The organism is Mesorhizobium sp. CNPSo 4689, from assembly GCF_057784325.1.
Window position 1 is genome coordinate 54,822 of the sequence record NZ_JBWLUZ010000008.1, and the last position, 55,908, is coordinate 110,729.

Sequence of the window (55,908 nt, forward strand, 5' to 3'; positions counted from 1 at the left end):
CTTCGCGTTTCAACAGGCCGACGACGACCGATGAATCGACGCCGCCCGACATGGCGACAACGACACGGGTGGTTTCGGGACGTCCTGGAAGGTCGAGGCTGTTCATGGTTCTTTCGTTCTGCGTGGCGCTTGAATGCCAATGGCCGGAATATAGGTCAAGCACCTGCGCGGCGCCAGCATCTCGCGCCCAAGCGATTTTTGCCTGTGAATCCAGCGTCCGATGGCCGATATTTCAAATGCCGACGAAAAGACTAACGCGGCGTTCATGATCCTTACCTAGCTATTAGGGTTCGCTTAGGCAATTTTTAAAGCTGTGGCGGTACTGTGGCGGGGATTGGGTCTTTGAGTTTTTTGTAGAGAGTACGATGACCGATCTAGTTAGACCGCGAGTCAAATATGTTATCGGGCCTGACGGCAGCCCTCTCACGATTGCCGATCTGCCGCCGACGAACACACGGCGCTGGGTTATTCGGCGCAAGGCGGAAGTGGTGGCTGCGGTACGCGGCGGCCTTTTGAGTCTTGAAGAGGCATGTCAGCGCTACAAGCTCACCACCGAGGAATTCCTGTCCTGGCAGGCGTCGATCGATGAATACGGCCTTGCCGGGCTGCGCACGACGCGCATCCAGCAATACCGGCACTAGACAAGGCCGGGTCAAAGATAGAGGGCGCGGCAATGCCGCGCCCTTTTGTTTTGCTGGAACGATCCCTGTACCTCAGACCGTCAGCACCACCTTGCCGATCGGCCTGGTGGCGAGAAAGGCATGGGCGGCACCGGCTTCTTCCAGCGGCAGAGCCTTTGCCACGTGGACGGCGAGCTCTTTCGCATCGATCAGTCCGCCAAGCTCGGCAAGGCCGTCGCGATCGGGCACGACGGACATGCGCTCGACACGGATATTGCGGGCGCCAGCGTCTGCTTTGGTGGCGTCACTGACATCGAGCAGCGACACCAGAACGCCGCCGTCCCTCAGTACCTTCAGTGAGCGTTGCGCATGGTCGCCGCCGATCGGGTCCAGCACCAGGTCGATATCGCTGGCCTTGCTGGTGAAATCGCCCGTGGTGTAATCGATGACCTCATAGGCGCCGAGCGAGCGGACGAAGTCGAGCTTTTCCGGGCTGGCCGTGGCGATGACATAGGCGCCGCGCGCCTTGGCGATCTGCACCGCCAGATGACCGACACCGCCGGCCGCCGCGTGGATCAGCACGCGCTGGCCCTGTTTCAGGCGGCCATGGCGAATGAGGCCCTGCCATGCCGTCAGGCCGGCCAGCGGCAGCGCGGCGGCTTGAACGTGGTCGATGCCTTCAGGCTTCGGCGCGATTTCGTCCACTGGCGCGACCGCCAGTTCGGCATAGGCGGCCGCTTGCCTGGGAAAGCGCGGCATGCCGAACACCGCGTCGCCGATCTTGAGGCCGGTCACGTCAGGGCCCAGTGCCTCGATGGTTCCCGAGATGTCCCAGCCGAGGATGAAGGGCGGTTCGCCAAGCAGCGGGAAATAGCCGGCACGAACGGCGCCATCGACGGGGTTGATGCCTGCCGCCTTGACGCGGACAAGCACCTCGCCGGCCTTTGGCGAGGGGGCGGGCCGATCGGCGATGACGAGGACGTCGGGCCCGCCGACGGAGTTCTGGATAATGGCACGCATGGAAATCTCCTGCTGGTTGGTGCCACTATCATTTGGATAGTAATATTCTCTAGTCTAGTATGTACCTTTTCTATATATAGGTACCTCATGGATAGTGAAGACAACTCCTCGTTCGGTTACGACGCCTTCCGGCGGACGTGCCCATCGCACACCGTGCTCGAGACGCTGGCCAACAAATGGGTCTATCTGGTCGTTTGCGCCTTGCGCCGCGGCCGGCTGCGCAATGGCGAACTGGCGCGCAAGCTCGAAGGCATCACGCCGAAGATGCTGACGCAGACGCTGCGCATCCTCGAACGCGACGGCATCGTGCGGCGCGAGATCTTTCCGGTCATTCCGCCGCGGGTCGAATACGAGCTGACCGAACTCGGTCAGAACCTGGCGGGACTGCTCAATCAGATACGGTCCTGGTCGGAGCAGCATGTGCCCGACATCAAGGATGCCCGCGCGCGGGCATCCTTGGAATCTCAAGAGGATTCTGTGGCGCGGGGCTGAGGCCGGCATCAGCCTGGTCAGGTTCCGGCCGCGGCAGCTTCGATGGCGTTCCGGGAACGCCGATTGGCCTGTTTTTCAGCCGATCATGGCGCTGCGGCCACCCAGTTCGGCATCGCGGATCTTGGTGTCGCGCGATTCGAGCATCTCCGCCTTGGAAAGCTCCGCTTCAGCTTCGCCGAGTAATGATTCGGCAATGCTTCGCTGCTGGGCGAGGTCGCTTTGAGAATTTCTGAGGTTGTCGCGGCGCAAGCGTGCCGCCTTGGCGAAGGTCGGATAGGCAAAATGGTTGATGTCGGTGATGCCGGCCTTCTTCTCTTCAGCGGTGATCTGAAGCTCCAGTTCGACAGCCATCCGTTCGAACTCGGCGATCATCATGTCGAGCTGCAGCAGCTGCCGCCGCTTCTCATTCACCTGAAACTGCTTCAGCCGAACGAGGTTTTCACGTGACTTCATGATTCGGTACTCCCGGAAACGCACACCCGCACATATCGTCCAAACCGCCTGGAAAGGCCCAGGCGCCACCCGTTTCCCCCGGCTTTCCCCGAACTATGGGAAACAAACTCCTAAAGTTTTTTGCCGTTGGTAACCATTCGTTTACGGGCATTGTTAATCATACGGGCGAGGACTTAAGGCCGGGTAAAAATTCCGGTTTTCGGCGGAAAGCCAACCGGCGAGTCCCTGGAGTCACTTAGGCTGACTTATTAATGTGGTGCATTAGCGGTTTGGGTCTGTGATTCGTTATTAGATTCAAGAGGGTGTAGAAAGGGGTTAAAAAATCTGATATCGTCCTTGGCACGAAATTAGGTTTTGTTAACCATTCGGTGGCACCTTCTGTTCAGGCAATCACTGCTCCGGTCCGGGACGGGTCGTGACATGGACCGGCAGCAGAAAAGGGGAATGAAATGCGTGTTCTGCTGATTGAAGATGACAGTGCAACCGCACAAAGCATCGAATTGATGCTGAAATCCGAAAGTTTTAATGTTTACACGACCGATCTCGGCGAAGAGGGCGTCGATCTCGGAAAGCTCTACGACTACGACATCATCCTTCTCGATCTCAATCTACCTGACATGTCGGGTTACGAGGTCTTGAGAACACTTCGCCTCTCCAAGGTGAAGACGCCGATCCTGATCCTGTCCGGCATGGCCGGCATCGAGGACAAGGTGCGCGGCCTCGGCTTCGGTGCCGACGACTATATGACCAAGCCTTTCCACAAGGACGAGCTGGTGGCGCGCATCCATGCCATCGTGCGGCGCTCCAAGGGCCATGCCCAGTCTGTCATCACCACAGGCGACCTGGTGGTCAATCTCGACGCGAAGACCGTCGAAGTCGGCGGCCAGCGCGTTCACCTGACCGGCAAGGAATATCAGATGCTGGAGCTGCTCTCGCTGCGCAAGGGCACCACGCTGACCAAGGAAATGTTCCTCAACCACCTCTATGGCGGCATGGACGAACCGGAACTGAAGATCATCGACGTCTTCATCTGCAAGCTGCGCAAGAAGCTTGACGCCGCGTCCGGTGGCCAAAATTACATCGAGACGGTCTGGGGCCGCGGCTATGTGCTGCGCGAACCGGAAGACATTCGCGTCAGCGCCTGAGCAAAGACCTTCGTTTGATTTTCCAACAAAAAACCCGGCTTCGGCCGGGTTTTTGCATGCTGGGCGTTGAAGCCGCCCGCTATCCGATGCTGGCGAATCAGGCGGCGATTTTCAGGGCACGGAAACGCTCGAGCAATTGCGGTCGGTTGAACGGCTTCAGCAGATAACCCTGAGCGCCGGCGCGCTTTGCCTTCATGATCGAGGCGACGTCGACCTCCACGAGCGAAACCAGGATCTGCGGCTTGACCACGCTCTCGATGGCGCGGATGCGGCGGATGAGGTCCACGGCCTGCACATCCGGCAAGGCGCCGTCGATGACGATGACATCGGGCATGTCGGCGGCGCACATCTCGATCGCGTCGAGCCCCGTGGCCGCTTCGATCACGGTCAAATCGGAGCCGCCAAGGATGCGCTTTGCAACCTTCCTGATGACGCTCGAATCGTCGACGAACAGGCAGCGTTTCATTTCCGGGTCCTCTCAGCCATCTGGCGAACCGGCAATCTGCGGGCAACCACGAGGCATACTAGAGCAATCTGGTAAAGAAGCCGAAAAGCCGTTAGGTAAAGTTTTTGCAAAGATACGCCGCGCGTCTTTTTCGTCGTGAATGCCGCGAGACCAAGCCGGCAAAACTTGCTCTGCCTGAATTATCGCCGAATTAACAAATATTAGCAGAAATAAATACTTTAGCTGTTCTTGCCGACTGGCGAAGGGGTTCAGGCCGCCGACAGCACGATCTCCTCGGCGGTCGCGTGGATCGAGATCGTCATGTTGGCCTCCCGCGCCAGCAGCAGCGTGTAATATGGCTGCACCGAATGGGCGTCGATCGGCTCCTCGGGCTTGTGGCCGGAATGAAGCTCCAGGAATTTCGGCGGCACGCGCAGCATCGGGCCGGCGGCCGACAGCGCAAAACGCGGCTCGGTGTCGAGATTCTCCAGCGTGACCACAAGCTTGCCGCCGCGCGGGATGGCAGCGTTGGCGACGAGAAGGAGGTTGAGCAGCAGTTTGACCTTGTTCTTGGGCAGCAGCGCGCGGGGCCCGTTCCAGGAGAGTTCCGGCTTTTCGTTCTTGAGGAAGGCGATGGCGACTGCTTCGGCATCTCCGGTATCGATCATCATGCCGGCCGAGCCTGCTGCGCCGAAGGCGATGCGGGCAAATTGCAGGCGGGCCGAAGCGTTCCTGGCGCTCTGGCGGATCAGCTTCATGGCGTCTTCGTCGGCGCCGCCCTCATCGAGCAGTTCGAGGCCGTTGTTGATCGCGCCGACCGGCGAGATGATGTCATGACAGACCCGGCTGCATAGAAGCGCTGCAAGATCCGGTGCTGAAAGGGTGAACAGTTCGGCCATGGGCGAAGTCCCTGATAAAATCCACGTACTCATGGCCGAGCGATCAATTGTCGCGCCTGCCCACACGAATCACGCTCTCTCCCCAGGTCATCTGAATACACAGCGCCCGTGCGTGCGGCAACAAATCCAAAATTGTCGTTAGCGAAAATGGTGCGTTCACGCAGGATTCCCGGCCTGCGCAGGCGGTTCGAAGCCGGTGTGTGAGGAGCGCCAGCCTTTGAACTGCCATCTTCATGTGGAAGCTTAATGGTTGAAAAAGGATTACGGCATAGTTTGCCTGTGACAGTTACCCCTAGTGGCCGCCAAGAGCCACATGGGTGCGAGGCGTCGGCGAAAGTGCTCCCTGACGGAGATTGGAAGCATGTTTTCCCGATTCTACGACCGGAGTTTTTTCCGAGTCATCTCAATGACGATTGCCCTGATGGGCGTTCTCGTCTTTTCGACCTCCGCGCTGCGGGCCCAGGAATACACCGCTCAGGAGATCGTCGATTCCGGCCATAAATTCTTCGGCGCTACGTCGGGCGGCCTTGCCACCGTCGTCGAGAAGATTTTCGCTTCCTATGGTCTGCCCAACGGCTATCTGCTTGGCGAAGAGGGCTCCGGTGCGCTGATCGGCGGCCTGACCTATGGCGAGGGAACGCTCTACACCAAGAACGCTGGCGACCATAAGGTGTTCTGGCAAGGTCCGTCGCTCGGCTGGGATTTTGGCGGCGAAGGCTCGCGCGTGATGATGCTGGTCTACAATCTCGATGATGTGAACAGCCTCTACAACCGCTTCGGCGGCGTCGCCGGTTCGGCCTATGTGGTGGCGGGCGTCGGCTTCAACGTGCTGCAGAACAACAGGGTGCTGCTGGTGCCGATCCGCACCGGCGTCGGCGCCAGGCTTGGCATCAATCTCGGCTATCTGAAGCTCACGCAGCGGCCGACCTGGAACCCGTTCTGAGCGGGCATATTGATATTCAGGTGAGGCCGGCCTGACCTGAATCTCAGCATGCGTTCCGCTCGCGATCGTGCCATCGGGGGATTTTGTGAGGTCGCAGGCTGAACGTGGCCGCGGCACACTCTTGCCGCGGCGCTGGATTTCCGTCATGCGAAGATGGCAAAGTCGAGCTTTGGCGGTTGTTGCCATCATAGCGGATAGTCACCTTGATCCAGTCGATCCTGTTTTTCGCCCTCGGCTTTCTCTGCGCCGGCTTTCTGGCGCTGCTGGTCGCTCCGGCCATCTGGCGGCGGGCCGTAGCGCTGACGCGCAGGCGATTCGAGGCGTCCATGCCGTTGACGCCGGTCGAAATCCAGGCCGACAAGGACCGGATCAGGGCCGAGTTCGCGATGTCGGCGCGCCGGCTGGAGATGAGCGTCAAGGCATTGCGGGAGAAGGCGGCCGAACAGCTGGTCGAGATTGGTCGCGGGCGCGAGGCCCTCAAGGGGCTGGCGGTCGAGCGGAAGGACAAGCAGCAGGCGCTTTCCGAACTGGAGGCCAGGACCCAAGAGCTTCATCAGCGCGAGGAGCAGTTGCAGCACCTTTCGGACAAGCTCGCGCAGAGCGAGCGCATGCTGGAGAAGCGCGCGCTCGAGCTCGAAAAGCTGGAGCATATGTATGACGACGCCAGCTTCTCCTCCAGCAACCGCCAGATCGAACTGGTGGCGCGCGAATCCGAATTGGAGAGCCTTGCCAACGACATCGCCGTGCTGCGCAGCCAGCGCAAGGAGGCGGACCGGCGCAATCAGGAAACCGCGGCCGAAAGCAAGGCCGCGCGCGAGGCCTTGAAGGTGGAGAAGAAGAGAACCGTCGAGCTCGACAAGAAGGTCGAGCGCCTGCTCGCCACGCTTGCCGATCGTGAGGAGAAGCTCGACCGCCGCGAGAAGGAAATGGCGCGGCTGCGCGAACGATCGAAGGGCGAGGCCGAGGCAAACGCTCCGGCGGCGCTGCTTGCCGGCGGAGGCGACAGCCTGACTGCCGTCAGGAGCGACGACATCGAAAAGGCGATCGCCAAGCTCGATGGCGACCGTGAGCGGCTGGAGGCGCGGCTGACGACGCTGGCCCGCGAGAACAAGCGTCTCAAGGCGGATCTCGGCGCGCTGGCTGCGTCCAGCCCTACGAATGGCAGCGCCGCATTGCGCGAGCAGATGAATGAACTGGCGGCGGAGGTCGTCCACCTGACGGCCAAGCTCGAAGGGCCCGATTCGCCGATCGCCAAGGCATTGGCGGCACCCTCGGATACCAGATCCGGCCACCGCAGTCTTGCAGACCGCGTGCGGGCGCTGCAGAAGGCGGATTCACCGACCTGAAAGTTGGGGGCCGCGCGCCGAGCGAGACAGGCACGACGCGCGTTGTCGATGACGGGTTTATGCGATCAGCAACGCGAAAAATGATGCAGGGCGATGGCTGAGGCGGCGGCGACGTTCAGGCTGTCGAAGCCTTGCGCCATATCGATCCGCACCGTTTTCAGGCGGGCGAGCAGGTTTTCGGGCAAGCCTTCGCCTTCGGTGCCGAGATAGAGCGCCAGCCTGGCCGGCCTCCTTGCATCACGAATGTCGGCATCGCCGCGAGGCGACAGCGCGACCTGGCTGAAGCCCAGCCGGTCGAGCATGGCGATGAAGCCGCTGGTATCGTCGAAGGAGGCGAAGGGAACCTTCAGCGCCGCGCCGACCGAGACGCGGATTGCCTTGCGGTACAGCGGATCGCAACAGGTCGCATCGAGCAGCACTGCACCGGCGCCAAAGGCGGCGGCGTTGCGGAAGATCGAACCCATATTGTCATGATTGGCGATGCCGACCAAAACGACGACCAGCGCATTGGCAGGCAGGGCCTCCAGCAAGGCCTCGGCCGGCTGCGAGGCGCCCCTGCTGCCGATCGCCAATATGCCGCGGTGCATGTGAAATCCGGCGATCCGGTCGATGATCTCGCCGCTGGCGATATAGACCGGAAGGTCCGCCGGCGCCTTGCGCAAGGTCTCGTCGAGACCGGCCAGCCGGTTCTCGAGAACCAGAACCGATTCGGCGGCAAAGCGGCCGGCCGACAGCAGGATTTCGAGCACCACCTTGCCTTCGGCAACGAAACGGCCGTGCCGGCCAACAAGGTCGCGCTCGCGTATGTCGAGATAGGCAGCGACACGCGGGTCTTGCGGATCATCAATGTGGATCAGGTCCATGCATTGCCTCGGCCTGCTCGCATCGATCCGAATGTGGATTTTCGGAAAGCGATGCGCGGATATGACATGGAGAGCGGCGTGCGCCCAGATGGACGCACGCCGCTCGAAAAGTCGTCAGCGAGATAAGGAACGATCGGACCTGCCGGTCAAGCCCCGGCGCGGCGCAGGCGATGGGCCATCTGCGACAAGTCGCCGTCGCCGAAAATGCCGTCCAGCATGCGAAGCAGCTCGCGCGCGGCTTCGGACTTGCAGGCATAGTAGATCATCTGCCGGTCGCGGCGGGTCTCGACAAGATCGAGCGCCCGAAGCTTGGCCAGATGCTGCGACAGGGCGGATTGGCTCAACTGGATCTTGTCGGCGATGGCGCCGACCGACATTTCACCGTCCATCAGGTAGCTCATGATCAGCAACCGTTTCTCGTTGCCCATAAGCGTGAGGAACGTGGCTGCTGATTCGGCGTTGGCGAGTAGCTTGCTCGAGATCATCGATGCCCCATGTTTTTGAGCTCATCCTGACGCTATGGGGGCAATAGCGTCAGATTCCATAAATTCACGTGTGGATGCACGCTGCTGAATCAGCGTCATGTGCGAGGGTAGAACATTTCTTCCAAATCTCAAGACTTGCTTTTGATTCAAGGCAATTAACTATCGATCTTGTGAATAGCCGGCTGCGCGTCCGGCCTTGGCCATATCGACCAGGACCGGCCGCAAATCGCGGGCCGTCTTCAGCGGTTCGGGGAAGAAGACCCGGCATATGGCGTCGCCCGAGGCCAGGTCCATGCCGTCGGCGTCGAAGCCGGTGGCAATCCAGCCATCGCCATCGGCCTTGGCATAGTGATGCGCATAGATGGCGATCGCGTCGAGGTGGTCGGCATTCATGTGGTCGAGAGCCGATTGTTCGCCGGCAGCCAACTCGTCGACGACCGGCCCGGTGGTGACCAGGTCGCTACGATCGAGCAGGTAGGCCTTGCCGAAGCCGCCATTGAGGCTGGCGCGCTCGGGCTCGAGCCGGAAGATCGAGAAGTCACCTAGCCCGGCATAGAGCCGTGCCTTGGGATTGCGGTTGAGATAGCGCCGCTCTGCGTGGGCATGCTCGTCCGATCCACGCTCGAGCCGCCGCGCCCGGCAGACCAGGGTGACACGCGGATGCGCCAGCGGATCGCCCTTGCCCGGTTCGCCGACTAGCAGCGAGCAGCGCGGGTCGGCGAGGATGGCACCTGTATGCGCGGACAGCATCGACACCAGGATTAGCGGCGCGCCGTCAACGTCGGTGGCGACGCCGACCCTGCTCGCCAATGGCGATCCGGTCGTGGGCTCGATGACAGCCAGTGCGCTGAAACGTGCGCTGCGGATCAGCGTCCTTGCCAGCCGGATCGCTTCGGCGTCCGTCTCGCGGATGACGTCCTTGTTCCGATCAACCAAAAGTGTTCACCGTCATAAGTTGATTTTCCTTCTCCACTTATCAACCGATCACGCCTGATTTGACAAGGGCTTCGACCTCGCCTTGCGCAAAACCGAAACGCCTCAGCACCATCACCGGCTGGAGATCGTGTTCGTCCGGCTTTGTGGCAAGCGTTGACGGCGTTTGCGAGAAGCGCGGCGCTGGGGCAGGGCGATCGAGCCTGCCTGCTTTTACAAAGGCGCTGCGGGCATGATTGTGCGGATGGTTTTTGGCTTCCTGCAGCGATAGCACCGGCGCGACGCAGGCGTCGGTATCCGCAAACAGGGCGGCCCAGTCGTCGCGCGTCTTCCGCTTGACCCGAGCGGCGATGGTGGCACGCATCTCCGGCCATAACGCCTTGTCGAACTGGCCGCGCACAAAGTGCTCGTCGAGTGGCAGCAGCCTGGCGAATTCGGCGAAGAAGCGGGGTTCAAGGCAGCCAACGGCGACATGGCGTCCGTCCTCCGTCTCGTAAGTGTCGTAGAAGGGCGCGCCGGAATCGAGCAGGTTTACGCCGCGTGCATCCCGCCAAAGGCCGGCCGCCATCAGGGCATGGACTGGCGCCGCCAGCATCGAGGCGCCCTCGACCATTGCCGCGTCGATGACCTGGCCCTTGCCGGAGCGCGAGCGCTGGAACAGCGCGGCCAGCACGCCGGCAATCAGCATCATGGCACCGCCACCATAGTCGGCGACGAGGTTGAGCGGCGGCACTGGTCTGCCTTCCTCGCTGCCGATGGCGTGCAGCACGCCGGAATAGGCAAGATAGGTGATGTCGTGGCCGGCGCGGCCGGCGAGCGGCCCATCCTGGCCGAAGCCGGTCATGCGGCCGTAGATCAGCGCCGGGTTGCATGCCAGCACCGGATCAGGCCCGAGGCCGAGCCGTTCCATGACGCCGGGACGAAACCCTTCGATCAGCATGTCGGCCTTTTCGACAAGGCTGAGCAACAGTTCTGCGCCTTCGGGGCGCCTCAGGTCGACGCTCAGGATGGAGCGGCCATGGCGGTCGAGGTCGTATTCTTCCGGCCGCGCCATCAGAGGCTGGCCGGAGCCCGCCCGTTCGATGCGCACCACCTCGGCGCCCATCTCGGACAGCATCAGGCCAGCCAGCGGCACCGGGCCGAGGCCGGCCATCTCGATCACGACCAGACCGCTGAGCGGGCCGCTCCTGGCCGGTACGGGAGTGCTCATGGCTGGCTATTTCGGCGCCATGCGGATGGCGCCGTCGAGACGGATGGTCTCGCCGTTCAGCATCTGGTTCTCGACGATATGGAGCGCGAGTGCTGCGTATTCGGAAGGCTCGCCCAGACGAGACGGGAAGGGCACGGCGGCACCCAGCGAATCCTGCACCTCCTGCGGCATGCCGGCCATCATCGGCGTCCTGAAGATGCCGGGTGCAATCGTGCTGACGCGGATGCCGGAACGCGCAAGGTCGCGGGCCACCGGCAGCGTCATGCCGACGACGCCGCCCTTGGATGCGGAATAGGCCGCCTGGCCGATCTGACCGTCATAGGCCGCGACGGAAGCGGTGTTGACGATGACGCCACGCTCGCCGCCTTGCAGCGGCTCGAGCTTCGCCGCCCGGTCGGCGAAGAGGCGGATCATGTTGAAGGTGCCGATCAGGTTGATCTCGATCACCTTGCGGTATTGCTCGAGCGGATGCGGACCATCCTTGCCGATCGTCTTCACGCCGATGGCGATGCCGGCGCAATTGACCAGGATGCGCGGTTCACCGAGCCGCTCCGCCACTTCGGCGAAGGCGGCCACTCCGCTGTCGCTGCTGCTGACATCGCACTGGACGGCAATGCCGCCAATATCGGCCGCCACCATCTTCGCACGGTCGATGCCGACATCGAGGATGGCGACGCGCGCGCCCTTGGCGGCAAGTGCTCGGGCTGTCGCCTCGCCGAGGCCGGAGCCGCCGCCGGTGACGATCGCAATTTGGCCATTGGGGTTCATGGCGGCGTCCTCCACAGATTTTGGATGATGCTACGAAGCTCGCAGCGCAGGCGCAACCGGCAGGATAGCCTCAAGCCATGACCGGGACGGGATCGGAAACCCGCGCCACGTCCGCATGGCAGACCTCGCCCGACAGCCGGGCCACGGCGCCTGGTACGATCTCGTGCGACAAAAGCCGGTCGAGGTCGACCGGGCGTGGCATGGAGATCTGCCCGCGCGGGATCCTCTTGAAGCCGAGCGGGCCGTAATAGGGCTCGTCGCCAACCAGCATTACCGCCGGCATGCCGGCCTTGGTGGCGGCCTCCAGTGCGATTGCCACCAGCCGGCGGCCGATGCCGAGATTCTTGAAGGCAGGCCGCACCGCGAGCGGTCCGAGCATCAGCGCGCGGCCGGCGCCGGCCGCGATGCGTGTCATCCGCACCGAGGCGACGACAATATCGCCGTCAACGGCAACGAAGGACAAAGCGCGCTCATGCCCTCCGGCTTCGCGGATCTTGTAGGCAGCGAGAACGAAACGGCCCGGCCCGAAGGCCTCGTCGTTGATGGCTTCGATTTCGGGATCGTGCGCCGGGGTTTCCGGCAGGTATTTCACGTCGGCAAGGCTCATGGTCTTTGCGTTCCGGTAGAGGAGGAAAGGTTTGCTGCAAACGGCAGCGTTCGCCAGTCAGCGCTTCATCAAGCGCGGGCGTCCTTTCGTCGTCGGTCGAACCGGATTGTGGCAAAGTCGAACATGCGGATTGTCCGCTAGCATCAAATTCCGGCCGCTGCAATCGGCCGTTTTCGTCCGCCGTTTCGGCCGAGTGACGGTCTGTTCAGCACATGACGACTTCGGCAGGGCAACCTTGTGCCTACATGCACCATTAACACGCAAGGAGTTTTGCATGGGATTGCTGATCGAAGGCAAGTGGCAGGATCGCTGGTATGATACGGCGGACAGCGGCGGCAGGTTCGTGCGGGCGCCGGCGCAATGGCGCGACTGGATCACCGTTGACGGGGCGCCGGCGGAGGGGCGAAAGCGCGGCTTCAAGGCCGAGCCCGGACGCTACCACCTCTACGTCTCGCTTGCCTGCCCATGGGCGCACCGGACGCTTTGCGCGTGCTGAAGAAGCTGGAAGGCATCATCTCCGTCTCGGTCGTGCATCATTTCATGGGTGCGGACGGCTGGACGTTCCTGGCCGAGGACGGCGCCACCGGCGATACGCTTTACGGCCTCGATTTCCTGCACCAGATCTATGCCAAGGCCGGTCCTGCCTATTCCGGCCGGGTGACGGTGCCGGTGCTGTGGGACAAAAAGGAACAGACGATCGTCTCCAACGAGTCCTCCGAAATCATCCGGATGCTCAATTCGGCATTCGACGAATGGGGCGATGCGAGCCTCGACTTCTATCCCGAGGACCTGCGCGGCGAGATCGACCGCGTCAATGCGCTGGTCTATCCCGCCATCAACAACGGCGTCTATCGGGCCGGCTTTGCCACCACGCGACGCGCCTATGAAGAGGCATTCGGCGAATTGTTCGCCGCACTCGACACGCTCGAAGAGCGGCTGTCAAAGCAGCGCTATCTCGTCGGCGAGCGCATCACCGAGGCCGACTGGCGGCTGTTCACCACGCTGGTGCGCTTCGATCCGGTCTATGTCGGGCATTTCAAATGCAATCTGCGCCGCATCGCCGACTATCCGAACCTGTCGAACTATCTGCGCGACCTCTACCAGGTGCCCGGCGTCGCCGGCACGGTCAACCTGCACCACATCAAGGCGCACTACTATGCCAGCCACCGGACGATCAATCCGACCGGTATCGTGCCGGTCGGCCCGGAATTGGACCACGCTGCACCGCATGACCGGGGGCGGTTCGGAAAAGCCGCATGATCTACCAGTAGGGTGAGGGCTTTTCGCCGTGAAAAATCTCGGCGATCCGGCGCAGCGTCGCCGGGGTGGTTGCTTCCGGCAAGTTGTCGAGCGGGAAGAAGGCGGCTTCGGCGATCTCGTGGTCCGGCAGCTTCGGCGCCGTCTGGCTGAAGCCTTCGATCAGATAGAGGCCGACATGGTCGCGCTTGCTGGAACGGCTGTTGAAATGCATCGACCTCAGCACCGGCGGAGCGATCAGCGCGATGTTGCCCTCCTCGGCAAGCTCGCGCGCCAACGCCTCGACCAGTGTCTCGCCGGTTTCGACGCCGCCGCCCGGCAGTTGCCAGCCCGCAACATAGGTGTGGCGAATCAGAAAGACGCTGTTGGAACCGCGGTCGTGAATGAGGCCGCGCACGCCGAGCGTCATCGGCCGCCGCAGCAGGAAATAGAGATGGAACAGCCTTGATCTCAGGCCCGGCCAGCCGGTCTGGCGCAAGGCCAATTCCGGGTCTGACGTTGTCGTCATCCGTGAAACCATGAGTGGTAAGCGGGGGCCGCGTCGCTTATGAATGAGGGATGTTCAGGCTCGCGCATATTTCCGATATCCATCTGGGACCGCTCCCCGGTGTAACCTATCGCGAACTCGCCTCCAAGCGCGTGGTCGGCTACGTCAACTGGCAACGCAACCGCCGCCGCCACATGCACGACGCGGTCATCGACACGCTGCTTGCCGATATGAAGGCCAGCGCCCCCGATCACCTCGCGGTGACGGGGGATCTGGTCAATCTGGCGCTCGACGGCGAGATCGAAATGGCCAGGCACTGGCTGGAGACACTGGGTTCGCCGCATGACGTGTCGGTCGTTCCGGGCAATCACGACGCCTATGTGCCGGGCGCTTTCGACAAGTCCTGCCGTTCCTGGGCGGCGTGGATGACCGGCGACGACGTCAACACACCGGTCGACCGCCATTCTTTTCCCTATTTGCGGGTACGCGACAACATCGCGCTGATCGGCGTTTCGACGGCGCGCGCCACCGCCCCATTCATGGCCAATGGCTTCTTCAGGGAGGGCCAAGCGCAGAGGCTCGGCCGAATGCTCGACGCGACGGCCGAGCGCGGCCTGTTCCGGGTCATCATGATCCACCATCCGCCGGTGCGAGGCGCCGTTTCGCAGTACAAGCGGCTGTTCGGCATTGCGCTCTTCCAGAAGATCGTTCGCCGGCATGGGGCCGAACTTATCCTGCACGGCCATTCGCACGATCCGAGCCTGTTCTTCATCGGTGGCCGCGGCGCCAAGATCCCGGCCGTCGGTGTCGCAGCCGCCGGACAGGGGCTTGGCAGCAGGCACCCGGCCGCGCAGTACAATCTGATCGATATCGACGGCGACAAGGGCAACTGGCGGATCCGCTTGACGCGACGCGGCCTGACCGGGCCAGCTCTTCCGCCTTCGGAGCTGCAGGTGCTCGAACTTGGCGCCGATGCCGAAGCATCGCGCCAGCTGGTCAGAAGCTGATCTTCATCGCCACAAGGCGGTCCCAGAACAGCACGATCGACACAGCCAACCCAACCAAAGCGCCGGCAAAGATCAGGCCGAGGCCGGACAGGAAGGCCGACCCGGCCTTGCCGCGCTGAGCAGCCCGCAATGGCGGCTCGGCTTCGGCCACCGCGACACGCGTCATGCCGGAGGCGGCGTGCTCGACCCCGCCCTCCATCATCCTTTGACGTTCGACGACACGCTCGGCAACATAGCGCGTCACCTGGTCGGCGACGATTTTCATGTCGGTCGATTCGGCGAGAACCACGCGGCCGATGCGGGTATCCCTGAGAAACCGGTAGGTGCGGCGATCCCGCCCCATGGCGACATGGCTGACCGCATCGATCCACAGGCGCGGCTGCAGGCCAGACGATACGGCGAAGTCGAAATTGTCCATATCGGCGGGCACATCGGCAAAGACGGGAGCGAGCTCGGCGGCAAGCAATTCGAGCCGCATGCGGTGCGCTTCGCGCAAGTCGACGACCACGTCGTCGCGGTCGGCAAAGGCGTTCTTCACATCGCGAATGGCATCGGACAGGTTTCGCGACGGATCGATCGGGGTGATTTTCTCGCCTGTGTCCTTCATCGGCGTTGCCTCGCGGTTGGTTAACAGCGAGTTAACATAGTCGTCGGCAAAATGCACCCGCGAGATAATGGCTGCGGTTCAGCTCGCCGCCGCGTCAAGTCTCGGCTGAAGGCGCCTGCGGCGGCGGTTCATGTTGCGGCGCACCGCCGTGGCGACAAGGTCAGGCGCTTCCTCGGGCAGCATGTGGCCGGCCTCCAGAACATGGTGCAGATGAAAATGCACGGGCATATCGTCGGCCTGGCAAACCGGCAGCACAGCGTCGTCCGTTCCCCAGACAACCATCACCGGCATTTTCAACGTTTCGAGCTGTTCGCGCGGGATGGCGCCCTGCCGGTCATCCCTGGTCATGGACGCGGCAAACTCGACAAGCTTTTGCAACTGACCCGGGCGTCGACGCATCTCGTCAAGCACATCAACGACGTGCTCCGGGGGTTGGCTCAGCGGCCCGGACATGGCGGCGAGACAGGTACGGATCGCACTTTTGCCGGTGGCGGCCGCATAGCGGCGCAAGAGAGGGCCGTTGATTTCCGGGCCAAAGCCGCCCGGCGCCAAAAGTGTCAGCGAGGCAATTCTTTCGGGCTCGGCCAATGCCATCAGCACAGCCACCGCGCCGCCCATCGAATGGCCGACCAGGTGCACCCTTTTCATGCCACGCGCGGCAAGGTCCGTCAGAGCGGCCCGAGCGGCCGTCCTGGCCGAACCACTGCCAGGGAAATCGAGAGAAAGCCCATACCCGGGAAGGTCGTAGGCCAGCGTCCGCATGTCGGGCGCAAGCATCGACGTCACGTCGCGCCAGACCTCATGGCAGCCACCGAAGCCGTGCAGGAAGGCGACAGTCTTCGGACCGATACCGCGTTCGGCAGCGTGGAGGGATGAACTCATGAAAACTGATGATTGTTGCAGAACCGGACGGGTAGCGAACTCCAGATTGTGGCTGGATTGCTCCCAGACCAGATCGATGGCCAGTAAAATTTTCGCGATCCGGCGCGCGCTTGGCGCACGTCAGCTGGCGTTGCCGAGCCCTGCCGCGCGCAACGCCCCGACCAGCCGGTCGGTCAGGTCGGTGGGGTATTTCCTGTCGACGAAGGTTGAGCGCGGATTGGCGGCGAACTTCGGAAATTTGGCGACCAGCTCGTTGGTCAGCTGGCTCACCAGCTGATCGCGGCCGGCTATCTTGGCCCCGATAATGCGCGCCGCCAGATAGTGCGATTTGGTTGCCGTCGTGCGCAACGACTCGCTGGCGATTGCGGCCCTATTCGTGTCGCCCAGCATGAATGCGCCGACAAAAAGCCCGTAGTCCCACCAGGTCGGGTGGCCGCTGAAGGTTTCGACGGCGTGGGCCAGGATCGGGGTTCCTTCGCTGTATTTGCCGGCGAAAATCAGTCCATAGCCGTAAGCCGCCGCCATGCCGAGGTCGTAGGGGTTGAGCTCATGGGCCTTGCGCATCCAGCGGATCGATTCATCCATATTGCCGAGGCGCGAATTGAGATAGCCATAAGCGCGATGTGCATAGGGGCTGGTCGGCCCCATCTGAACAGCGCGATGGGCAAACGACATCGCCTGTTCGATCGTCGCGCCGGGCGGATAGGAATAGTGATCGGTGACAGCCTCGAGATGCAGGGAGGCGAGTTCCGAATAGACCAGCGATGATTTCGCGCCCTGGCTGGCGAGATTTTCCAGGCAGCGATAGGCAGCTTCGTGAGTCTTGGCGCTCTGGTCGAGATAGTAGCTGTCATTGAGCACAAGACACCCCATCAGGCCGGTCTCGATGCCGCTCTGTTCGATGTAGGTGTAGATCGGTCCGTAGGCAGGGATAGTCGAGGTCAATATGTTGGCGATACTGTCTTCGATCGCGCCCGGCGCGCTGTCGACGGCCGACAGGTTGCGTGACAACAGCACCCGGCCGGTCGCGACATTCTGCAGTTCGAGCGTCACGTCGCTCGCCGCGGGTCCCGGCAGGATATCGAATACGAAGCTGGTGGCGTCGCCAGCCGGATCGCGGTCGGCATCACGTCCGATGAAGTCTATCGTGTCGAACCCGGCGAGGCCGGCGCGCAGCGAAGCAGCCACACGGGCAGCCTCCGGGCCATTGGCCTTCACGGCGATGTAGACCAGCGGCAAGGTTTCCACCGGAGGTGACGCTACGCTGCTCGTCGCCACCGCGGTCTCTACGGCCGAGGCGGAACCGCCGCTGCCGAGCAGGACATCGCTGCCCTGGCGAAGGATCAGCACCCCGAGCATGGCGATGACCACGACAATCGCGCCCCAGAAGAACTTCAGGTGCCGGGTGAGCGACGGCCCAGGTTCGGGCGCGGCAGCGGGCGACATCAGCGGGGCGGCGTGGACGATGTCGAGGTCGGGCAGTTCCGTGGGGGCGATCGTCGGCGCAGTGCCTTCCGCCGGCTCCAACTCGGCCGGCAGGCGAATTGCATTCAGTTCATAGGAAGGAACGTAGCCGCCGCGCGGAATGGCGATGCGCACCGGCTCGCCAACGCCTTCATTGGCGAAGTAGTTCTGCAGAAGCTCGCGCAGCCTGCCAGCCTGAACCCGAACGACGGCATCGGTAGACGGATCGAAATCGCCGTCCTTGCCGAAGACGTCCATGGCGATGGAGAAGCCCTTGAGCCGGTCAGCCTCGCCGGCCTGTTCGCGTTCGACCAGATAGCGCAGCAGTTTTCGCGCACGCTCGGACCGTCCGAACGTTTCGCTGGCTAGCAGTCGCTCCAATGTCTCGCGCACTGCGGGGGCGGCAGGCGTGGCATGCTGCAAGTGTCGATCCTCTCGAAGTCGGCACAGGTTGAGGCGCGATCATATAGCGCTGGCACTGCCGCACAAGCATGGTTGTATTATGCTATCGCGTAAGCCACCGGATAATTGCCCATGGTTAACGCGAGAGCCGGCTCGCAGGCAGGGGCCCTGGAGCGCCGCCGATGCGGCGCGCCAGGGTTTAGAAAGATCAGCCGGCCTTGCGGCCGACGATGCGGTTGGCGGCCGAAACCACGGCTTCCAGCGAGGCGGCGACGATGTTGGTGTTGATGCCGGCGCCGAACAGCTTGCCGCCGGGATATTCCATCTCGACATAGGAAATCGCCGAGGCGTTCGAGCCACGCTGCATGGAATGCTCGGAATAGTCGAGCACCGACATCTCCACGCCGACGTGGCGCGACAGCGCGTCGACAAAACCGTCGATCGGACCGGTGCCCGATCCGGTAATGGTCATTTCCTTGCCGTTGTCGAGGATGACGGCCTCGACCACGCGGCGGCCCTTGGTCTCGGTGTCCGGATAGGTGTGGTGGTCGAGGAACTTCAGCCGCGCGCTGGGCTGGTCGACATAGGTTTCGAGGAATTCCTCGTGGATGCGCCTGGCGGCCACTTCCTTGCCTTCGGCGTCGGTTATCGCCTGGATGTGCTGGCTGAACTCGATCTGCAGATTGCGCGGCAAATTGAGTCCGTAGTCGGCCTGCAGCACATAGGCGATGCCACCCTTGCCGGACTGCGAGTTGATGCGGATGATCGCCTCGTAGCTGCGGCCGACATCGGCCGGGTCGATCGGCAGATAGGGCACTTCCCAGTGCGGCGTGTTGGCCTTGCGCAGCGCCTTCATGCCCTTGTTGATGGCGTCCTGGTGCGAGCCGGAAAAGGCCGTGTAGACGAGTTCGCCGACGTAAGGGTGGCGTTCCGGGATCTTCAGCTGGTTCGAATACTCGTAGACGTCCTTCATCCGGTTAATGTCGGAGCAGTCGAGTTCGGGATCGACGCCTTGCGTGTACATGTTGAGCGCCAGCGTGACGATGTCGACATTGCCGGTGCGCTCGCCATTGCCGAACAGCGTGCCCTCGACACGGTCGGCGCCGGCCATCAGGCCGAGTTCGGTGGTGGCGATACCGGTGCCGCGATCATTGTGCGGATGCAGCGAGATCAACAGGTTCTCGCGGTTGTCGAGGTTGCGGCACATCCATTCGATGCGGTCGGCATAGATGTTGGGCGTCGACATCTCGACCGTCGACGGCAGGTTGATGATCAGCTTGTTGTCGGCCGTGGGTTTCACGATCTCGGTGACCGCGTTGCAGATCTCCAGCGCCACTTCGAGTTCGGTGCCGGTGAAGCTTTCCGGCGAATATTCGAAGCGATAGCCGCCGCCCGCATTGGCCGCCATGTCGGTGATCATCTTGGCCGCGTCGGTGGCGATGCGCTTGATGCCGGCGACGTCCTTCTCGAAGACGACGCGGCGCTGCAGTTCGCTGGTCGAGTTGTAGAAGTGCACGATCGGATTGGTGGCGCCCTTCAGCGCCTCGAAGGTGCGGGTGATGAGTTCGGGACGGCACTGCACCAGCACCTGCAGCGAGACATCGGCGGGCACACTGCCGTCCTCGATGCACCAGCGAGCGAAATCGAAATCCGTCTGCGAGGCCGACGGGAAACCGATCTCGATCTCCTTGAAGCCCATGTCCAGCAGCAGGCCGAACATGCGCGCCTTGCGCTCATGGCCCATCGGGTCGATCAGCGCCTGGTTGCCGTCACGCAGGTCGACCGAACACCAGATCGGCGCCTTGTCGATGATTTTCGAGGGCCAGGTGCGGTCGGTGAGGCCGACGGTCGGATAGGGTTGATATTTGCGAGGGGCGTCCGGCATGCCCCGGGCTGACTCTGTCATGCCACGGGCTGACTCTGTCATGCCCCTTACTGCGTTGCCGTCATTTGGACGGATATCTTCTCGTGCGTTCATCGTCGTATCTCCCGGCGGCTCGCGGGTCCACCTGCAGGCGGATTTGGTGCCGAGCGGCGCCTTTACCAAAGTTTCGTTCGCTTGATGTGACTTGCCAATTTGGCCAAGGAGCATGCGCGTAAGCGGCGGTTCGACCGCCGGGCGCTCCTTCAGCGAACCCGGCGATCGCCGATAAGGCCGAGAAGAAGCAGGGTCGAAGCAAGCGCGCGCACGGTCTCGCCGGCGAAGCCGGTCGGACGGGAAGCGACGGAAGAGGCGCGCGTGTTCATGGCGGTCTCATACAGGAGCAGGCTGTGGGAGGCAAGTGGGACCGCCTCCTTGGCAAGATGCGCAAGCTCTTCCCCATAGGGAGCAAATACGCCAAACTCGCCTCGACTTGACAGCGACGCCGGGGGAGGCCGTCCATGAATTTCGTTTTCTTCTCGCCGCATTTTCCGGCCAACGGCGCGGATTTCTGCGACCGGCTGAAGAAGGCCGGCGCCACGGTGCTCGGCATCGGCGATGCGCCCTATGAGGCGCTGAACGGAAAACTGAAGACGGCGCTGTCGGAGTATTACCGCGTCGCCGACATGGAGGACTACGAGCCGGTGTTCCGGGCGATGGGCCATTTCATCCACAAATGGGGCCGCATCGACCGGTTCGAATCGCTCAACGAGCATTGGCTGGAACTCGAGGCCAACATCCGCACCGACTTCAACATCTTCGGCACCAAGCTCGATTTCGTGAAGAATTTGAAACGCAAGAGCCGCATGCGCGCCTTCTTCCGCAAGAGCGGCGTCGAGACCATCCCGCAGCGCAAGTGCTCCGATCGCGCCGGTGCCATGACCTTCATCCGCCGCGTCGGCTATCCGGTGGTGGTGAAGCCGGATTCCGGCTCCGGCGCTTCAAACACCTTCAAGATCTCCAACTCGAAGGAACTCGATCAGTTCTTCAAGGACAAGCCCGAGGGTGTGAGCTTCGTCATGGAGCAGTTTATCGAAGGGCTGGTGGTCACCTTCGACGGGCTGGTCAACCGCGACGGCGAGGTGGTGCTGGCGGCCAGCCACCGCTACGACCAGAGCGTCATGGAGGTGGTCAACAGGGACCGCCATATGAGCTACACCTGCTTTCCCGAGATCAGCCCGGCGGTAGAGGAGGCCGGTCGGAAGATTCTGAAGGCGTTCGACGTGCGCGAGCGCTTCTTCCACATCGAGCTGTTCGAGACCAAGGACAAGCGCGTCATCGCGCTCGAGGTCAACATGCGCCCGCCCGGCGCCTGGATGACCGATGCGATCAACTACACGTTCGACATCGACGTCTATGCGGCCTGGGCCGAGATGGTGGTCAAGGACGCCGCCGGCGGGCCTTATGAAGGCAAGTACTTCACCGCCTATGCCAGCCGCAAACGCCACCTAGCCTATTTGCACAGCCATGCGGACGTGCTAGCCGCCCACGGCGACAAGATCGTACACCATCAGGCCATCGAAGAGGTTTTCAGCCGCGCCATGGGACATTACGCCTATCAGATGCGCTCGAGGGATCCGAAGGCGCTGCGCCAGGCGGTCGACTACATCCACGCGGAAAAGGTGTGAGGCGATGGACGTTTCCTATCACAAGGGTTTCGCCCGCAACCTCGGCCGCGACATGGAATACAAGCGCTATGGCCATGCCGGCCGGCCGGTGGTGGTGTTCCCGACCTCGCAAGGACGGTTCTACCAGTTCGAGGATTCCGGCGGGGTCGGTGCGCTTTCGGAATTCATCGACACCGGCCGCATCCAGCTGTTCACGCTCGACGGCATCGATTCGGAATCCTTCTTCGACAAGCATGCCGACCCGGCCGACCGTATCGCCCGCCACGAAGCCTATTTCCGCTATGTGCGCGAAGAGGCGCTGCCGGAACTGCTGGCGACCGCGACAAAAGCCAATGGCGGGCGCGAGCTGAGGCCGCTGTTTTCAGGCTGTTCGATGGGCGGCTACCACGCGTCGAATTTCGTCTTCCGCTTTCCGGAACTGGCCAGCGGCGTCATCGCGCTGTCGGGCGTCTACTCGACCCGCGATTTCTTCGGCGGCGCGCTCGACGGCAATATCTTCTTCAACTCGCCGCTCGACTATCTGCCTGGGATTGTCGACCAGAAACTGCTTGGTCGGCTGAAGGCGCTCAGGCTGATCTTCTGCTGCGGTCAGGGCGCCTGGGAAGAGCGGATGCTCACCGAGACGCGGGCCTTGGAGCAGGTGCTGCGCGACAAGTCCATCCCCGCCTGGGTCGACTATTGGGGCGGCGACGTCAGTCATGACTGGCCGTGGTGGCACAAGCAGCTGGTCTACTTCTTCGGCCGCTGGCTGGATGACGATTTGATGCACCGGCTGGACTGATGGTTGCCAGTTTCCGGTTACAATGGTCGATTTTCCAGCCAGTGTGATCGCCTAGGAACCGCGTTGCATTCTTGAGGTTCAATCGCTCAAGAAAATATGACTTCTTTCGTCATGTTTCTATGGAAACGGCGCCGCCGCTGTGGCATGCCGGCGATGGCTGCGCCTTGGACGGCGTCGCTTCAACCGGTATTCGAAAGGCTGCACCCATGGAGCAACTCAGCGCGCAAACCCGGATCGTCGATGGTGCCATCCGGTCCGTCATGGACAGGCTGCGCGCCGAGCACGGCGAAACCGAGATCGACACCGGCATTGCCGACCAGTGGGAATTCCGCATGCATTACGGCTCGTTGAACGCGACGCTCGGCGACGGCAGCGTGCTGATCCGGGTCGCGGCCGAGGACGAGACCTGCCTGTCCTACATGAAGATGACGATCGCCGGCCATTTTTCGGAGCATCTTGGCACGACGAACGCTATTCGCTGGCAAGGCGATGGCAGCGATGCAGGCACGCCGGTCTTTTTTCGCGAGATCAGGGTTGTGTCGGCAACGCGGATTTATCCGCATATGCAGCGCGTTCGTTTCTCAGGCAGCGATCTCGGCCGGTTTGCGCATGGCGGCCTGCATGTGCGGCTCTTGCTGCCGCCGCGCGGCCGGCAGCCGGTCTGGCCGTCGATGGGCGCCGAGGGCCTGCTGGTGTGGCCTTCGGGCGAGGATGCGCTGGTCGTGCGGGTCTACACGATCCGGGCACTTGATGCCGCCGGCGGCTGGCTCGATGTCGACTTCGTGCTGCATCCCGGCCAGGACACGCCGGCCGCTGCCTTCGCCGAGAACGCGCAAGCCGGCGATATTATCGGCATGATCGGGCCCGGCGGAGGCGGAGCGCCCGATGCGGAGGCGCTGCTTCTGGTCGGCGACGATACGGCACTTCCCGCCATTGGCAGGATCCTCGAGGAGCTTGCGCCCTCGACCCGCGCCGAGGTGCTTATCGAAGTCGATGGCCCCGAGGACCGGATGTCGCTGGCTGACGGCGAGAACATCGCCGTCACCTGGCTTTACCGGCAAGGCGTTGAACCCGGCACCGCCGCTCTGTTGCCGGCGGCGCTGCGGGGGCGTGATCGCGCAGCGCTCCCGGAGAATCTCTATGTCTGGGCGGCGTGCGAATTCGCCGATTTCCGTGAGATCCGCAAGATCGTACGCAAGGAGTGGGGCCTGCCGCGGAGGCGGCATCTGGTCACCGCCTATTGGCGCCGGGGCGCCGAGGGCGATGACGAGGGCGAGGAATAGCACCGCGCCGCCGCTTGGTGGCAGCGCGGATGGCGTCGTCGGTCAGAAGCGGTAGCGCAGGCTGGCGAACAGCGAACGGCCTTCGTCGCGGTAGCAATAGCCGGCCGAGCAGATGGTCTTCTGGATGTCGAACAGGTTCTTGGCGTTGACCTGCAGCTTCACGCCTTCAAGCTTTGGATTGCGGTAGCCGAAATCGTAAGAGGCCGAGGCGTCGACGAAGGCGCGCGCCTCGTTCTTGAATGTGTTTGTGTCGTCGCCATAGCTCGAGCCGGCGACCCGCACGCCCGTTCCCAGCCCCAACCCCTCCAGCGTGCCGTTCTCGAACTGGTAGTGGCCCCAAAGCGACAGGATATGGTTCGGCGTCGCCGACAGTTCCTTGCCGGCGGTGAATTGGGCGCCGCGCTCGATCTTGACGCGCAGATAGGTATAGGAGGCAATGAAGCTGAAGCCGTTGTCCAAAGAGGCATTGGCTTCCAGCTCGATGCCGCGCGAATTGAGGTCGAGTTGGCGCTGCTTGTTGATGCCAGTCGATGCGTCGAACACGACGCCGTCCTTCTGGTCGATATCGAACAGCGCGGCGCTGACGATCGCGTTGTAATCCGGGATCTCGTATTTGACGCCGATCTCTTTCTGCGTCGCGATGGTCGGGCGAGCGACCCGGCCGACGGTGCTGGTGACGTCGTCAAAGACGAAGCCGATGTTGGGCGAGAACGAGGTGGAATAGTTGACATAGGGCGTGATGCCCCATTCGGTCTGGTAGGACAGGCCGAGCCGACCGGAGAAGGCGCTGTCCTTCTGCTTGGAGGTGCTGAAGTCGGCAGCGGTCGAGGTGGTGTCGACCCAGTCGTAGCGGCCGCTGGTAAACAGGATGAAATCGTTCCACTCCATCTGGTCGTGCAGGTAGACGCCGAGCTGGTTCATCTCCTGCCCGCCATAGTGCGGAACCGCGGCCGACTTGATGTCGTCGACCGAGACATAAGAGATCCCGCTGCCGGCATCATAATCCGACCAGGCGTAGTCGATGCCGCCGACCGCGGTATGCCTGACCGGGCCGGTGTCGAACTCGAACTGCGCCATGTTGTCGACGACGAAGTTCTTCATGGTCTCGGTGTAGTGGCCCCAGTAGCGCTGCAGCGGCTGGTCGGCGCCGATCGAATAGTGGCCGCTGTATTCGATGTCGCTGTCTACGGCGTTGTAGCGCAGGTTCTGGCGCACCGTCAGCACATCGTTGAAACGATGCTCGAACTCGTAGCCGATGCGGCCTTGCGTCTGGTCGAAATCGTTCCACACCGGATCGCCCTCATAGACGTTGGACAGCACGCCGTAGGCCGAGTTGTAGAAGGCGGCGGTGCCACCGGTGACGGATTTCGAGTACTCGCCGAGGATGGTGAGCTTGGTGTCCTCATCCGGCTTGAAGGTGACCGCCGGTGCCAGATAGAGCTTGTCGTCGGGATAGCCAGGCAGATCTGTTTCACTCAGGCGGCCGAGGCTGGTGAAGCGGTAGAGGATGCTGCCGTCGGCGTTGACCGGACCGGAAGCGTCGAGGCCGGCCTGGAAACGGTTATGCTCGCCGGCCAGCAATTCGATCTCGTGGAAAGGTTCGTCCTTGGGACGCTTCGTGACGACATTGACGATCCCGCCTGGGCCACTGATGCCGTAGAGCGAGGATGCCGGGCCTTTCAGGATGGTGACGCCCTCGATGCCGTAAGGTTCGGTTTTGAACCAGGCCGAAGGGCCGTTGTACTGGCGCAGCCCGTCGCGGAACATGCCGTTGTAAAAGGCCTGGAAGCCGCGCAGGAAGAAGGCGTCGTAGCGGGTATCGAACCCGAAGCTGTTGGGATTGGCGCTGGCCGTATAGCCAAGCGATTCGTTCAGCGTGCGCGGCTTCTGGTCCTCGATCTGCTTTTGCGTCACCACCGAAACCGCTTGCGGGATCTTGGCAATCGGCGTGTCGAGCTTGGTGCCGATGCGATCCTTCTTGGCGACGTAGCCGTCCTGAACCAGGATCTCATCGCTCTCGGCGGTGACTTCGATTTTGCCGAGGACGGTGGCGTCCCCACTCTCCTGTGCGCCGGCCGGCAAGGCGTGGCCGAGCAGGGCGGTACCGGCCAACAACGATAGTCTCCAGTACCATATTGCCGTCCGCGTCCGCATCGCTCGTCTCCGCTGTCTCATGTCTGATTGCGATCCCGCGCTCTCAAATATGAGTATGAGAGTCAAGTAATTTCTCGTGTTTGCGCGACGACTTGTCCGGACTGTTGCCCGGCAGCAAAAATCACCCGGTTTTGGTGAAGCCGGGCTCAGGTCAAGGAGCGGAAAATGCTTATGGTTTCACGCTTCTTGCCACCAGGCGCGCGACGCTCGGCCCGATCAAGAGCACGACGAGGAAGCGGGCGGACTGCAGCGCCATGACGAAGGAGATGTCGACGTTCTGCGCCGCGGCGGCGATGATGGCGACGCTGTCCATGCCACCCGGACTGGTCGCCAGATGGGCGGTCAGCGGATCGATGCCGAGCAGATGGCTGATCAGGAAGGCGAGGCCGCCGCAAAAGGCGATCAGCGCGACGATCGAGCCGATGATCTGCGGCAGGGCGCGCGCAGCGTGGCGCAGGATCGGACGGGTGAAATTCAGCCCGATCGACCAGCCGATCAAGGCATAGCTGACCGCGAGCAGCCATTGCGGCAACTGCATCGGCACACTGAGTCCGAGATGGATGATGGAGCCGAAGATGAAAGTGCCGAGGAAGAAGGGCGAAGGCAGCCGGCACAACTTGCCGAGCAGGCCGCCGACGAGCGCGATGCCGATGGTGGCGGCGAAGGCCTGCGGATCGATCGGCGGAAACCAGACGATGGCCGGGACTTCGATGCCTGATGTGTCGACCCACATCCTGGCGATCAGCGCTGCCGTCATCGAGACGAAGATGACGCGCAGATACTGCATGAAGGCGACGAGGCGCTGGTCAGCCCCAAAGGCGCCTGCCATCAGCACCATGGCAGTAGCGGCCCCCGGTGACGAGCCCCAGACCGCCGTGGTGCCGGGCAGGATGCGCCAGCGGCTGATCAGCCAGCCGAGCAGGCTCGAAGCCGCGACGGTCGCCACCACGACGCCGAGGAATAGCGGCCACTCCTGGTAGAAGACGGGAAAGATATCGGTGGAGATCGATGCGGCGACGAGGCAGCCGACGACCGCCTGTGCCGAACCGAACAGCGGCTTCGGTATGCGCACCGTGGCGCCGTTGGTGCCGGCGAGGATCGCCGCCAGCATCGGGCCGATCAGCAGCGCCGCGGGCAGTGCGGCAATTTCGAGCGCGCCGGCGAACAGGAGCGAGAAAACCAGCAGGACCAGCCATTGCCAGCGCCTGTGCAACTGCGCCATGCGCTCGACGGGGGGCTGGTCTGGCGAGGAGTCCATAACCCGCGTCTTAGATCGGACGAGCCAAAATGCGAACCCCTGTCTGCCGCAGAAAATCAGCCGCCGGCCTGAGGCGTCAGCCGGGCTCGGCCTTCGGCAACCCGAAGCCGCCGACCGGCTGGGTTTCGACCTGGAATTCGAAACCGGCGATGAAAGGGCGCGCCTTGGCGATCGCCGCCTGGACTTCGGGCAGTTGCAGCGACGCCTTGTGGCTTGCCTGATCGGTCCAAACTTCGGTGACCCAGATTGCGTCGGCGTCGACCGGGTCGATGGCGATGACGTAGCTCAGGCAGCCGGGCAGGGCGCCTGTGGTCTCACGCAGCACGTCCATGACCGCGTCGCGCTTGCCGCGCGCCGCCCGCATCTTGCCGATCAGTCCGTACATTCCCTTGTCTCCCTTCAGGGTTGCGCGAACGGAGTATGCAGGTCTCGGCTCATGGCATCAACTGGCCGCCATTCACCTCGATCACCTGGCCGGTGATGTAGCCGCTCAAAAGGTCGGAGGAGAGGAACAGATAGGCGCCGACGCAATCCTCGGCGGTGCCGGCGCGGCCTTGCGGAATGGTGGCGACCATGCCCTTCATCTGCTCTTCGGTCGAATAGCGTTCATGGAAAGGTGTACGAATAGTGCCCGGCGCCACGGCGTTGACGCGGACGCCGAAGCCGATCAGTTCCTTGGCCATGCCGCGCGTCACATTGGAGACGAAGGCCTTGGCCGAGCCGTAGAGACCGGCGCCGCCGCCGGCGCCGTTGCGGGCGGCGATCGAGGAGGTGTTGACGATGAAACCGCCCTGGCGCTTCAGCCATGGCATGGCCTTGCGCGAGGCGGTGAGCACGGAACGCGCGTTGAGATCCATCACCGCGTCGTAATGCGCCTCGGTCTGCTCGGCATAAGGGACGCGGCCGAGCATGCCGCCGGCATTGTTGACCAGCCCGTTGAGCCGGCCGAAGTTTTCCGCGCTTTCCTCGACGACGCGCTCGACATCGGCCGGCACGGAGAAATCGCCCTGCGTGAGGAAGACCTCGCCGCCGCTGTCGCGAATGGTCCCGGCCAGTTTCTCGGCCGCATCGCGGCTTGAATTGTAGTGCAGCGCGACACGGCATTTCTGCGCGGCATAGGCCAGCGCCAGTGCTGCGCCGATGCCGGTCGAGGCGCCGGTGACCAGCACCGCCTTGCCGGCGAGATCTGGGATGACAAGGGTGGGGGCGGTCATGGGCACTTTTCCTCTGGGATGTACTGCTCTCCCTTCGTAGGCTCTCACCGCCCTCACGTTCAAGTCCGTGGCTACTCAGGGCCTGAGATAGGCATAGCCCTGGCGCTGCAGTTCGGCGAGCTTGACGACGCCGCCCTCGTCGACGGCATGGAAGCCGTCGAGCAGGTCGGCGAGCGTGATCTCCATGCCTTGCATGGTGTTGCCGCAAGCATGTGGACTGAGGCCCTGCTGGACAAGGCCGGCGAAGCGGCCGGAAATCGCCGCCGATATGCCTTTCGACTTGAAGGCGGCAAGGGCCGGACCGTGCACGACCAGCGCAATATCGACATTGCCGCCGGTGCCTTCATAGTGGTTCTTGATGTTGCCGAGCACGAAATTGACCTTGTCGACGTCGCTCAGATGATAGGCGACCTTCAGCCTTTCCTCGGCGGCCGCGGCCTTGAGCTGGCGCAGCCCGAAAAGGCCGGCGGCCCCGGCAAGACCGGCGCGGAACATATCGCGGCGTTGCATCGCTTCCTCCTGATCCGCCAGTTTTGCATGGCCCCGGCTTCGCTCCTAGACTAGCATAAATCGCAGGCACGTCCTGTCGGTGCGAGGAGGATCACATGACGTCGAGGATCACGGTTGGCTCCGGGCTTGGTGCCGTCTTGCTTGCGGCGCTTGCCGGCACGGCTTTTGCCGACGACACACCCAAACTCACCGAACTCAGTCCGAACGGCGCCGATGCCTGTTTCGGGCGGGTCTACGATGCAGCCCATCTAAAGGCGCATCCGAAGCAGAAGGTGGCGCGGATCTACTTCTACTATGGCCACGACCCGGTCAGCCGGCCGAACGAGGAGCCGAGCGTAGGCGCCGACAGCTCCTACAACTCCTTCATCGCCACCACCGTGCGCGGCGCCAAGGCGCCGGAATGGGCCGGCGGCTGGTGCAATCACGAGTCCGAGGATGGCAAGAGCGGGCCGATCCATTGCGGCATGGACTGCGACCGCACCCTGGCCTCACTGAAGGTCGATGAAAAAGGCCGGCTGATCGTCACGGACGTGCAGCCCGACCTCTATCTCGATGCAGGGGCTGAAGACGAGCTTGGCAAGGCTGAATATGACAGGCAGGCGCTTGGCAAGGAGGATGACAATTTCCGGCTCGACCCGATGCCCGCGGCGACCTGCAAGGCGGAATTCGCGCGCATCGATCCGATCGATCCGGCACTCGGTCCGCCGTTGCGCGAGCGGCTGAAGCCGGAACAGCCTTTCTGCTATGGGCGCGACTATAACGCCGCGTATCTCGGCTCGCACCCGGACCAGGTGACGCAATCGATCCGCGTCTTCCGCGGATCGGTGGAACTGGCGTCGTTTGCTGCCGGCGGCGACGCGGCCAACTGGCCCGATGGCGCCGATATCGCCATTTCCGTCACGACGCGGCAGAAGTCGGGCAAGGTCACGCAGACCTATTCCTGCCAGGGAGAGGCCGACCAGTGGCGCTGTGCGGCGAGCGCGAAGATGAGCGACTTTTCCTGCGACATCACGCAGAAGGAGATATTCCTGCGCCGCGGCGCCAACGGCACGATGATGCTGGCCAACCCGAACAGCAGCCTGCCGATCATTGACATGTGCTCGAAGGCTGCCGAGGGCAAGACCACGTCTGACGACAAGGTCTACCGGTTGAACCCGATGCCGCAATCGGCCTGCTCGCCGTAGTTTAAAGGGAACTAGGCGAACGGCACCGCCGTGGTGCCCTTGGGCAGTTTTGCCTCATCATCCGGTTCGACATGGATGGTGACGCGGACCGAGGGGATTTCCGCCTTCAGCGCGTCCTCGATGCGGTCGCAGATGACGTGGCTGTCGCCCACAGTCATGTCGGCGTCGACGACCATGTGGAACTCGATGAAGGTGGCGCGGCCGGCGATGCGCGTTTTCAGATCGTGAACCTCCAGCGCGCCCTTCGAATTGGCCGAGATGATGTCGCGGATGCGCATGTGCTCCTGCGTGTCCACGGCACGGTCCATGAGGCCGCTCAGCGATTCTCCGGTCAGCTTCCAACCCTGGTAGAGGATGTTCAGCGCCACCAGCAGCGCAAGCAGAGGGTCGAGGATATGCCAGCCGGTCATCACCGCGCCGACAAGGCCCACGATGACACCAACGGACGTCAACACGTCGGTCATGATGTGCTGGCCGTCGGCGACCAGTGCCGGCGATCGTTCGGCGCGGCCGTTGCGGATCAGCACCAAGGCCCATACCGCGTTGACGACAGCCGCGCCGGCATTGATCATCAAACCCTGCCAGGGCTGTTCGAGCACGGGCGGGTTCTGCAGTGACTGCCACACCTTGGCGATGATCAGCATCGCCGCCACGACGATCAGCACGCCCTCGAGGACCGCGGAAAAGTATTCAGCCTTGTGGTGACCGAACGGATGGTCGCTGTCGGCTGGTTTGTGGCTGATGCGGATCGCCCACAGCGCTGCGGCCGCGGTGATGACGTTGACGATGGATTCCAGCGCGTCGGAATAGAGGGCGACAGAGCCGGTGATGCGCCAGGCCACAAACTTCAGCCCCATCACCAGGAAGGCGATGACGATCGACCAGAAGGCGAGGCTGGCAATCCTGCGCTTGGCAGCGGCTTTTGCCGCGACCGTCGTCATGTCTTCCGTTGCGGCCATCGTTGCTAGGCAGCCTTTTCCTTGGCCTTGCGCGGCAGGTGCGCAACGATGTTCTCGATGATGCGCATGCCGGCATTGTGGCCGAGCGTCATGATCGACTCCGGGTGGAACTGCACGGCGGCGATCGGCTCCTTGCGGTGCTCGAAGGCCATGATGACGCCGTCCTCGGTCTCGGCCGTGACGATGAAATCGTCGGGCAGGCGCACCGGATCGGCAAAGATCGAGTGGTAGCGGCCGACGGTCACTTCCTTGGGCAGGCCGGAGAAGATGATGCCAGGCTTGGAGACGCGGATGCGCGACGGCTTGCCGTGCATCGGTATGTGCAACTGCCGCAACTCGCCGCCATAGGCCTCGGCCAGCGCCTGCAGGCCGAGGCAGACGCCGAAGATCGGCAACTCGCGGGCTCGCGCCTTCTTGATGGTGGCGGCGCAATCAAAATCCTTCGGCGTGCCGGGGCCGGGCGAGAGCACGACGAGGTCTGGCTTCAGCCGCTCGAAGACCTCCTCCGGCACCGGGGTGCGCACGGTGGAGACATTGGCGCCGGTCTGGCGGAAGTAATTGGCCAACGTGTGGACGAAGGAGTCCTCGTGGTCGACCAGCAGAATGTTGACGCCGTCGCCGACGCGCGCGGTGGTGCGTTCGGCACCGGCTGCGTTGCCGGTCTTGGCGTCGCGGATGGCGGAGAGCATGGCGGATGCCTTCAGTTCGGTTTCGGCTTCTTCTTCCTCGGGAATGCTGTCGAAGAGCAGCGTGGCGCCGGCGCGCACTTCGGCGATGCCGTCCTTGATGCGGATGGTGCGCAGCGTCAGGCCGGTGTTCATATCGCCGTTGAAATTGACCATGCCGATCGCGCCGCCATACCAGGCGCGCGGGCTCTTCTCGTTCTGCTCGATGAAGCGCATGGCCCACAATTTCGGTGCGCCGGTGACGGTGACCGCCCAGGCATGCGAGAGGAAGGCGTCGAAGGCATCCATGCCTTCGCGCAGCCGGCCTTCGATATGATCCACCGTGTGGATCAGGCGCGAATACATCTCGATCTGGCGACGGCCGATGACGCGCACCGAGCCCGGCTCGCAGACGCGCGACTTGTCGTTGCGGTCGACGTCCGAGCACATGGTGAGCTCGGATTCATCTTTCTTGGAATTGAGCAGCTTCAGGATCTGCTCCGAGTCGGAAATGGCATCGTCGCCGCGCTTGATGGTGCCAGAGATCGGGCAAGTCTCGACGCGGCGGCCATTGACGCGCACGAACATTTCGGGCGAGGCGCCGATCAGGTATTCGCCTTCGCCGAGATTGATGAAGAAGGAATAGGGCGAGGGGTTGATCGACTTCAGCTTGCGGGAAATGTCGGAGGGCGGCGTCTCGCAGCGCTCATAAAACATCTGGCCGGGCACGACCTCGAACAGGTCGCCGCGCTTGAAGCTCTCCATCGCCCGGCGGACCAGGTTGGCATATTCGCCCGGCTCATGGTCGCCGCGCGGCGGGATACGGTCTGCGCTCTTGAACGGCTCGACGGCAGCGTCGCGCGACAGCCCTTCGGTCGAGAACCCGTCGCCGGAATAATCGTAGCGATCGGTCCAGGCCTTGGTCGAATAGTGGTCGACGACCAGAATCTCGTCGGGCAGGAACAGCACGAGGTCGCGCTGGCTTTGCTTGCGCTCGAGCTTGTAGTCGACCGGATCGAACTGGAAGGCGAGGTCGTAGCCGAAGGCGCCGTAAAGGCCGAGATTGGCATCTTCCTCGGTCTTGAACAGAGCGGTGATAGCGCGCAGGACCGTAAACACCGAAGGAACGCGGCTGCGCTCCTCTTCGGTGAAGACACGGCCGGGCTTGGCCACGTCGAGGCGGATGAGCTTTTTCGATGCCTCGGCGATGGTGACCTCGGCAAGGTCGGCCAGTGCCTTGCCGATCACCGGCAGCAGCACCTCGCCGCGGCTGTTCAGCGCCTCGATGCGGACAGTGCGGCCACGCGCCGAGATGACCAGCGGCGGATCGATGATGGCGGTGTCCCAGCGCGTATAGCGGCCCGGATATTCGTAATTCGAGGAAAACACCGCACCGCGCCGCGAATTCAGCCCGTCGACATAGGCGTCGATCGCGCCCTCATAAGGCTGCTCGTGGCGCTCGCGGGTGATCGTCACGCCACCCGCGGTGACGAAGCGCTCGGCCCCGGTTTCCAGAATGATCGTCGTCATTGCCGTCTCCATCTTGGGCAACGGACCCGGGAATGGCTTGAAAAAACAAATGGCCGCCCGGACATTCCGTTGCGGCCACCCTCTCTATTCACGCGCACGCGTTCGAACAGGCCGCTGTCAGCGAACCCACCACCAAATGGTCTTGTTCGAACGCATGTTCATGGCGGATTCCCATAGCGGCGATTGAACGGCCGCGCAACTGGATTCAATGAAGGTGGTAAAACCGGAGAGTTTTGAGAAAGGCGCTCCAAAAGCGCGTCGTGCATGTCGTTTTCCCAAAACCGCTGCGCACTTTTTGGCGACTATGCATCAGTCCTCAAGCGTTCCCGACCTTGCATCGGCGCTCTTCCTGTCGCCGACCAGCTTTAGAAGATCCTCGCCGGCGCGGATGATGCGCCGCGAACGCCGGGTCAGGATGAGGCCGGCCTGCGGCGCGAACACTTCCGTGCGGCCGTCGGCTTCGCCCGGCGCGTGGACGATGGTGGCCAGCCGCTCGCCCTTGGCAACGCGATCGCCGGGCTTGACGTCATAAAGGATCGCGCCGGCCCGGGGTGCCGGCATCATGTCGATGTTTTCCAGCGGTGCGACGGTGCCGGTGAAAGAGGTGGGTGCGGGCAGAGCCGGATCGGCAATCACGCCGCGCGCTACGAGCAGCCGGTAGAGGCCTTCGGCATCGGCGCCGGCGAAGGCGCCATCGACATCGAGAATGCCGCGATACTCGACCGTGGTGGCGACACGACGGTCGAACCGGGCCACTTCGGCGGGAACGTTCTGGTAGGCCATGATCGAGGCGCCCTCGAACGTGCCGTCTGTGTCCTCGCTCCACAGCATCACCGCATCGACGCCCATCGCCGCCGCGCAATCGGCCATCGCCGGCCACAGGCTGGTGTGGATGTAGAGATAGGCAAGGCCTTCGTCGTCGCAATGCAGGTCGAGCACGATGTCGTGGCCGAGCGAGAGTTGCAGCAGACGCGTCTTCAGCTGCTGGTCGGGCGTGCCATGCGCCGGCAAGAGTGCCGTGTCGGGCGCCGCCAGCAGCGGAAAGCCGCGGTTGAAGTTGGTGCGCGTGCCCAGATGGAAGCGCCCCTGGTGCTCGCCGAAATGATATTGCGCACGGCCGATCGGATTGGCCCAGGGCACGATGGTGATCGAGCCTTTGAGGCGGTCCTCGCTCTCGGCCTTGGTCAGCATCGGCATCAGCGCGTCGATGGCGACGACGCCCGGCAATTCGCCGGCATGAAGCGCTGCCTGCAGATAGGCCGATGGCGCCGCCTGATCCGTTCCCTCGAAGCGGAAGACCGGGAATTCGTAGGAAATGCCGTCGGTGTCGCCAGCGATGCGTTCGATCGATTTCTGCATGGGAGGCCTCCAAGAAAGAGGCGCAACACATGCACTTTTGCGACTGGGCTGTCGATTGGTCCAGCTTGCGCCGCTATGGGCGCAATGAGGCTATTCGGCGGGAGCCTGAAGGGCGACGGCCGGTGCCCGACGGTCGAGTGCTTGCGACATCACGGCGACGGCGACCGCCAGCAAGGCCAGCGCCGCGCCGACCAATGGCAGGTTTGCATAGGACACGCCGAGCGAGAGTGCCAGGCCGCCGATCCAGGCGCCACTGGCGTTGCCGACATTGAAGGCGCCTTGATTGAGCGTGGCGGCGAGGTTCGGCCCCTCGGAGGCCGCCTCGACGACGCGGATCTGCAGCGGCGGCACGACGATGAAGACGAGCAGGCCCCAGACAAAGACGATGCCGATGGCCACGCTTCCAATGGCGCCGTAGTGCGTAAATCCGACGAACAGGGCGGCCAGCAGCAACAGCGTGCCGATCACGGTCGGCATCAGCTTCCAGTCGGCCAGCCTGCCGCCGACGATGTTGCCGATGGTCATGCCGCCACCAAACAGCAGCAGCACCCAGGTCACCGTCGAGGTGGACAGGCCGGACACTTCGGTGAGGTAGGGTTTGATGTAGGTGAAGACGGCAAACAGGCTGGCCGAGGCAAGGGATGCGATCAGCATCGAGAGCCAGACCTGCAGCTTGCCGAGCACGCGCACCTCGCCGAGCAGGCCACCGCCGCTCGGCTGGCTCACCTCGGCGGGCACCAGCCAGGCAATGGCCGCGACGGAGATGAGGCCGATGCCGACAACAGCGAGGAAAGTGGCACGCCAGCCGAAAGCCTCGCCAAGCGCCGTGCCGGCTGGAACGCCGAGGATGTTGGAGAGTGTCAACCCAGCGAACATCAGTGCAATCGCACTTGCCCGCTTGTTGCGCGGCACCAGGCTGGCGGCGACGACCGAACCGATGCCGAAGAAGGCGCCGTGGCCGAAGGCGGTGAAGACGCGCGCCGCCATCAGCTGCCATTAGTTGGGCGCGATGGCGCAGAACAGATTGCCGATGACGAACAGCGCCGCCAGCCCGACCAGCACCGGCTTGCGCGGCAAATGCGTCGTCGCCATCGCAACGATGGGTGCGCCGAAGACGACGCCGAGCGCGTAGCCGGTGACCAGAAGGCCGGCGGAGGGGATCGAGACGCCGAGGTCGGCGGCGACCTCGGGCAGCAGGCCCATGATGACGAATTCGGTGGTGCCGATGCAGAAGGACGCAATGGCAAGCGCGAGGATCGGCAGGGGCATGGGGTGTCCGGACTGAATCGGTTCAAAAACCGAGACTGTCGGCAGACAAGCCCGGCGCGCAAGCAACATTGTTGCAATGCAGCATTGCAGAAAACGGAGGGCAGCCGGCCAATCCGCGAAGGTCGCGTTACAGGGATGCCGAAACGTACTCGCCTAACATGGCGGGTCTAGACCAACGGCTTCAGATCCTGGGCGATGGTCGGCAGAAGTTCCGAGACATTGGGATGGATATGCGTTGCCCGCGCGAGCGTGCTGATCGGCGCCTTGGCATACATCAGGTCGAGCACGCAGTGGATCGCCTCGTCGCCGCCGGGACCGAGCACCGAGCAGCCAAGAATCTCCTTGGTGTCGGCATCGGCCAGGATCTTCATGAACCCTTGCGTCTCGCCCTTTTCAACGGCGCGGCCGACACGGGTCATCGGCCGCTGGCCGACCAGAGCGCGCCGGCCGGATTTTCTCACCGCCGCTTCGGTCATGCCGCAGCGGCCGAGCGGCGGGTCAATGTAAAGAGCATAGGCCTCGATGCGGTCGCTGACCTTGCGCGGGTCTTTGTCGAGCAGATTGGCGGCGACGATCTCGTAGTCGTTGTAGGAGGTGTGGGTGAAGGCGCCCTTGCCGTTGCAGTCGCCCATCGCCCAGATGCCGGGCACGCTGGTGCGCAACTGGTCGTCGACGAGGACGAAGCCGCGCCTGTCGATTTCGACGCCTGCCTTGTCGAGGCCGAGATCGTCGGTGTTGGGGGTGCGGCCGAGCGCCAGCAGCACATGCGAGCCGACGGCCGGCGCCTTGCCGGCAGAGAAGGTTACGGCAATGTCGCCGCCTTGCCTGGCAAAGCCGATGTCGTCGGCGCCGGTGTGGACGGTGATGCCTTCACTCTCAAGGATCGACAGGATGGCGGCCGAGACGTCCTCGTCCTCGCGACCAGTCAGGCGAGGGCTCTTTTCGATAATGGTGACTTCTGCGCCGAAGCGGCGGAACATCTGCGCGAATTCGAGCGAGATGTAGCTGCCGCCGACGACGACGAGATGGCGCGGCAATATTTCGAGATCCATCATCGACGAATTGGTCAGATAGTCGATGTCGTGGATGCCGGGCAGGTCCGGCACCGAGGCGCGGCCACCGGTGTTGAGGAAGATCTTTGGCGCGGTCAAAAGGTCGTCGCCGACGCGCACGGTGTTGGCGGATTCGAAGCGCGCATGGCCGCGATAAAGCGTGCATTTGTCCATGCCGGCGATCCAGGTCTCGAGCCCAGTGCGGGAAGCGCCCGACACCTTGTCCTTGCGCGCCTTGATCGCTTTATAATCGACGCCGACGGGACCGCCGAGCGTCACGCCATAGTCGGCAGCGCGGCGGGCGAGATGCGCCGCATAGGCGCTGGCGACCATGGTCTTGGTCGGAATGCAGCCGGTGTTGACGCAGGTGCCGCCGACCAGCTTGCGCTCGATCAGCGCCACGCTCATGCCGGCCGCGTTCAGCCGGCCGGCGAGCGGAGTGCCGGCCTGTCCGGCGCCGATGATGATGGCGTCGAAGGTCTTTGCCGTCATGCTGCGGCCGCCACGATGAGCAGGCCGCCCACGATCGCCACCGCGTCCTCGATGAAGGCGGCGGGCGGATCCTTGCCGAAAGCGGCTGCCAGCCGGCCACGCAGCTCGGCGCCGCCATACGTGCCGATCACCGCGCCGATGGCGCCGGCGATGAGCCCGCCGATGGTGGCGCCGCCGGTCGCGCCGATCACCGCGCCGGCGAAGGCGCCGGCGATGATGCGCGCGCCGAACTGCTGCGGCACTTTTCTGCTCGGCGTCGACGGCAGTTGGTCGGTTACCAGTTCGACGATGGCCAGGATGGTGAAGATGCCGACGGCGGCCCAGTGGCTCATGAAGCTAGCCCAGGTGCCGGCGACCGGCAGCCAGCCGAGATAGGCGCCCCAAGCGACAGCCGCCGGCGCGGTCATGGCGCGCAGACCGGCAATGACGCCGATCAACAGTGCAAGCAGGTAAAGCATGATTGACCCCCTCGATGTCAGGGCCGGGACAGCCCTGCCGGGGCAAGCTAGCATAGGTCGAACATTTGACCAGAGACGGGTCGGCACTTCTCGTATTGGGGCCGACTGTACTTTAGTAAAACATCGAAACACGACGCAGAGACAGGAGACACCGCCTTGGCACAAAATGAACGCACGAAAATGGCGGCGGGCGAATGGTATACGTGCCTCGATGACGAACTGGAGGCGTTGCGCGTCATCGCCCGCGACGCCTTGTTCGAGCACAATTCGCTCCCGCCGGGGCAACGTGGAAACCTCGGGCCAAGCCTGATGGCGCTGCTTGGAAGCACGGGCGAGGGCGCCCGGATCGAGGCTCCGTTCCATTGTGCCTACGGCTTCAATGTCTTTCTGGGCGACGGTGCATTCCTCAACGCCGGCTGCACCATCCTCGATACAGCGCTCGTGCGCATCGGCAAGCGAACGCTGCTTGGCCCTAATGTGCAGATCTACTGCGCCGAGCACCACAAGGAGGCGACGGGGCGACAGGCAGGACTGGAGATCGCGAAGCCGGTCACCATCGGCAATGACGCCTGGATCGGCGGCAGCGCGATCATCCTCGGCGGCGTCAGCATCGGCGACGGCGCCATTGTCGGTGCTGGTTCGGTGGTGACGCGCGATGTGCCGGCCAATACGACCGTGGTCGGCAATCCGGCGCGGCCGATCAGGCAGCGCTGAGGGTTTCTGGCGACTGCCGCTCAGAGCGCCGCGGCGTGGGGCCCGCTCCGAGCACACTTTGAAAATTCGCGCCTGTACTGCATCGGTGAGGTTCTCAGCCGCGCCGCGAAATGCTGGCGGAGCGAGGTGGCGCTGCCGAAACCGGCCTCGAAGGCCACCATATCCATCGATTTGTCGGTCGCCTCCAGCAGCCTTTGCGCCAGCGCTACACGCTGGTCGGCCAGCCAGTCGCCAAAGCTGGTGCCGATCGATTTCTGAAAGCGGCGCGTGAACGTCCGGCGGGTGAGGCCGGCGGCCTTGGCGACGCTGTCGAGGCTGTGCATTTCGCCGAGCGTTTTGCGCACCTGGTCGAGAGCCTGCGCGAAGCGGTCGGCAGTCGGCGTTTTCGCGACCGGACGTTCGATAAACTGCGCCTGTCCGCCTTGCCGATGCGGTGACAGGACGATGTGGCGGGCGAGCCGCAGCGCCAATTCCGCGCCATAGCGGGCGCGTACGATGTGGAGGCAACAATCCAGCCCCGCGGCGACGCCGGCCGATGTCACGATGTCGCCGTCGTCGACATAGAGCACATCCGCGTTGAGGATGATGTCGGGATGAAGCGCCTGCAACTGGTCCGTATAGGCCCAGTGCGTCGTCGCCCGCCGTCCCGCAAGCAGGCCGGCGGCGGCGATGGCGAAGGTGCCGAGGCAGAGCCCGACGATCAGCGCTCCGTGGCGATGGGCGCGGGTGAGCGCGTCCGTCAGCACGGCGGGAAGCGGCGCTTCGAGATTCTTCCAGCTTGGAACGATGACGATATCGGCCTCGTCGAGTGCGGAGAGCCCGTGTGGCACGGCAATCGTCAACCCGGCCTCGGTATGGATTGCGCCCTGTTCCAACGCGCAGACGCGGAAGTCGAAGCGCGGCAGGCCAAGCCTGGTGCGGTCGGCGCCGAACACCAGGCACGGCACGGAGAGGTGGAATGGACTGATGCCGTCGAAAGCGATGGCGGCGATGATCGGGTCTGCCATGGGACACCTTTGGTTGGAAAGCAATTTGTCCCGATTATTTCGAATGATGTCAACCGGGACACTTTTGGAGGATCGACGGCACGCCTATCCTCGCCCAATCACATCCAAGCCCGAAAGGAAAACACCATGTCTGCAGCAGCCAACAGCAAGGCGCCGCGCCGCGCGCTCGTCGTCGTCGATGTCCAGAACGACTATGACGGCGGCAACCTCGCCATCCAGCATCCGCCGTTCCGCGACAGCGTCGTCAACGTGGCGCGCGCCATGGACGCGGCCGCCGAGGCCGGCGTCAAGGTCGTGGTCGTCAAGCAAATGGCGCCGGAGACATCGCCGATCTTCGCCAAGGGCAGCCATGGTGGCGAACTGCATCCGGAGATCGCCAGACGAAGCCGCGACCATTATGTCGAAAAGACCTTGCCCTCCGCCTTCACCGGCACGGACCTCGCGGAATGGCTGCGCGCCAACGCGATCGATACGATCGCAGTTGTCGGCTACATGACGCACAATTGCGATCTCTCGACCATCATCCACGCCGTGCATATGGGTTTTGCCGTCGAGTTCCTCTCCGACGCCACCGGCTCGGTGCCCTATGCCAACAGCGCCGGCTATGCCTCGGCCGAGGACATCCATCGCGTGGTGAGCATCGTCCTGCAATCGCGCTTCGCCGCAGTGCTCAAGACCGCCGAGTGGATCGACTGCCTGAAGACCGGCGCCTTGCCGGAGCGTGATACCGTCTACGCCTCCAACCAGCGGGCGCTGGCGCGCAACGCCGCTTAAGTCAGCACGATCCGCAAACAAAAAGGGGCGCCGCATTGGCTGCGGCGCCCCTTGCTGCTTGTGGTCCACCCTTAGAACAGGCCTTCGATCTGGCCGGTCTCGTTGAGGAAGATCTTCTCCGAGGACGGTGCCTTCGGCAGGCCGGGCATGGTCATGACCTCGCCGCAGATGATGACGACGAAGCCGGCGCCGGCCGACAGCCTGACTTCGCGCACCGGCACGGTGTGGCCGGTCGGCGCGCCGCGCAGGTTCGGGTCGGTCGAGAAGGAATACTGGGTCTTGGCCATGCAGACCGGCAGATTGCCGTAGCCGGCCTGTTCCCAAGCGTGCAGCTGGTCGCGGATCGACTTGTCGGCGATCGCCTCGTCGCCGCGATAGATGCGCTTGACGATGGTGTTGATTTTCTCGAACAGCGGCATCTCGTCGGGATAGAGCGGCGAGAACTGCGAGGCGCCGGACTCGGCGATCTCGACCACCTTCTTCGCCAGATCCTCGATGCCGGCAGAACCCTGGGCCCAGTGCTTGCACAGGATCGCCTGGGCGCCGAGCGAGGCGACGAAATCCTTCATCGCCTGGATTTCGGTGTCGGTGTCGGTGGTGAAATGATTGATCGCCACAACCGCGGGCACGCCGAACTGCTTCACGTTCTCGATGTGGCGGCCGAGGTTGAGGCAGCCCTTCTTGACCGCCTCGATGTTCTCCTTGCCGAGGTCTTCCTTCTTGACGCCGCCATTCATCTTCATGGCGCGCACGGTGGCGACGATGACGGCAGCCGCCGGCTTGAGGCCGGCCTTGCGGCACTTGATGTCGAAGAACTTTTCAGCACCGAGATCGGCGCCGAAACCGGCTTCGGTGACGACATAGTCGGCGAGCTTCAGCGCCGTGGTGGTGGCAACGACCGAGTTGCAGCCATGGGCGATGTTGGCGAAGGGGCCGCCATGCACGAAGGCCGGGTTGTTCTCCAGCGTCTGCACGAGGTTGGGCTGCATGGCGTCCTTCAGGAGAACGGCCATGGCGCCGTCGGCCTTGAGGTCGCGGGCATAGACCGGCGACTTGTCGCGGCGGTAGGCGACGATGATGTCGCCGAGGCGCTTTTCGAGGTCCTTGAGGTCGGTGGCGAGGCACAGGATCGCCATGACTTCCGAGGCGACGGTGATGTCGAAGCCACCCTGGCGCGGAAAACCGTTGGCGACGCCGCCGAGCGAGCAAATGATCTCCCGCAGCGCCCGGTCGTTCATGTCCATCACCCGGCGCCAGACGACGCGGCGGGTGTCGATGCCGAGCTCGTTGCCCCAGTAGATGTGGTTGTCGATCAGCGCCGAAAGCAGATTGTGCGCGGTGGTGATGGCGTGGAAATCACCGGTGAAGTGGAGGTTCATGTCCTCCATCGGCACGACCTGCGCGTAGCCGCCGCCGGCGGCACCGCCCTTGACGCCGAAATTCGGGCCAAGCGAGGCTTCGCGGATGCAGACGATGGCCTTCTTGCCGATGCGGTTGAGGCCGTCGCCGAGGCCGACCGTCGTCGTTGTCTTGCCTTCGCCGGCCGGCGTCGGGTTGATGGCGGTGACCAGGATCAGCTTGCCGTCCTTGTTGCCCTTCACCGACTTGATGAACTCGGCGGAGATCTTCGCCTTGTCGTGGCCGTAAGGCAAAAGATGCTCGGTCGGGATGCCGATCTTTTGGCCGATCTCCTGGATCTGCTTCTTCTTGGCGGCGCGCGCGATCTCGATGTCGGACTTCACTTCGGCCATGACGGCTTTCCTCTGGACTGGACGATGGAGGGGACGGGTTTGATCAGTTTGGTCGCAAGCAAGTTCGAAGCGGCCCGGCACTGCAGGCGCGGGCATGTTCTACCCTTGTCGCTGCCTTGGCGTCAACTTTCATGCAACTATGTTTCCCATGGAGAAAAATTCTTGTCGACCTGTCTCGGGTCTTCGCGCCCGGTTGTGGCGCCGTATAAAAGCCAGAGCGGGCGCCGACGCGCCGTCTCAAAACAGCCGCACAATGCACGGAATGCGACAGGGGCGACGACGCAAATCAACAAGTGCCGCCCATGCCGGCAAAACCGCTACTGCGTCAGCACGTTGCTGATCTCGACCATGTTGGAACGCACTCTCTGCACATAAAAACCCATCGTCGTCAGATGCGGCCATCGTCGCGGCGGTGCCGGTGCGGTTTCAAGCTCAGCGGTCGAGAACCGATCGGACCTCAACGAGATTGGAGCGGACCCGCAGCATGTAGAATCCCATGGTGGTCAAGTGGGATGGCATGATCCAACCGTCCTCCCGACCATTTGAGATGATGAGGGGCCGAATTTTCAGCGCCGCCTGAAACTGTTGGTCGAGTTGGTCCCAGAGCGGACCCAGCCCGCGAGTGTCGATAACGGCCTTGAAATCAGTGCGCGTGGCTTTCAGGATTCCGTAATAACCGTAGAGCTGTCCATAGGCGAACCAGAATCGGTCGTCCGCGCGCGTATCGAACCAGCCATTGTTGTTTGTCTGCGACTGTCTGCTGAGGATATCCGATGTCGAACCGATATCACTGGCTATACGGTCGACGAACTTCGCCAGATTGTCCGCGCGGGCGTTGAACACCACCTCGCATTTCAACAGGCGGTCGTTGAAGGTGCGAAGCGACGTAATGCCTGTGCGGTAGAAGCTGGGGCTTGGCGTCTTGGGGCCGAATGGCCTAAGGCCGAAATACCACGTTTCCTCGTCGAATTCGACCGCGCCTCTTGCATCCTGCAGGTTTTGATCGATCTGGCTGGTGCCGCGTACTCGGCCGATCGTGTCAACCAATTCGACCGCGGTGCGTCGAACAGCCTGATGTACGCCGCGCTGGAAAGCTGCCTTGTTGTCCAGGAACGGTGTGTGATCCCAGTCCACGCCGAAGAGCCCTAACTTGTACAGGATCATCGACGAGATCCAGGCGTTTTGATTGACATTGAAATCGATCAAATCCGCCGCAACCGTCACGATGCCAGACCTGGTACATGTCTTGACCTGGCCTTCCGCGCCTTCGTCGGTGACTTGCTCGCCGGATCCGGCCGGCGGCGCGAATGTATAAGCATCCGCATAGGCAGGATTGAAGTTCTTCCAATATTGCGTGTTCCAGAAGAAATAGCCGTACAGTCCGACCAAGATCACGAGCGCTGTACCGAGCACGGCCTTCAGGATCCAGCCGCGCTGCGTGTACCAGCTGCCAGCCCACAGGAACGGCCACAGGATGACGCCGATGGCGAGGCCGATGCCGCGGCCGATCCACTGGAAAATCCGGGTGAAGAAATTCACGATCGGATCAAGCATGGCGATGACACCCCCATCAGTCAGTTAGGCCGTAGAGGCGTGTGCGAAACGCCACCTTGTCCTTCAAATATGTGGTTTTCAGAACGTCCACAACATGCGATCGCCAGGCGTCGCTGTAGCCGTCGAAGTCCCTGTAGAAGCCGGGCTTGTTGAAGACGTAGCGCGAAACGAAGTCTTGCGGCACGAAATCCGAGATCAGCTGGTTGGTCAGCCAGGCATCGGGATGGTCGGGCTTGGCGCGGATCACCAGGAAGCGCTGTTGCGGGAACACGTCCTCGGTCTTGAGATGGCCAAGCTGGGCGACCTCGCGTTTGGCGGCGTTGAGGAACGGAAAATTGCCGTCCCTGGTGATCAAATCGGCATGGCCGTGGATCCAGGTCTGCAGCCAGACCTTGTCGACGTCGGTCAGGTTGCGGTCGGGTTCGGTGTCGCGGATCAGCGCGCGCACCACCATCTCGGCGCGGTGCTCGAGATAGCCGGAGGCCTCGATCCATGAAGCGCGCGGCAATTCGATACGGCCGGTCGCGGCGAGGAACCTGAACACCTTGTCGGCGTCGTTGATCGACAGATAGCTCACCTGCCACGGCCGCGAACGGCGGAACCCGGGCGCCGCCGGGTCGCCGATGACAGTCGTCATATCCGGATCGACGAACACGTAGAGGCCGCCGAAATGGCTGGTCCAAAAAGCGTTGTGGCGGAAGATCACCTGGTCGGGCACCAGCGCGTTCTCGCGTATGTCGCCGCAGATCTTGGCGAGCTCCACCATGCGTTGCAGCATGGCGCTGTCGCGCCAGGCATCGGGTTCCTGCTTCAGCCGGTCGACAAGCTTGCCGAGTTCGGCCGCCTTGCCCAGCACGTCTTCGGCCGACAGCACCTTGAACTCGACCTGGTTGATCGACAGCAGATCCTCGATGTCGTTGACCGTGGGGACTGAATCCTCGATCTCGCCGTAGATGACGTCCTTGATGGTCAGCGCATCGATGGCGCGCTGGTTCTTCGACATGAACTCGAACATCAGCTGCGAGGTGTTGGAGAAGGCAGTGTGGACCACCGGCAGGTCGATCTGCGAAGGCGTCAGGATGATGAAGCGGCGGTTGACCTCGTTGGGATCGAGATAGTCGTAATCGCCGCATTCGTCGGCGACCTCAGGCGAAAAGCCGGTGCGGTCGATCTGGAAGCTCTTCAGCTTGGTGGCTTCGAGCCCGAAGGCGACCATCGCCTTGTTGTAGCGCTGGATCAGATGCGGCTCGTCAACCGTCAGCAGCCGTCCGTAAATCAGCTCGTTGTCGCGCAGCAGATCGGGCTTCTTGCTCATTTTTCCTTCTCCCCGTTCACGGGGAGAAGGTGCCCGAAGGGCGGATGAGGGGCGGCGCAAACGCTCATCATCTTTTCTCCGGGGTTGCCGAAGGCAGAAACTTTGCGTCGACAGCTATCATTTTCTCATCCAGTCGGCCGTCCAGGATCGCCACAATTGTATCCAATACGCTCTTGCGGCTTGCCAAGACGTCGGCGTGCCACACTCTCAGCACCGACCAGCCATTGCTGTTCATGGTTTCGTCCCTGAATCGATCCTGGGAACGATCTGCATGCTGACTCCCATCAACTTCCACAACCAGATTGGCTTCACGGCAGGCGAAATCCGCGAAATAGGGGCCCATCGGTAGTTGACGAAGGAACTTGTAACCATTCAATCGTCGTCCGCGCAGTTCGCTCCACAGTTTTTCCTCGGCATCATTCTCGACTTTCCGGAGCTGACGGGCCCTCGCTACCTTCGGCTCGTTTCCACCTCGCACAGCGCTGCCCCTCATCCGCCCTTCGGGCACCTTCTCCCCGTAAACGGGGAGAAGGGAGAAGCGCCAAGTTCACGCATTCCAATTTCCCTTGGCCTTCATCTCCTCGATTTCGCGCACGGCGCGGTCGCGCAGCCTGGTGTCGCGGATCATCTTGGTCACTGCGGCGTCATCGGACTTGTCGGAATAACGGAACTCCGAGTCGGCATAGCGGTTGATTTCCTGCATGACCATATCCATCGAGAACGGTCCGCGCAGTTCCTCGATCATCGCCTTCTTCTCATCGTAGCCCTTGTGCATGAAGGCTTCCGGCTTTTCGAACCACTCGTCCGGAAGCTCGATGTCCATGGCGCGCATCTTGATGGCGTCGGTGACGTTCTTGATGGCGCGGCCGGTGAAGCGTGGTTCGGCGTCCTTGATCATGTGCAGATAGGTGCCGATGTCGGCCATCGATTTCGGTGCGCCGCTTTCCTTCATGTAGCGCTCGTAGACCTTCATCAGCCCGTCTTCCTGCGGCTTTTCATGCTCCTCATAGGCTTCCGTCACCGCACGCTGGATTTCCTGGGCGGCATAGAGCTTGTGGTCGCCAAGCGGGATCTTGTGGTTTTTTCCGGCGAGCAGGACAAAGATGTCGATATAGTCGTCGCGGCTCTGCGGCCCGTCGACCAGCCAGCGGGCGCCGGCGCGCTGGCGCAGCGCGTCATCGACATTTTCGGGATAGTTGGAGAACATGCCGAACGAGCAGTTGCCGCGCACCACGGTGCCGGCGCCGGCAAAGGCGTCCATCAGGACACCGGTGATCTCCTGCTGGCCGGCCGAGGCGCGGTCGTCGGAACGGCGCGCCGCCACCTGGTCGATGTCGTCGACGGTGCCGAAGCCGATGACGCGCGGATTGAGCACATTGTTGATGAACTGCCGGCAGTTCTGGCCGGATTTGCCCTGGTAGGACGAGATCTGGTCGACGCCGAAATTCTCATAGGCGAAGGGATAGCCGGCGACCTGGCAGTAATTGTTGACGAGGCCGGCGATCATCTGGATCAGCGTCGTCTTGCCGGTGCCCGGCGCGCCGTCGCCGATGAAGGTGAACAGGAAGCCGCCGAGTTCGACGAAGGGGTTCAACTCGCGCTCGAAATCATAGGCCATCAGCATCTTGGCGAGCTTGACCGACTGGTATTTGGCGATGTGGTTGCCGACGACCTCTTCCGGTTTCTTGAAGGTCATCACCAGCGGCTTGGAGCGCTTGCCGGGCGCGACATCGAAGCCGTCGAGGGTGAAGTCGTCGACGTCGATGCGGATATGCGCATTCTCGAACGGCCCGATGCCGTCGAAGCGGCCCTTTCGCGCCAGCAGTCCATCGATCGCGACACGGGCAAAGGCGCGCGCCCGGGTCATCAGATCGGCATCGTCCTTCGAGCCGGCGATTGCCTTGTCGAGGCCGGCGACGATCGACTTCACCGCATCCTGCTGGGTGTCGAACAGGAAATCCGGTTCCGCGGTATCGTTCGGCGCCTCGCCGTCACTGTCGATCAGCTGGAACAGATAGGAGGCGAGGCTGAAGGCGGAGATATAGGCCGAGGCCGAGAGAAGCTTCTTGAAGGTGGCGGCTTCGTCGCCTTCAAGGGGCGCGCGGGCGTTCTTGGCCTGCAGGCTTTCGAGGTCCGAGCCTTCGGCAAAGACATCCGATATGGCCAGCGCGATCGCCAGCCCGCGCCGGACGCGAAACAAAAGCGTGTGCTGCTGGATGGTCATCAACTGGTCGTCGGGATGGATGGCAGCGACGGTTTTCGACAGCTCGACCGCGCGGGTGCGGCGCACCGAGCCGACCGAGACGGTCGAGACGAATCGGCGGTTGGTGCCGGCAAGCGCTGTGCCGGATTCGCGCGAGGGATCCTCCAGCACGACGATACGGGTGATGAAGCTCTGCGCGGTGGCGCGATGCTTTTCGATTGCGGCTTCCGAAATCGTGGTCAGGCCGGTGTCCATGAAGGATGCTCCGCAGTTTTGACGGTCAGACGTCGCTGATGACCTGTCCCTTCGACAGGATGTGGACCTTGTAGCCGGAAAAGATCTTCTTCGCCTCGCCGGCGGCGTAGAGCGCCTGATAGGCCTCGTGCGGGATCAGCGCATGGTTCTCGTAGCTCGACACGCCCTGGCGTGCGGCCTCCAGGTCGTCGGTGTTGATGAAGAATTCCTGCGTCGTCTTCTCGCTCGAAAACAGCCCCTTGCGGCCTGGCTTTTCGGCTTTCGAATAGACCTCCTGGATGGTCCAGGTAAGCAGCCAGGCGTTCTCGGGCTTGCGCACCTTGGCCAGCACTTCCGTCACCGTCGTGTTGTTGTCGGTGATCCCCGCCGAATAGAACGGGCCGAGCACGACGCGGCGCAGCTGCTTGGGATGCAGCGGCTCGAAATCCTTGTCGAGGTTCACGGCAATGGTCGCCGGCGACAGCGTGTAGGCCGAATTCTTCACGGTGAAATCGTCGAAGCGATGGGCGAGTTCGGGATTGAGCAGGCCGTCCACCGGCAGCGGAATGTCGACCCTTTCGTTCAGCTTGCCGCTGCTGTCGACGAGCTGCCGGATCATGTCCTCGGAAGAGTCCTCCACGGTCACCATGTAGATCAGCGGCAGGTTCGCGCTGCCGTCGAAACTGGCCCAGTGAACCAGATAATAGGGCCGCAGCGTCTTCGGGTTGACGGAGACTTTTGCCGTCTGCGCCAGCGTGAACGGGCCGAAGGTCGACCCGCTCTTGACGTCCTCCAGATAGAGCCGCTCGGCCATCGACTTCTGTAGCGCTTGCGGGAATTCCTTGTGGCGCAGGATGAAGTCGGCCATCTCCTCGCGCAGCTCGCCGGCCAGCGGGATGCCGGCAAGGCGCGTATCGGCCTGGCGGCGGTCGTTCTCCAGTTCCAGCAGGTTCTGGAACACCGGATAGCCGCTGTCGGCGCGCGAGATGCGGAATGTGTCCATGAAGCCGAGACGGTTGCACCAGCAGGAAAACGATTTGTCCAGCCGGGCAATGTATTCGGCGACGATCTTGGCGACGATGCCGTGCCGGTAGAGCGGCGAGCGGTCGTCGCGCATGAACACTTCCAGCCCGCTCAGCGCCGCCGTGATGGCGGAGAAATAGCGCGCCGCCGCCTCGTTCTCGGGGGTCATGCCGTCAACCTTGTGGAGTAGTGCGCGTGTGGCAATTACGACTGCACGTAATTGGCCGAATTGTGCTTCTTCATCACCTCGTCGAAGCGGCGGGCAAAGGCATCGTCGGCGAGCTTCTTGCGGCGCTGGATGTCGGCGGTCGCCACCATGTTCTTCTCGTGCATTTCGAGGAGATCGCCGATGTGTTTCTGCGAGGCGGCGCCGATGCCGGCCATGGTCTCTTCGGCGGTGTTGTCGACCTGGCTGCCCAGCGTGTTGATCTTGTGGGCGACGTCCTGTTGGGCAGCGGTCTTCAGCGAGTCTTCCAGCGCCTTGTAGAGCACGATGCGCTGCTCGGTATCGATGGTCAGCTTGTTGATCAGCGTCGACTGAGCGGCGATCTGGTTGTTGAGCGAATCGACGAAGGTCTGGAACATCGAGGTGTAGCGCTCCAGCGTCTGGCTTTCGGCCAGCAATTCCTGCTCCTTGGCCTGCTTCTCATTGTATTCGGTGGCCAGCTTCGAGCGCTCGCCCTCGAGCTGCGTGCGCTCCTTCTGGCTGGTCGAAGCGGCAATCTTGTTCTCGATGTCGAGCAGCAACGGATTGACCTCTTCGATGCGTTTCTGCACCGCCTCGAGGTTCGACATGGTGGTCTTGCGGCGCTCGATAACCTGCGACAGGCTGGTCTCGGAGGTCTTGTAACGCTGGTCGAGAACCTCCTTCTGCGCCTTGAGAATACCGACGATGGTGTCGGACTTGGCCAGCAACTCCTGCAGATTACCGGCCAGCGACATGTTGCGGACGCGGTCGGTGCGCATGCGCTGTTTGCTCTGGGCCGAGAACATGCCGACGAAGCTTTCCCAGCCGGTGTAGTTCTTCATGCTCTCGAATTCGGCGCCAAAGACGTTGGTGGCGTCCTCCAGCCCGATGATCAGATCGGCGATGTTGCCTTCCATCACCTTCTGCTGCTTGAGCACATCCTCGATGCGGGCGTTCTCGATTTCGAAATTGGCGTCGCCGATTTTCTTGTCGGCCTGGGCCAGTGTGTCGAGCACGGTGCCGGACTGCTCGATCTTGGAGCGCATGTCCTGCACGACCTGCTTGGTCTTGGCAATTTCGGCATCGAAATTCTGCAACGTCGCCATAGGGGCCTCCCGCATCGGCATCGGTTTCGTGTCGGCGCGAATATATGTGGAGCATCCGGGGATTGAAAGACGCAAGACAAGAGGAGCTGCGAAAACAAAAGGTTTCGCTCCTCCCTTGAAAGATAAACGAACCATTCTCATGGGTTGACTACCCGATCGGTCGGGCGCGGTTCACCTGCCGCTGGACTTTTGGACCGAAGCAGCGGCAAAAAACACTCGATTCCCAACGGGACGGCTGCCTCAAATATTCGGCAAATGATCGCAGCAGGCTCGACGACAGTTGCGGGCCTGCTGCTCCAACGCGATCTTGCCCGCCGGCCCGGGCTCAGGGCTTCGGGTCGGCCTTCAGATAGGCGATGACATTGGCGATGTCGGCGTCGTTGCTCAGGCCGGCAAAGGCCATCTTGTTGCCGGGGACCTTCAGCTTGGGCGCGTGCAGATACACGGCAAGGCTAGCCTCGTCCCAGACCAGGCCGGCGGCGCCGGCATCCTTCATGGCCTGCGAATAATGGCCAAGGAAGCTTTCGGCCGTACCGGCCGTTCGGCCGACGACGCCCAGCAGATGCGGGCCGACCTTGTCGCGCTCGGTTGCCGCCTCGTGACAGGCGATGCATCGGTTGAAGACCTTCTTGCCGAGTGTCGCGTCGCCGTCGGCATGCGCGGCAAGATCGCCGGCGAGGAAAAGGACAGCGGCGGACGAAACGGCTCGAAGCATTGGCTGACCCCGGAGAGTTCTGGCTGACGGGTCTATAGGACCGAGGCCTTAACAAAAAACAAGCACATCGTGGCGGATTGGTTGCTCGATCCGGCCGCCGCAGAGCCGGCGGCAGAGGCCGCCGCGCCGGTCAGGCCTTGGTGAAGCCGATGAAATCGTCGGGCGCCGCCCTGCCCATTTCCTCTTCCCAGTGGCGGCGGCAGAGCGAGACATAGACGTCCTTGCCGATCGCCACCTGCTCGCCCTGCCTCGCCACCTTGCCGTCCGGGCCGAGGCGCACGACCATCGTCGCCTTGCGGCCGCAGCGGCAGATGGTTCGCACTTCGCGCAGATCGTCGGCAATCGCCAGCAGCGCGCGCGAGCCGGAGAACAGCTTGCCCTGGAAATCGGTGCGCAGGCCGTAGCACATGACCGGGATGTTCAGCCGGTCGGCGATGCGGGCGAGTTGCCAGACCTGCTCTTCCTCGAGGAACTGCGCCTCGTCGACGAAGACGCAATGCACGGTCGTATGGTCGTGATGCTCGGCAACGCGGGCGTAGAGGTCGTCGCCATCACGAAACATCTCGGCCTCCGTTTCCAGGCCGATGCGCGACGAGATCAGCCCGGTGTCGCCCTTGCGATAGTGGCCGGCGACGAACAGCATCGTCGCCATGCTGCGCTCGCGATAATTGTAGGACGCCTGCAGGAGCATCGTCGTCTTGCCGGCATTCATCGTCGCATAGTTAAAATACAGCTTCGCCATCCTGCTCTTTTAAGCCGACTTGTCTCGGCGCGGGGAGGGGGCGGTGGCTCATTCCCCTGAAAAAGCCGCCCGCCATCAGAAAAGCGGCATGGGTGTCGCTGATCGGCCAGTCGGCGCCGTTCATCGTGATTGCCTTAGTGCTTGAAACCGCACCAGAATGGTGTTTGGCTGACGAAACAAGGCGGAGATGAACCGTTACTTCGCTTCGCCAAAAGAATCGCAATGGGAGAATATCTATGTCGCGTATGAATTCCTACGTCGCCGGCCTCGGTCTGGCGGCTTTCCTGTCCACGAGCGCCGCCTTTGCCGGAGATCCGGAAAGCTGCAAGGCGGTGCGTCTTTCCGATGTCGGCTGGACCGACATCCAGGCGACGACCGGTGTCGCCTCGGTGCTACTCACCGCGCTCGGCTACGAGCCGCAGGTGATCCAGCTGTCGGTTCCGGTCACCATGGCCTCGCTGAAGAACAAGGATCTCGACGTCTTCCTCGGCAACTGGATGCCGTCGATGACCAACGACATCAAGGACTACACCGCCGACGGCTCGGTCGAGACCATCAGTGAGAACCTCAGCGGTGCTGGCTACGGCATCGTTGTGCCGACCTATGTCGCGGACGCCGGCGTCAAGACGCTGACCGACCTCGGCAAGTTCAAGGACAAGTTCGACGGCAAGATCTACGGCATCGAGGCCGGCAATGACGGCAACCGCATCATCCTCGACATGATCAAGAACCCGAAGGACAACCTCGAAGGCTTCGAATTGGTCGAGTCGTCGGAAGCCGGCATGCTCACCCAGGCCGAGCAGTCGATGAAGAACAACGAATGGATCGCCTTCCTCGGCTGGACGCCGCATCCGGTGATGGGCGCCATGAAGATCACCTATCTCGACGGAATGGGCGATAGCGGCTTCGGCGCTGCCACTGTGCATACCAATGTGCGCAAGGGCTACACCACCGAGTGCCCGAATGTAGGCAAGTTCATCGCCAATTTGAAGTTCAACCTCGACATGGAAGGCGAGATGATGGACGCGATCCTCAAGGGCGGCGACGCCAACACGGTCGCGACCGACTGGCTGAAGAAGCATCCGGACGCGATTGCGCCCTGGATCGCCGGCGTGACCACCTTCGACGGCGGTGATGCCGCCGCGGCGGTCAAGACCGCACTCGGAGGCTGAGCCGACTTTGAATCCGGCATGACCGGAACAGGGCAGCCATCGTGGAAAAGGCTGCCCTTTTTCATATCCTGTGACAAGATGACCGTCCGGCAAGGATGGCGCAGCCATAGAGGGGCAAGATGGATCCGATTTCGAAATTCCTGGTCGCCTACAAGATCCCCATAGGTCCGTGGGGGAAGGCCTTCTTCGGCTTTCTTACAGACAATTTCGATACCGTCTTCAGGGCTTTTTCCAACAGCCTCAATTTCCTGCTCGACGGGGTAGTCGACGGACTTCTGCTGTTGCCGCCCGTCCTGCTCATCGCGCTGATTGCGGTGCTCGCCTATTTCCTGCAGCGCTCCAGGGGTCTGGCCGTCGCCGTCTTCCTCGGGCTGCTGTTCATCCTGAACCAGAACCTCTGGAAACAGACCGTGGAGACGCTGGTGCTGGTGGTTGCCGCCGCCGCCGCCTCGATGACCATAGGCGTGCCGCTCGGCATCTGGGCCGCGCACAAGCCGAAAGTCTACCGCATCATGCTGCCCGTACTGGATCTGATGCAGACGCTGCCGACTTTCGTCTACCTGATCCCGGTGCTGACCCTGTTCGGCCTTGGCAACGCGCCCGGCCTCATCGTCACCATCATCTTCGTCATCCCGACTTCGGTTCGTCTTACCCATCTCGGTGTCACTTCGGTACCGAAGTCGATCGTCGAGGCCGGCGAGGCGTTCGGCGCCACCAAAAGACAACTCCTATGGAAGGTCGAGCTGCCCTCGGCTCTGCCCACCATCATGGCCGGCCTGACACAGTCGATCATGCTGTCGCTGTCGATGGTGGTGTTCGCGGCCCTCATCGGCGCCGGCGGCCTCGGCACCGAGATCAACCGGGCGCTCGGCTCGCGCAGGATCGACTTGGGGCTTGAAGCCGGTCTGGCAATCGTCGTGCTTGCCATCGTGCTCGACCGAATGACCCGTATTGGCGTTGGAGGCAAGAAATGACCGTCGCCGTTGATTTCAAGAACGTCGATATCGTCTTCGGCGCCGACCAGGCCGGTTCGCTGGCGCTCATCGACAGCGGCGCCACCCGCGCCGAAATCCTTGAAAAGACCGGCAATGTGCTGGGTTGCGCCGGCGCCAGCCTGACCGTGCATGAGGGCGAGATTTCGGTCCTCATGGGTCTGTCCGGTTCAGGCAAGTCGACGTTGCTCAGGGCCGTCAACCGGCTGAACGTCGTTTCGCGCGGCCAGGTTCTGGTCAAGGACGGTGACGGCACGGTCGACGTCGTTACCTGCGATGAGGTGACGTTGAGAAGGCTGCGGCAGAAGCAGGTGGCGATGGTGTTCCAGCAGTTCGGCCTGCTGCCGTGGCGCACGGTGGAGGAGAACGTCGGCCTCGGCCTTGAGCTAGCCGGCATGCCCGACGCCGAGCGCAAGGAACGTGTGCATCGCCAGCTCAAGCTGGTCAATCTCGACCAGTGGTCGAAGAAATACGCCCACGAGCTTTCCGGCGGCATGCAGCAGCGCGTCGGTCTGGCGCGCGCCTTTGCCACCGAGGCGCCGATCCTGTTGATGGACGAGCCGTTTTCGGCGCTCGATCCGCTGATCCGGACCAAACTGCAGGACGAGTTGCTGCAGCTCCAGGCCGAGCTGAAGAAGACCATCATCTTCGTCAGCCACGATCTCGAGGAGGCGCTCAAGATCGGCACTCACATTACCATCATGGAGGGCGGGCGCATCGTGCAGACCGGCGCGCCGGAAGACATCGTGCTGCGTCCGGCCAACGACTATGTCCGCGACTTCATCGCCAATGTTAACCCGCTCTCGGTGCTGACCGCCTGGAACGTGATGCGCGACCGCCGCGACCTCGAAGAGAGCACCGAAGGCTGGGTCTGGCTCGACCGGCGCAAGACGACGCGATTCAAGATCGACGAGCACGGGCTGGTGGCGGCGGCCGAGCGCGACGGCAAGCCGGCGGTGTGGGTGTCCTGCACCGACATCGAAGCCCAGCCGGAGGAGACGGCGCAAGTGTTCTGGGCCACGCCTGGCACCTCGCTGAAGACGGTGATGCTGGCCATGCACCGTTCGCAGACCGCACCCGTGGCGTTGTTCGACGACCAGTCGCGTTTTGTCGGCGCCATCGGTGTCAGGGACGTGCTGAGCGCCGTGCTGCGGCGGTAGGCGCCTGCGGTTCAATAAGTGGCCGAAGTTGCGGCCGCGAGGCAAGGGCCGCACCTTGGTACGGCTGGCAGGTGCCGGAACCGCGCCCTAGTGTTACACTATTCGCGCGGCCGGTTGTGCCGCGGACGGGTAGGGTGCAAGGGATGATCTTCCGACAGCTCTTCGATTCCGTTTCGGGCACCTATTCCTACCTGCTCGCCAGCCGCAAGGGCGGCGAGGCGCTGATCATCGATCCGGTGCTGGAGAAGGTCGACCGCTATCTCCAGCTCGTGAGCGAACTCGACCTCAGGCTGGTCAAGGCGGTGGACACGCATCTGCATGCCGACCACATCACCGGCCTCGGCGCGCTGCGCGACAGGACGTATTGCGTGACCGTGATGGGCGAGCAGACCAAGGCCGATGTGGTTTCGATGCGGCTTGCCGACGGCGACAAGCTCGCCATAGAGGGGCTGGCGCTCGACGTGATCTACACGCCTGGCCACACCGACGATTCCTACAGCTTCATCCTGCCGGACCGGGTGTTCACCGGCGATACGCTGCTCATTCGCGGCACCGGCCGCACCGACTTTCAGAATGGCGATCCGCGCCAGCAATATGAATCGATCTTCGGCCGCCTGCTCAAGCTGCCCGACGAAACGCTGATCTATCCGGCGCATGACTACAAGGGCGAGACCGTCTCGACCATCGGCGAGGAAAAGGCGTTCAACCCGCGCCTGCAGGTGAAGTCGATGGATGAGTATGTAGAGATCATGAACAATCTGAAGCTCTCCAATCCGAAGATGATGGACGTCGCCGTGCCGGCCAACATGAAGGTCGGACTGCATCAGGACGATATTGCCGGGCGGGGCTGGTCGGTCACCGCCGAGGTCGCGCTGGCGCTGGTCGGCAGGCCCGACGTCGCGCTGATCGATCTGCGCGAGAATGCGGAGCGCGAACGGCATGGTGTCATCCCCGGCGCCATCCATCTGCCCTATCCCCGGCTGCAGGAAAACATCGCCGCCGGCGGCATGCTGCACGAACTCGCCAGGTCGACCGGCAAACGGCTTTTGTTTTACTGCGCCTTCGGCGAACGCTCGGCGATGGCGGTTCAGGCCGCTCAGGACGCCGGGATCGCCAGCGCCCGCCACATCCACGGCGGCATCGCCGCCTGGAAGAAGGCGGACGGACCGCTCGTCCATTAGCGAAGCTGACCGTTCATCAGCCCCGG

53 protein-coding genes and 2 pseudogenes (1 of these 55 cut by a window edge) are annotated in these 55,908 nt (G+C 62.8%); 17 read left to right on the plus strand and 38 right to left on the minus strand.

Going from position 1 to position 55,908, the window contains the following annotated elements:
• A protein-coding gene (gene mnmA / locus AC04SI_RS14220) for a tRNA 2-thiouridine(34) synthase MnmA (RefSeq protein ID WP_488474376.1) crosses the window boundary here: on the minus strand, window positions 1-106 show its 5' end (the start). It extends 1,094 nt beyond the left edge of the window; 106 of the gene's 1,200 nt are visible here — the first part of the coding sequence; the start codon lies at window positions 104-106; its stop codon lies beyond the left edge, outside the window.
• Between the two features lie 259 nt (window positions 107-365).
• On the opposite strand from mnmA, the gene sciP reads away from it, so the two are divergent.
• Window positions 366-641: a CtrA inhibitor SciP gene (sciP, locus tag AC04SI_RS14225; RefSeq protein WP_006203587.1), complete on the plus strand. Its 276-nt coding sequence runs from the start codon at window positions 366-368 to the stop codon at window positions 639-641.
• 72 nt (window positions 642-713) lie between these two features.
• Here the strand turns inward: sciP and AC04SI_RS14230 are convergent, their stop codons facing one another.
• A complete protein-coding gene (locus tag AC04SI_RS14230; protein ID WP_488474377.1) occupies window positions 714-1,640 on the minus strand; it encodes an NADP-dependent oxidoreductase in 927 nt (308 codons plus the stop codon).
• A gap of 87 nt (window positions 1,641-1,727) precedes the next feature.
• On the opposite strand from AC04SI_RS14230, the gene AC04SI_RS14235 reads away from it, so the two are divergent.
• On the plus strand, window positions 1,728-2,132 hold the full coding sequence (locus tag AC04SI_RS14235; protein WP_488474378.1) for a winged helix-turn-helix transcriptional regulator: 405 nt from the start codon (window positions 1,728-1,730) through the stop codon (window positions 2,130-2,132).
• Window positions 2,133-2,207: 75 nt separating this feature from the next.
• Here AC04SI_RS14235 and AC04SI_RS14240 read toward each other — a convergent pair whose 3' ends face one another.
• Window positions 2,208-2,585, minus strand: a complete 378-nt coding sequence (locus AC04SI_RS14240; protein WP_120014776.1) for a flagellar export protein FliJ — start codon at window positions 2,583-2,585, stop codon at window positions 2,208-2,210.
• 449 nt (window positions 2,586-3,034) lie between these two features.
• On the opposite strand from AC04SI_RS14240, the gene ctrA reads away from it, so the two are divergent.
• The gene (gene ctrA / locus AC04SI_RS14245; protein ID WP_006203583.1) at window positions 3,035-3,730 is read left to right on the plus strand and encodes a response regulator transcription factor CtrA; all 696 of its coding nucleotides are present in this window, start codon (window positions 3,035-3,037) and stop codon (window positions 3,728-3,730) included.
• A gap of 97 nt (window positions 3,731-3,827) precedes the next feature.
• On the opposite strand, the gene AC04SI_RS14250 is transcribed toward ctrA, so the two are convergent.
• Both AC04SI_RS14250 and chpT read right to left on the minus strand, forming a co-directional pair.
• A complete protein-coding gene (locus AC04SI_RS14250) occupies window positions 3,828-4,196 on the minus strand; it encodes a response regulator (RefSeq protein ID WP_404280509.1) in 369 nt (122 codons plus the stop codon).
• 248 nt (window positions 4,197-4,444) lie between these two features.
• The gene (chpT, locus tag AC04SI_RS14255; RefSeq protein ID WP_120014775.1) at window positions 4,445-5,074 is read right to left on the minus strand and encodes a histidine phosphotransferase ChpT; all 630 of its coding nucleotides are present in this window, start codon (window positions 5,072-5,074) and stop codon (window positions 4,445-4,447) included.
• Between the two features lie 361 nt (window positions 5,075-5,435).
• Here chpT and AC04SI_RS14260 point away from each other — a divergent pair, with 361 nt between their 5' ends.
• Together AC04SI_RS14260 and AC04SI_RS14265 are read left to right on the plus strand one after the other, a co-directional pair.
• A complete protein-coding gene (locus tag AC04SI_RS14260; protein WP_404280508.1) occupies window positions 5,436-6,017 on the plus strand; it encodes a DUF1134 domain-containing protein in 582 nt (193 codons plus the stop codon).
• Window positions 6,018-6,220: 203 nt separating this feature from the next.
• The gene (locus AC04SI_RS14265; RefSeq protein ID WP_404280507.1) at window positions 6,221-7,363 is read left to right on the plus strand and encodes a coiled-coil domain-containing protein; all 1,143 of its coding nucleotides are present in this window, start codon (window positions 6,221-6,223) and stop codon (window positions 7,361-7,363) included.
• 65 nt (window positions 7,364-7,428) lie between these two features.
• On the opposite strand, the gene AC04SI_RS14270 is transcribed toward AC04SI_RS14265, so the two are convergent.
• The 6 genes from AC04SI_RS14270 to AC04SI_RS14295 form a co-directional block, all read right to left on the minus strand.
• Complete coding sequence (locus tag AC04SI_RS14270; RefSeq protein ID WP_404280506.1) at window positions 7,429-8,226, minus strand: TrmH family RNA methyltransferase; 798 nt, start codon at window positions 8,224-8,226, stop codon at window positions 7,429-7,431.
• 146 nt (window positions 8,227-8,372) lie between these two features.
• Complete coding sequence (locus AC04SI_RS14275) at window positions 8,373-8,711, minus strand: ArsR/SmtB family transcription factor (RefSeq protein WP_192177992.1); 339 nt, start codon at window positions 8,709-8,711, stop codon at window positions 8,373-8,375.
• Window positions 8,712-8,870: 159 nt separating this feature from the next.
• A complete protein-coding gene (locus AC04SI_RS14280) occupies window positions 8,871-9,647 on the minus strand; it encodes a HugZ family pyridoxamine 5'-phosphate oxidase (protein ID WP_404280505.1) in 777 nt (258 codons plus the stop codon).
• Window positions 9,648-9,687: 40 nt separating this feature from the next.
• The gene (locus tag AC04SI_RS14285) at window positions 9,688-10,854 is read right to left on the minus strand and encodes a CaiB/BaiF CoA transferase family protein (protein WP_404280504.1); all 1,167 of its coding nucleotides are present in this window, start codon (window positions 10,852-10,854) and stop codon (window positions 9,688-9,690) included.
• A gap of 6 nt (window positions 10,855-10,860) precedes the next feature.
• A complete protein-coding gene (locus AC04SI_RS14290) occupies window positions 10,861-11,622 on the minus strand; it encodes a 3-hydroxyacyl-CoA dehydrogenase (protein WP_404280503.1) in 762 nt (253 codons plus the stop codon).
• A 70-nt stretch (window positions 11,623-11,692) separates the two neighbouring features.
• Window positions 11,693-12,229 carry a GNAT family N-acetyltransferase gene (locus tag AC04SI_RS14295; protein WP_488474379.1) on the minus strand — a complete coding sequence of 179 codons (537 nt, stop codon included), beginning with the start codon at window positions 12,227-12,229 and terminating at the stop codon, window positions 11,693-11,695.
• A gap of 274 nt (window positions 12,230-12,503) precedes the next feature.
• Here AC04SI_RS14295 and AC04SI_RS14300 point away from each other — a divergent pair.
• Window positions 12,504-13,489, plus strand: a pseudogene (locus AC04SI_RS14300) (glutathione S-transferase family protein).
• A 1-nt stretch (window position 13,490) separates the two neighbouring features.
• Here AC04SI_RS14300 and AC04SI_RS14305 read toward each other — a convergent pair.
• Window positions 13,491-13,994 (minus strand): NUDIX domain-containing protein, encoded by a 504-nt coding sequence (locus AC04SI_RS14305; protein WP_404280492.1) that lies wholly within the window; start codon window positions 13,992-13,994, stop codon window positions 13,491-13,493.
• 50 nt (window positions 13,995-14,044) lie between these two features.
• On the opposite strand from AC04SI_RS14305, the gene AC04SI_RS14310 reads away from it, so the two are divergent.
• Window positions 14,045-14,980 (plus strand): metallophosphoesterase family protein, encoded by a 936-nt coding sequence (locus AC04SI_RS14310; RefSeq protein WP_404280491.1) that lies wholly within the window; start codon window positions 14,045-14,047, stop codon window positions 14,978-14,980.
• Here the strand turns inward: AC04SI_RS14310 and AC04SI_RS14315 are convergent.
• From AC04SI_RS14315 to leuA, 4 genes are all read right to left on the minus strand, one after another.
• Window positions 14,970-15,587, minus strand: coding sequence for a hypothetical protein (locus tag AC04SI_RS14315; RefSeq protein ID WP_404280490.1), 618 nt, complete (start codon window positions 15,585-15,587; stop codon window positions 14,970-14,972). The two genes, AC04SI_RS14310 and AC04SI_RS14315, sit on opposite strands and share 11 nt — an antisense overlap.
• 78 nt (window positions 15,588-15,665) lie before the next feature.
• Window positions 15,666-16,469: an alpha/beta fold hydrolase gene (locus tag AC04SI_RS14320; RefSeq protein WP_404280489.1), complete on the minus strand. Its 804-nt coding sequence runs from the start codon at window positions 16,467-16,469 to the stop codon at window positions 15,666-15,668.
• 120 nt (window positions 16,470-16,589) lie between these two features.
• A complete protein-coding gene (locus AC04SI_RS14325) occupies window positions 16,590-18,356 on the minus strand; it encodes a tetratricopeptide repeat protein (protein WP_488474380.1) in 1,767 nt (588 codons plus the stop codon).
• Window positions 18,357-18,543: 187 nt separating this feature from the next.
• A complete protein-coding gene (leuA, locus tag AC04SI_RS14330) occupies window positions 18,544-20,220 on the minus strand; it encodes a 2-isopropylmalate synthase (RefSeq protein WP_404280487.1) in 1,677 nt (558 codons plus the stop codon).
• Window positions 20,221-20,717: 497 nt separating this feature from the next.
• Between leuA and AC04SI_RS14335 the strand changes: the two genes are divergently transcribed.
• The 3 genes from AC04SI_RS14335 (at window position 20,718) to AC04SI_RS14345 (ending at window position 23,948) form a co-directional block, all read left to right on the plus strand.
• A complete protein-coding gene (locus tag AC04SI_RS14335) occupies window positions 20,718-21,884 on the plus strand; it encodes an ATP-grasp domain-containing protein (protein WP_404280486.1) in 1,167 nt (388 codons plus the stop codon).
• A 4-nt stretch (window positions 21,885-21,888) separates the two neighbouring features.
• Complete coding sequence (locus tag AC04SI_RS14340; protein WP_404280485.1) at window positions 21,889-22,665, plus strand: esterase family protein; 777 nt, start codon at window positions 21,889-21,891, stop codon at window positions 22,663-22,665.
• Between the two features lie 206 nt (window positions 22,666-22,871).
• Window positions 22,872-23,948: a siderophore-interacting protein gene (locus AC04SI_RS14345; RefSeq protein ID WP_404280484.1), complete on the plus strand. Its 1,077-nt coding sequence runs from the start codon at window positions 22,872-22,874 to the stop codon at window positions 23,946-23,948.
• Window positions 23,949-23,990: 42 nt separating this feature from the next.
• On the opposite strand, the gene AC04SI_RS14350 is transcribed toward AC04SI_RS14345, so the two are convergent.
• From AC04SI_RS14350 to AC04SI_RS14370, 5 genes are all read right to left on the minus strand, one after another.
• A complete protein-coding gene (locus AC04SI_RS14350; RefSeq protein WP_404280483.1) occupies window positions 23,991-26,060 on the minus strand; it encodes a TonB-dependent siderophore receptor in 2,070 nt (689 codons plus the stop codon).
• Window positions 26,061-26,271: 211 nt separating this feature from the next.
• Complete coding sequence (locus AC04SI_RS14355; RefSeq protein ID WP_488474381.1) at window positions 26,272-27,360, minus strand: AbrB family transcriptional regulator; 1,089 nt, start codon at window positions 27,358-27,360, stop codon at window positions 26,272-26,274.
• A gap of 76 nt (window positions 27,361-27,436) precedes the next feature.
• On the minus strand, window positions 27,437-27,745 hold the full coding sequence (locus AC04SI_RS14360; protein ID WP_192178007.1) for a putative quinol monooxygenase: 309 nt from the start codon (window positions 27,743-27,745) through the stop codon (window positions 27,437-27,439).
• Between the two features lie 49 nt (window positions 27,746-27,794).
• Window positions 27,795-28,574 (minus strand): SDR family NAD(P)-dependent oxidoreductase, encoded by a 780-nt coding sequence (locus AC04SI_RS14365; protein ID WP_488474382.1) that lies wholly within the window; start codon window positions 28,572-28,574, stop codon window positions 27,795-27,797.
• A gap of 75 nt (window positions 28,575-28,649) precedes the next feature.
• Window positions 28,650-29,084, minus strand: coding sequence for a DsrE family protein (locus AC04SI_RS14370; RefSeq protein WP_404280480.1), 435 nt, complete (start codon window positions 29,082-29,084; stop codon window positions 28,650-28,652).
• 95 nt (window positions 29,085-29,179) lie between these two features.
• On the opposite strand from AC04SI_RS14370, the gene AC04SI_RS14375 reads away from it, so the two are divergent.
• The gene (locus tag AC04SI_RS14375; protein WP_404280479.1) at window positions 29,180-30,268 is read left to right on the plus strand and encodes a hypothetical protein; all 1,089 of its coding nucleotides are present in this window, start codon (window positions 29,180-29,182) and stop codon (window positions 30,266-30,268) included.
• 11 nt (window positions 30,269-30,279) lie between these two features.
• Here the strand turns inward: AC04SI_RS14375 and AC04SI_RS14380 are convergent, their stop codons facing one another.
• From AC04SI_RS14380 to AC04SI_RS14405, 6 genes and pseudogenes are all read right to left on the minus strand, one after another.
• Window positions 30,280-31,209, minus strand: a complete 930-nt coding sequence (locus AC04SI_RS14380; RefSeq protein WP_100084796.1) for a cation diffusion facilitator family transporter — start codon at window positions 31,207-31,209, stop codon at window positions 30,280-30,282.
• 23 nt (window positions 31,210-31,232) lie between these two features.
• Window positions 31,233-33,422 carry an anthranilate synthase gene (locus AC04SI_RS14385; RefSeq protein ID WP_404280478.1) on the minus strand — a complete coding sequence of 730 codons (2,190 nt, stop codon included), beginning with the start codon at window positions 33,420-33,422 and terminating at the stop codon, window positions 31,233-31,235.
• 309 nt (window positions 33,423-33,731) lie between these two features.
• On the minus strand, window positions 33,732-34,781 hold the full coding sequence (locus tag AC04SI_RS14390; RefSeq protein ID WP_404280476.1) for a succinylglutamate desuccinylase/aspartoacylase domain-containing protein: 1,050 nt from the start codon (window positions 34,779-34,781) through the stop codon (window positions 33,732-33,734).
• Window positions 34,782-34,871: 90 nt separating this feature from the next.
• Window positions 34,872-36,050: pseudogene (locus tag AC04SI_RS14395) on the minus strand (MFS transporter).
• Window positions 36,051-36,217: 167 nt separating this feature from the next.
• Window positions 36,218-37,594 (minus strand): FAD-containing oxidoreductase, encoded by a 1,377-nt coding sequence (locus AC04SI_RS14400; protein WP_404280475.1) that lies wholly within the window; start codon window positions 37,592-37,594, stop codon window positions 36,218-36,220.
• Complete coding sequence (locus AC04SI_RS14405; RefSeq protein ID WP_404280474.1) at window positions 37,591-38,052, minus strand: DUF4126 domain-containing protein; 462 nt, start codon at window positions 38,050-38,052, stop codon at window positions 37,591-37,593. Before AC04SI_RS14405 ends, AC04SI_RS14400 begins: the two co-directional genes overlap by 4 nt.
• A 156-nt stretch (window positions 38,053-38,208) precedes the next feature.
• Between AC04SI_RS14405 and AC04SI_RS14410 the strand changes: the two genes are divergently transcribed.
• Window positions 38,209-38,766 carry a sugar O-acetyltransferase gene (locus AC04SI_RS14410; protein ID WP_404280473.1) on the plus strand — a complete coding sequence of 186 codons (558 nt, stop codon included), beginning with the start codon at window positions 38,209-38,211 and terminating at the stop codon, window positions 38,764-38,766.
• A gap of 20 nt (window positions 38,767-38,786) precedes the next feature.
• On the opposite strand, the gene AC04SI_RS14415 is transcribed toward AC04SI_RS14410, so the two are convergent.
• A complete protein-coding gene (locus AC04SI_RS14415) occupies window positions 38,787-39,773 on the minus strand; it encodes a helix-turn-helix domain-containing protein (protein WP_488474383.1) in 987 nt (328 codons plus the stop codon).
• A gap of 126 nt (window positions 39,774-39,899) precedes the next feature.
• Between AC04SI_RS14415 and AC04SI_RS14420 the strand changes: the two genes are divergently transcribed.
• Window positions 39,900-40,547 carry a cysteine hydrolase family protein gene (locus AC04SI_RS14420; RefSeq protein ID WP_404280471.1) on the plus strand — a complete coding sequence of 216 codons (648 nt, stop codon included), beginning with the start codon at window positions 39,900-39,902 and terminating at the stop codon, window positions 40,545-40,547.
• A 71-nt stretch (window positions 40,548-40,618) separates the two neighbouring features.
• On the opposite strand, the gene AC04SI_RS14425 is transcribed toward AC04SI_RS14420, so the two are convergent.
• The 10 genes from AC04SI_RS14425 to AC04SI_RS14470 all read right to left on the minus strand — a co-directional run bounded on the left by AC04SI_RS14425 (window position 40,619) and on the right by AC04SI_RS14470 (window position 51,501).
• Complete coding sequence (locus tag AC04SI_RS14425; protein WP_404280470.1) at window positions 40,619-42,298, minus strand: formate--tetrahydrofolate ligase; 1,680 nt, start codon at window positions 42,296-42,298, stop codon at window positions 40,619-40,621.
• Window positions 42,299-42,730: 432 nt separating this feature from the next.
• Window positions 42,731-43,852, minus strand: a complete 1,122-nt coding sequence (locus AC04SI_RS14430) for a DUF2333 family protein (RefSeq protein ID WP_404280469.1) — start codon at window positions 43,850-43,852, stop codon at window positions 42,731-42,733.
• Between the two features lie 16 nt (window positions 43,853-43,868).
• Window positions 43,869-45,167 carry a DUF6638 family protein gene (locus tag AC04SI_RS14435; protein ID WP_404280467.1) on the minus strand — a complete coding sequence of 433 codons (1,299 nt, stop codon included), beginning with the start codon at window positions 45,165-45,167 and terminating at the stop codon, window positions 43,869-43,871.
• A 67-nt stretch (window positions 45,168-45,234) separates the two neighbouring features.
• Window positions 45,235-45,645 carry an endonuclease domain-containing protein gene (locus AC04SI_RS14440; protein WP_488474408.1) on the minus strand — a complete coding sequence of 137 codons (411 nt, stop codon included), beginning with the start codon at window positions 45,643-45,645 and terminating at the stop codon, window positions 45,235-45,237.
• A gap of 69 nt (window positions 45,646-45,714) precedes the next feature.
• Window positions 45,715-47,625: an AAA family ATPase gene (locus AC04SI_RS14445; protein WP_404280466.1), complete on the minus strand. Its 1,911-nt coding sequence runs from the start codon at window positions 47,623-47,625 to the stop codon at window positions 45,715-45,717.
• A 25-nt stretch (window positions 47,626-47,650) separates the two neighbouring features.
• The gene (locus tag AC04SI_RS14450; protein ID WP_488474384.1) at window positions 47,651-48,796 is read right to left on the minus strand and encodes a hypothetical protein; all 1,146 of its coding nucleotides are present in this window, start codon (window positions 48,794-48,796) and stop codon (window positions 47,651-47,653) included.
• 35 nt (window positions 48,797-48,831) lie between these two features.
• Window positions 48,832-49,920: a hypothetical protein gene (locus tag AC04SI_RS14455; RefSeq protein ID WP_404280464.1), complete on the minus strand. Its 1,089-nt coding sequence runs from the start codon at window positions 49,918-49,920 to the stop codon at window positions 48,832-48,834.
• 325 nt (window positions 49,921-50,245) lie between these two features.
• The gene (locus AC04SI_RS14460) at window positions 50,246-50,635 is read right to left on the minus strand and encodes a c-type cytochrome (RefSeq protein WP_404280462.1); all 390 of its coding nucleotides are present in this window, start codon (window positions 50,633-50,635) and stop codon (window positions 50,246-50,248) included.
• Between the two features lie 130 nt (window positions 50,636-50,765).
• Window positions 50,766-51,377 (minus strand): thymidine kinase, encoded by a 612-nt coding sequence (locus AC04SI_RS14465; RefSeq protein WP_404280460.1) that lies wholly within the window; start codon window positions 51,375-51,377, stop codon window positions 50,766-50,768.
• The gene (locus AC04SI_RS14470; RefSeq protein WP_404280459.1) at window positions 51,358-51,501 is read right to left on the minus strand and encodes a hypothetical protein; all 144 of its coding nucleotides are present in this window, start codon (window positions 51,499-51,501) and stop codon (window positions 51,358-51,360) included. The genes AC04SI_RS14465 and AC04SI_RS14470 overlap by 20 nt, the downstream gene beginning before the upstream one ends.
• Window positions 51,502-51,613: 112 nt before the next feature.
• Here AC04SI_RS14470 and AC04SI_RS14475 point away from each other — a divergent pair, with 112 nt between their 5' ends.
• The 4 genes from AC04SI_RS14475 (at window position 51,614) to AC04SI_RS14490 (ending at window position 55,882) form a co-directional block, all read left to right on the plus strand.
• On the plus strand, window positions 51,614-52,549 hold the full coding sequence (locus AC04SI_RS14475; protein WP_404280457.1) for a choline ABC transporter substrate-binding protein: 936 nt from the start codon (window positions 51,614-51,616) through the stop codon (window positions 52,547-52,549).
• A gap of 119 nt (window positions 52,550-52,668) precedes the next feature.
• On the plus strand, window positions 52,669-53,523 hold the full coding sequence (choW, locus tag AC04SI_RS14480; protein ID WP_404280455.1) for a choline ABC transporter permease subunit: 855 nt from the start codon (window positions 52,669-52,671) through the stop codon (window positions 53,521-53,523).
• Complete coding sequence (gene choV, locus AC04SI_RS14485; protein WP_404280453.1) at window positions 53,520-54,701, plus strand: choline ABC transporter ATP-binding protein; 1,182 nt, start codon at window positions 53,520-53,522, stop codon at window positions 54,699-54,701. Before choW ends, choV begins: the two co-directional genes overlap by 4 nt.
• A gap of 143 nt (window positions 54,702-54,844) precedes the next feature.
• A complete protein-coding gene (locus AC04SI_RS14490; RefSeq protein WP_404280451.1) occupies window positions 54,845-55,882 on the plus strand; it encodes an MBL fold metallo-hydrolase in 1,038 nt (345 codons plus the stop codon).
• The last annotated feature ends 26 nt before the right edge of the window (window positions 55,883-55,908 follow it).

What these genes read in the sequence shown, in the direction of transcription:
- AC04SI_RS14305 (WP_404280492.1), bottom strand. Translation starts at nt 13,994, where the DNA reads ATGACGACAACGTCAGACCCGGAATTGGCCTTGCGCCAGACCGGCTGG.
- ctrA (WP_006203583.1), top strand. Translation starts at nt 3,035, where the DNA reads ATGCGTGTTCTGCTGATTGAAGATGACAGTGCAACCGCACAAAGCATC.
- AC04SI_RS14385 (WP_404280478.1), bottom strand. Translation starts at nt 33,422, where the DNA reads ATGACGACGATCATTCTGGAAACCGGGGCCGAGCGCTTCGTCACCGCG.
- leuA (WP_404280487.1), bottom strand. Translation starts at nt 20,220, where the DNA reads ATGCCGGACGCCCCTCGCAAATATCAACCCTATCCGACCGTCGGCCTC.
- AC04SI_RS14445 (WP_404280466.1), bottom strand. Translation starts at nt 47,625, where the DNA reads ATGGACACCGGCCTGACCACGATTTCGGAAGCCGCAATCGAAAAGCAT.
- AC04SI_RS14290 (WP_404280503.1), bottom strand. Translation starts at nt 11,622, where the DNA reads ATGAACCCCAATGGCCAAATTGCGATCGTCACCGGCGGCGGCTCCGGC.
- AC04SI_RS14460 (WP_404280462.1), bottom strand. Translation starts at nt 50,635, where the DNA reads ATGCTTCGAGCCGTTTCGTCCGCCGCTGTCCTTTTCCTCGCCGGCGAT.
- AC04SI_RS14370 (WP_404280480.1), bottom strand. Translation starts at nt 29,084, where the DNA reads ATGCAACGCCGCGATATGTTCCGCGCCGGTCTTGCCGGGGCCGCCGGC.
- sciP (WP_006203587.1), top strand. Translation starts at nt 366, where the DNA reads ATGACCGATCTAGTTAGACCGCGAGTCAAATATGTTATCGGGCCTGAC.
- choV (WP_404280453.1), top strand. Translation starts at nt 53,520, where the DNA reads ATGACCGTCGCCGTTGATTTCAAGAACGTCGATATCGTCTTCGGCGCC.
- AC04SI_RS14420 (WP_404280471.1), top strand. Translation starts at nt 39,900, where the DNA reads ATGTCTGCAGCAGCCAACAGCAAGGCGCCGCGCCGCGCGCTCGTCGTC.
- AC04SI_RS14250 (WP_404280509.1), bottom strand. Translation starts at nt 4,196, where the DNA reads ATGAAACGCTGCCTGTTCGTCGACGATTCGAGCGTCATCAGGAAGGTT.
- AC04SI_RS14275 (WP_192177992.1), bottom strand. Translation starts at nt 8,711, where the DNA reads ATGATCTCGAGCAAGCTACTCGCCAACGCCGAATCAGCAGCCACGTTC.
- chpT (WP_120014775.1), bottom strand. Translation starts at nt 5,074, where the DNA reads ATGGCCGAACTGTTCACCCTTTCAGCACCGGATCTTGCAGCGCTTCTA.
- choW (WP_404280455.1), top strand. Translation starts at nt 52,669, where the DNA reads ATGGATCCGATTTCGAAATTCCTGGTCGCCTACAAGATCCCCATAGGT.
- AC04SI_RS14450 (WP_488474384.1), bottom strand. Translation starts at nt 48,796, where the DNA reads ATGACCCCCGAGAACGAGGCGGCGGCGCGCTATTTCTCCGCCATCACG.
- AC04SI_RS14235 (WP_488474378.1), top strand. Translation starts at nt 1,728, where the DNA reads ATGGATAGTGAAGACAACTCCTCGTTCGGTTACGACGCCTTCCGGCGG.
- AC04SI_RS14465 (WP_404280460.1), bottom strand. Translation starts at nt 51,377, where the DNA reads ATGGCGAAGCTGTATTTTAACTATGCGACGATGAATGCCGGCAAGACG.
- AC04SI_RS14415 (WP_488474383.1), bottom strand. Translation starts at nt 39,773, where the DNA reads ATGGCAGACCCGATCATCGCCGCCATCGCTTTCGACGGCATCAGTCCA.
- AC04SI_RS14270 (WP_404280506.1), bottom strand. Translation starts at nt 8,226, where the DNA reads ATGGACCTGATCCACATTGATGATCCGCAAGACCCGCGTGTCGCTGCC.
- AC04SI_RS14295 (WP_488474379.1), bottom strand. Translation starts at nt 12,229, where the DNA reads ATGAGCCTTGCCGACGTGAAATACCTGCCGGAAACCCCGGCGCACGAT.
- AC04SI_RS14400 (WP_404280475.1), bottom strand. Translation starts at nt 37,594, where the DNA reads ATGACGGCAAAGACCTTCGACGCCATCATCATCGGCGCCGGACAGGCC.
- AC04SI_RS14230 (WP_488474377.1), bottom strand. Translation starts at nt 1,640, where the DNA reads ATGCGTGCCATTATCCAGAACTCCGTCGGCGGGCCCGACGTCCTCGTC.
- AC04SI_RS14340 (WP_404280485.1), top strand. Translation starts at nt 21,889, where the DNA reads ATGGACGTTTCCTATCACAAGGGTTTCGCCCGCAACCTCGGCCGCGAC.
- AC04SI_RS14260 (WP_404280508.1), top strand. Translation starts at nt 5,436, where the DNA reads ATGTTTTCCCGATTCTACGACCGGAGTTTTTTCCGAGTCATCTCAATG.
- AC04SI_RS14455 (WP_404280464.1), bottom strand. Translation starts at nt 49,920, where the DNA reads ATGGCGACGTTGCAGAATTTCGATGCCGAAATTGCCAAGACCAAGCAG.
- AC04SI_RS14360 (WP_192178007.1), bottom strand. Translation starts at nt 27,745, where the DNA reads ATGTACGGACTGATCGGCAAGATGCGGGCGGCGCGCGGCAAGCGCGAC.
- AC04SI_RS14365 (WP_488474382.1), bottom strand. Translation starts at nt 28,574, where the DNA reads ATGACCGCCCCCACCCTTGTCATCCCAGATCTCGCCGGCAAGGCGGTG.
- AC04SI_RS14375 (WP_404280479.1), top strand. Translation starts at nt 29,180, where the DNA reads ATGACGTCGAGGATCACGGTTGGCTCCGGGCTTGGTGCCGTCTTGCTT.
- AC04SI_RS14435 (WP_404280467.1), bottom strand. Translation starts at nt 45,167, where the DNA reads ATGAGCAAGAAGCCCGATCTGCTGCGCGACAACGAGCTGATTTACGGA.
- AC04SI_RS14475 (WP_404280457.1), top strand. Translation starts at nt 51,614, where the DNA reads ATGTCGCGTATGAATTCCTACGTCGCCGGCCTCGGTCTGGCGGCTTTC.
- AC04SI_RS14240 (WP_120014776.1), bottom strand. Translation starts at nt 2,585, where the DNA reads ATGAAGTCACGTGAAAACCTCGTTCGGCTGAAGCAGTTTCAGGTGAAT.
- AC04SI_RS14345 (WP_404280484.1), top strand. Translation starts at nt 22,872, where the DNA reads ATGGAGCAACTCAGCGCGCAAACCCGGATCGTCGATGGTGCCATCCGG.
- AC04SI_RS14315 (WP_404280490.1), bottom strand. Translation starts at nt 15,587, where the DNA reads ATGAAGGACACAGGCGAGAAAATCACCCCGATCGATCCGTCGCGAAAC.
- AC04SI_RS14470 (WP_404280459.1), bottom strand. Translation starts at nt 51,501, where the DNA reads ATGAACGGCGCCGACTGGCCGATCAGCGACACCCATGCCGCTTTTCTG.
- AC04SI_RS14430 (WP_404280469.1), bottom strand. Translation starts at nt 43,852, where the DNA reads ATGCTTGATCCGATCGTGAATTTCTTCACCCGGATTTTCCAGTGGATC.
- AC04SI_RS14425 (WP_404280470.1), bottom strand. Translation starts at nt 42,298, where the DNA reads ATGGCCGAAGTGAAGTCCGACATCGAGATCGCGCGCGCCGCCAAGAAG.
- AC04SI_RS14405 (WP_404280474.1), bottom strand. Translation starts at nt 38,052, where the DNA reads ATGCTTTACCTGCTTGCACTGTTGATCGGCGTCATTGCCGGTCTGCGC.
- AC04SI_RS14335 (WP_404280486.1), top strand. Translation starts at nt 20,718, where the DNA reads ATGAATTTCGTTTTCTTCTCGCCGCATTTTCCGGCCAACGGCGCGGAT.
- AC04SI_RS14390 (WP_404280476.1), bottom strand. Translation starts at nt 34,781, where the DNA reads ATGCAGAAATCGATCGAACGCATCGCTGGCGACACCGACGGCATTTCC.
- AC04SI_RS14285 (WP_404280504.1), bottom strand. Translation starts at nt 10,854, where the DNA reads ATGAGCACTCCCGTACCGGCCAGGAGCGGCCCGCTCAGCGGTCTGGTC.
- AC04SI_RS14355 (WP_488474381.1), bottom strand. Translation starts at nt 27,360, where the DNA reads ATGGACTCCTCGCCAGACCAGCCCCCCGTCGAGCGCATGGCGCAGTTG.
- AC04SI_RS14380 (WP_100084796.1), bottom strand. Translation starts at nt 31,209, where the DNA reads ATGACGACGGTCGCGGCAAAAGCCGCTGCCAAGCGCAGGATTGCCAGC.
- AC04SI_RS14490 (WP_404280451.1), top strand. Translation starts at nt 54,845, where the DNA reads ATGATCTTCCGACAGCTCTTCGATTCCGTTTCGGGCACCTATTCCTAC.
- AC04SI_RS14320 (WP_404280489.1), bottom strand. Translation starts at nt 16,469, where the DNA reads ATGAGTTCATCCCTCCACGCTGCCGAACGCGGTATCGGTCCGAAGACT.
- AC04SI_RS14310 (WP_404280491.1), top strand. Translation starts at nt 14,045, where the DNA reads ATGTTCAGGCTCGCGCATATTTCCGATATCCATCTGGGACCGCTCCCC.